Below are 57396 nucleotides of genomic sequence, written 5' to 3'. Positions count from 1 at the left end.
GCCGCGTTGTCCTGCCAGGGGGCGCTGAAGAGTTCCTTCTCGCCCTTGGTGCGGCCGACGGTCGGGGCGATCCTGGAGAGCTTCTCGTAGGCCGTCCGGTCGACCTCGGAGTAGACCGCGATGATCAGGTCGGGGCGGAGCGAGGCGATCTTCTCGAAGTTGGGGCCGGCGTCCCCGTTCTTCATGACGACCTCGGGGCGGGCGTCGCCCCACTCGTCCTTCACCCAGGGCCACTGGGTGTTGATGTCGGGGGTCCGACCGGCCGGGTTCGGGTACTGGTCGACCATGCCCACCGGCTTGATGCCGAACGCCAGGACGGCCTGGTCGTCGGTGTAGCCGACGGTGACGACCCGCTGGGGGGCCTTGGTGACCTCCGTCGACCCGAAGGCGTGCTCCACGGTGACCGGGAACGCGCCCTCGGCCGCCGCCGGGGCGCCCTCGTCCCGCTTCCCGTCCGTCGAGCCGTTGCCGCATCCCGCGAGAAGACCGGCCCCGAGGAGGGTGGCGGAGACCGCCGCGGCCAGCCTCGGCCACGGCTTCCGGGACGTCGTTCGATGGAGAAGCATCCGTTGATCCCTTGCTTTCGCACTGGCCACTGCGCCCCGGTACCAGGGCAGCCAGACTGTACCCCGATCAAGTGAGGGCAGCCTAGCCTAACTAGACAACTATCCTCCGGACAGCGCCACTTGACACTCAGAAATAGCCAACTCTTGCCGAATGTCACATTGTTCGAGGGTCGAGCCGAGGTTCGGTCCGCACGTGGGTCCGGCCGATCGGAACGATCAGCGGCCGGTCGCCCACCGGGTCATCGATCACCTTGGCCCGCAGCCCGAACGCCTCGTGCAGCAGCTCCGCGGTGATCACGTCCCGGGGGTGCCCCTGGGCCAGGACGGCTCCCCCGCGCATGACGACGAGGTTGTCGCTGTAGCGCGTGGCCAGGTTGAGATCGTGCAGCACCATGACGACGGTGCGGCCGGACTCGTGGAGATCGTCGACCAGGTCGAGCACGTCGATGGCGTGGGCCAGGTCCAGATAGGTGGTCGGCTCGTCCAGCAGCAGCAGATCGGTGCCCTGGGCGAGCGTCATCGATATCCACACCCGCTGACGCTGGCCGCCGGAGAGGGAGTCCACGGCCCGGTCGGCGAGGTCCGCCACCCCGGTCATGGCCAGGGCGCGCCGCACCACGTCGGCGTCGTCCGACGACCACTGCCGCAGCCAGCTCTGGTGCGGGTGGCGCCCCCGGGCGACCAGGTCGGCGACGGTGAGGCCTTCGGGGGCGAGGGGCGCCTGCGGCAGCAGCCCGAGCTTCTTGGCCACGTCCTTGGTCCGGAGCGTGCCGATGTCCTCGCCGTCCAGGACGACGGTCCCGCCGGCCGGCCGGAGCAGCCGGGTCAGGGTGCGCAACAGGGTCGACTTGCCGCAGCCGTTGGGGCCGATGATCGTGGTGATGACCCCGGGCGGGATCGCCACGTCCAGACCGTCGATGACCGTGCGGTCGCCGTACCCGACGGTGACGCCCCTGGCCGCCAGCCGCGCGAGGTCCTGGACGCCGGCATCGGTCCGGGTGGTGAACTGAGCCGCCACGAGCCCCCCTTGTTGAGGTCTGCCTTACTTCTACCATCTACGGAGGTTCGCCCGTACCAACAGGTAGACGAGGAAGGGGCCACCGATCACGGCGGTGACCACCCCCACCGGCAGACCGGTCGGCAGTGCCGCGCGGGCGATCAGGTCGGAGCCGATCAGCAGCACCGCGCCCACCATGCCGGAGGCGATCAACGGCGGTGTGGGCCGGCGCGCCAGACGCATCGCCACCTGCGGGGCCACCAGCGCGACGAACGGGACCGGTCCTGCCGCGCTCACCCCGACGGCGGCCAGCAGGACCGCGCAGAGCAGCAGGACGGCCCGCACCCGGCCGAACCGGACGCCCAGTCCGGCGGCGACGTCGTCGCCGAGGTGCATCGGTTTGAACGGGAAGGCCACGGTGGCCACGGCGGCCAGCAGGACGAGCGTGGCCCAGAACGCCACCCGGACCTCGTCCCAGGACCGGTTGTCCAGCGAGCCGACCAGCCACACCTGGGCGCGGGCCACGTCCCGGATGTCGGCCGAGACCAGCAGCCAGGTGGTGATCGCCTGCATCACGGCGGTCACCGAGATGCCGATGAGGATGAGCCGGAAGCCGTCGATGCCGCGCCGCCAGGCGAGGAGGTAGACCAGCAGTCCCGTGCCGAGACCGCCGAGCAGGGCGGCGGCGGGCAGCCCGACCGAGCCGGTGACCGCCGCGGCGGTCCCGCCCGTGGCCGTCACCAGGAACACCGCGACGGCCCCGGCCCCGGCGGTGATCCCGAGGATGTCCGGGCTGGCCAGCGGGTTGCGCGCCACGGACTGCGTGATCGCCCCGGAGACGCCCAGGGCGATGCCCACGACGAGGCCGGCCAGGGCCCGGGGCATGCGGAGGTCCATGACGACGAACTCGTCGACCTGTTCACCCCGGCCGAGGATGGTGGCGATCACCCGGGAGAGGCCGATGGGGAAGTCGCCGATGCTGATGGAGAGGCAGAAGATCACACAGGCCGCCGCCGCGAGCACCAGGGTGACCAGCACCAGCCAGGGCCGCCAGACGAACGACACCCGGCCGAGCCGCACCCCCGGCGGCATCGGCACCTTCGCTTCGGCTCCACCGGCCACACCGGTCACGTTCATGCGCTCCTGGACCTCTCTCATGCGCCCCTGAACTTCCCTCGCCAGACCAGGGCCGCGAAGAAGGGGGCCCCGAGGAGGGCGACCACGACGCCCGCCTCCAGTTCGCCCGGCCGTACGACGACCCGGCCGACGATGTCGCAGACCAGCAGGACACCGGCCCCGAGGAGGCCTGCGTACGGCACCAGCCAGCGGTAGTCGGGGCCGGTCAGATAGCGGGCCACATGGGCCACCATGAGCCCGAGGAAGGCGATGGGGCCGCAGGCGGCGGTGGCGGCCCCGGCCAGCAGGGTGACGGCGACGATGCCGAGGGTCCGGCTCACCGCGATGTTCACTCCCAGCCCCCGCGCCACGTCGTCCCCCAGGCTGAGCAGGTTGAGGGCGGGCAGGGTGATGAGCGCCAGGACGAGCCCGGCGGCGATGAACCCGGTCACCGGCCAGATGACGTCGAAGCGGACCCCGGCGACCGAGCCCGCGTTCCAGAACCGCAGCGCGTTCAGCGACTCCTTGTCCAGGAGCGCCACCGCCGTGGTCATCGCCGCGAGGAACACGGTGACGCCCTGTCCGGCCAGGGCGAGGGTCAGCGGGTTGCCCGCCCCCCTGCCGATGCTCGCCAGACCGAAGACGACGGCACCGGCGAGACCCGCGCCGCCGAAGGCGAACCACACGTACTGGAACGGGTCGGTGAACCCGAGGACGGCGATGACCGACACCACGGCGAAGGAGGCCCCGGCGTTCACCCCCAGCAGCCCGGTGTCGGCGATGGGGTTGCGGGTGTACCCCTGGATCAGCGCCCCGCCGACCCCGAGGGCCAGGCCGGCCACGATCGCGAGGACCGTCCGGGGCACGCGCACGGTCTGGACGATGAGCCGGATCTCGGTGAGCTTCTGGTCGGGATCGGGCTCCGCGAACAGCCCGTGCCAGACCTCGGCGGGGCTCAGCGCGCGGGCCCCGACCGCCAGGGACGCGGCCGCCGCGACCAGCAGGGTCACCGTGAGGACGGCCAGCCCCGCGGCCCTGCGCCGACGGATATCCGTCACCGGGTCCGGCGTAGTGCGCTCCACTGCGGTGGTGAACATGACGACGAACGATATCCCTTGGTTCGCATCGGCCGCGCATGGCCGCCCGGCTGCTGACCGGGCGGGCCGAGCGCTCAACTCCTGTCTTTTCAGCGGTAGTCGGCGGCCGTCCGACCGCCCGCGCCCCGCACGGCCTCGATCACCGGCCGGGACGCGTCGGAGGTGGCCTTGACCCGCCGGCCGAGCAGCGAGTCCAGGATCTCGCCGACCCGTATCGCGGTGTTGGAGAGCAGCGACGTGGTGATGCCGTGCGTGTGCTCCGTACCGCCCTGGAGGTAGATGCCGCAACGCAGGGCGGAGTCGGTCGCGATCCGGTAGTCGCGCTGTACGCGTACGCGGCCCGCGTCGTCGCGCAGGCAGTGCTCGCCGACCGGACCGAGGATGCCGAGCGGATCGGCGGGGCTGTATCCGGTGGCGAACACCACGGCGTCGGCGTCGAGTTCCGCCTCCTCCTCGGTCACCAGGGATCTCACGGTGACGCGGACACGGTCGGCCCGCTCGGCCACCGCGGCGACCCGGGAGACGTTGAGGAAGCGCAGCCGTTCGGCGCCGAGGACCTTCTCCCGGTACGCCTGCCGGTAGAGATCGTCGATGAGGTCGATGTCCACCACGGAGTAGTTGGTGTTGCCGTGGTAGGCCATCAGCCGCCTCTTGACCTCCTCGGGGGCGGCGAAGAAGTCGTCGACGGCGTCGGGGTCGAAGATCCGGTTGGCGAAACTGCTGTCGTCGGCGGGGCTGTAGCCGTACCGGGAGAAGACCGCGCAGACCTCGGCGCCGGGGAACCTGCGGTGCAGGTAGGCGACGTTCTCGGCGGCGCTCTGTCCCGCGCCGACGACGACGAACCGGGACGGCGCGTCGCCCTGGAGCCCGTCGACCTTGCGCAGCAGATCGGAGTTGTGCCAGACCCGGTCACCGCGTTCCACGCCGTCCGGCATGAGGGGACGCAGGCCGGTCCCGATGACGAGGTTGCGGGCCCGGTGGACCGACAGCCCCTCCGCGGACCGGACGGTCACGTCCAGGTGCTCCACGGTCCCGTCGCGCACGAACGGGGTGACCGCGACGACTTCGTGCCCGTAGGACACCAGGTCGTCGACCTTGGCCGCGGCCCACTCCAAGTAGTCGTGGAACTCCACCCGCAGCGGGAAGAGGTTCTTGTGGTTGATGAAGTCGATCAGCCGGCCCCGGCTCTGGAGATAGCAGAGGAAGCTGAACTCGCTGGCCGGGTTCCGGAGCGTCACCAGGTCCTTGAGGAAGGAGACCTGCATGGTCGCGTCATCGATGAGCATGCCGCGGTGCCAGCCGAAGCCCGACTGCTGCTCGAAGAAGTGGGCGGTGACCGAATCCTGCCTGCCGACTGTGCTGTTGTGCTCGCTGAGCGCGATCGCCATGGCCACATTGGACGGGCCGAAGCCGATGCCGATGAGGTCGTGGACCTGTGGTGTGCCGCCAGGAAGAACCTGTGACATCTCACTCCCATCATTCAGGAAGCCGCCTGTCAGGCGTAAGGGGAAAGGCGCGGCGCATGGGCATGCCCAGGAGGGCCACGCACCCGAACTTAGGGGAGCCTAAGCTCAGTAACTCGGCTTGTCGATAGGGAAGATGAGGCAGCCGGGAACCGACACCCCGTCACATATGGCCGAAAACAAGCACTGTTGGCGCGCCCATCGGATCTGGCCGAGGCGTCGCGCCCGCAGACGCCCGGAACGTCCGGCGCCGGCCACCGTCGGAGCACGGCCGAATCCGCACCACCGATCCGGCCGACACCTCCTCATCCGGGGCGCCCACCCGGCCCGCCGCCGCCGGGGCTTCGGCTCCGATCACCTGAAGCTTTAGCCTGTGCAAAGATTACACAGACTAAGAATCGAGCGGCCGCCCCGCGTCACCGCTCCTGCCCGCTTCCCGAGGAGGCGATGTGACGACGTCGCAGCAACCCACCGGTGACGGCCGCCCTCCCCTGCCGCGCGGCTGGCGGCGGCGCCTCGCCCGGCTGCCCATCACCGTCTACCGCATGGGCCTCGGCCCGGTCTTCGGGGGCCGCCTGCTGCTCCTGCACCACACCGGACGCGTCAGCGGCCTGCCCCGCCGGGTGACCCTGGAGGTCGTCGAGCACGACCCCGTCGGGGGCACCTGGACCCTGGCCTCCGGATTCGGCCCCGAGGCCGCCTGGTACCGCAATCTGCGGGCCGCACCGAAGACCACCGTCCAGGTCGGCAACCGCCGCTACGCCGTCACCGCGCACTTCCTGAGCGCGCAGGAGGGCGGCGAGATCATGGCCCGCTACGCCTCCGCCCGCCCTCGCACCGCCCGTCGGCTCTGCGCCTTCATGGGGTTGGACGTCTCGGACGGGAGCGGGGACGCCTACCGGCGGGCCGGCCGTCGCATCCCCTTCGTACGCCTCCAGGCGAGTTGCGGCCAGGACGTGCGCTGAGCGGCCCCGAACGTCCTTACGGACTCGTGACATGTGCGCGCGGCGCCCGGTCCTCGGGCCCGGCCGGGCCTAGCGTGGCGGTCATGCGCGTACTGGTCACCGGCGGAGCCGGGTTCATCGGGTCACATGTCGTCGCCGCACTCACCGCGGCCGGGCACGAGAGCGTGGTGCTGGACGCCCTGCTGCCCTCGGCCCACTCCGGCGGCACACCTCCGGGGCTCCCTGGCGACCGCATGGCCGTCGGCGATGTGCGGGACCGGGAGGCGGTGGCGGCCGCGCTGGCCGGGGTGGACGCGGTGTGCCACCAGGCGGCCATGGTGGGGCTCGGCAAGGACTTCGCGGACGCCCCGCTGTACGTGGGGTGCAACGACCTCGGTACGGCGGTGCTGCTGGCGGAGATGGCCGCCGCCGGGGTCCGGGACCTGGTGCTGGCCGGGTCGATGGTGGTCTACGGCGAGGGGCGCTACGACTGCTCCCGGCACGGCACGGTCCGCCCCGGGCCGCGTGCCGAGGCCGATCTGCGAGCGGGCGGCTTCGAGCCCCGCTGCCCGCACTGCGGCACGGAACTGACACCTGGCCTGGTGGCCGAGGACGCGCCGATGGACCCGCGCAACGTGTACGCGTCGACCAAGCTGGCCCAGGAGCACCTGGCCGCCGCGTGGGCGCGGGCCACCGGCGGCCGGGCGGTGTCCCTGCGCTACCACAACGTGTACGGGCCGGGGATGCCGCGCGACACCCCGTACGCCGGTGTCGCCTCGTTCTTCCGCTCGGCCCTGGCGCGCGGCGAGGCTCCCCGGGTCTACGAGGACGGGGGCCAGCGGCGCGACTTCGTCCACGTCCACGATGTGGCGGCGGCGAACGCGGTGGCCCTGGAGGCGGTGAGGGAGCGGCGGCCCGCGTCCTTCGCCGCCTACAACACCGGCAGCGGCGAGCCGCACACCGTCGGCGAGATGGCGGCCGCCCTGGCCGGCGCGCACGGCGGGCCGGACCCCGTGGTGACCGGGGAGTACCGCCTCGGCGACGTACGCCATGTGACGGCGGACTCGCGGGCGCTGCGCGAGGAGCTGGGCTGGCGGCCCCGGGTGCCCTTCGCCGAGGGGATGCGGGACTTCGCGGCGGCCCCGCTGCGCGATGCGCGGGGCCGCGGCCAGGAGGGCCGGGACCGCCGTGAGGAGAGCGCCGTCACGCTGTCGGGAGCGTGACGGAGAAGCAGCAGCCGCCCTGGACGTTGCGGACCTCGGCCCGTCCGGCGTGCGCCTCGACGATGCCGCGCACGATGGCCAGCCCGAGGCCCGCCCCGGCCGGCGGGGTACGGGCGTGGCTGCCGCGCCAGCCCGTGTCGAACACCCGGGGCAGGTCCTCCTCCGGGATTCCGCCGCAGCCGTCGGTCACCGACAGCACGACACCGCTGCCCGAGCGGTGCACGGCGACGGCCACGGTGCCGTCGGGCGGCGTGCGGCGGATCGCGTTGATCAGGAGGTTGCCCAGGACCCGGCTCATCTCCTTGCCGTCGACCTCCACCGGCACCTCGTCGATCCGGTCGCCGACCAGCCGCACACCGTGCTCACGGGCGAGCGGGTCGGCGCCGGCCAGCGCGTCGCCGACCAGGTCGTACAGGGAGATCCGGGCCGGCGCCAGGGCGAGCGAACCGGCCTGGATCCGGGAGAGTTCGAAGAGGTCGCCGACCATGGCGTTCATCCGCTCCACCTCGGTCCTGATCTGCCGCAGGTAGCGTCCCGAGTCGGCCGCCATGCCGTCCTCCAGCGCCTCGGCCATCGCCCGGAGCCCGGCGAGCGGGGTGCGCAGATCGTGCGAGATCCAGGCGACGAGTTCGCGCCGCGAGGTCTCCAGCGCGCGTTCCCGCTCCCGCGAGCTGTCCAGCTTCGCGCTGGTGGCGGCCAGTTCACGGGCGAGCGCGGCCAGCTCCGCGGTGGGCTGCCCGGCGGGCACGGCGAAGGTGCCGCCGTCACCGAACGATCGGGTGGCCAGGGTCAGTTCACGGCTCCGGGCGGCCACCCAGCGGCCCAGCAGGACGGCGGTGGCCAGGGAGATGAGGGCGGCCATCGCGACGACGGTCGTGACGACGTAGAGGTCGTGGGGCGAGAGGAACATCGCCCAGGCGACCGTCAGGGTCCCGGCGAGCATCGCCGCCACGGCCACCCCGGCGACCACGCTGAGCGAGACCACCAGCGAACGGTGCCGCAGGAGGCGCAGCACACCCGCGCCGAGGAGCCCGGCGACGGCCGCGCCCAGGAAGGCGAAGAGCGCGATGAGCAGGATGTCGGTCATCGCGGGCGGCCTCCGGGCTGCGGCGCCGCGGGCAGAGCGGCCGGGTCGCCGGTCCCCCCGCCGCTCGTCCGGTCCCCCGCGCTCTCCGCGTCCAGGTCCAGGCGGTATCCCACACCCCACACGGTACGGATCAGCCGGGGGCGCGCCGGGTCGTCCTCGACCTTGCCGCGGAGCCGGCGGACGTGGACGGTGACCGTGGAGAGGTCGCCGAAGTCCCAGCCCCAGACCTCACGCATCAGCTCCTCCCGTCCGAACGCCTTTCCGGGGTGCCGGAGGAGAAAGGCGAGCAGGTCGAACTCCCGCAGTGTCAGGGCCAGCGCGCGCCCGTCCCGGGAGGCCTGCCGGGACGCCGGATCGAGACTCAGCCCGCCCCCGGACAGCGGACCGGCGTCGGCCGCCGGTCCCGCGGCCCGGGCGCGCCGCAGTACGGAGTCGACCCGCAGGACCAGTTCGCGCGGGCTGAACGGCTTGGTGACGTAGTCGTCGGCGCCGGTCTCCAGCCCGAGGATGCGGTCCTCCTCGTCTCCGCGGGCGGTGAGCATGATGACGGGGACCGGCCCGTGCTCACGCATCCGGCGGCAGACCTCGAACCCGTCCATGGCGGGGAGCATCAGGTCCAGGACGACGAGGTCGGGCCGGTGTGCCGCGAACCGTGCCAGCGCGGCGGGCCCGTCGTCGGCCTGCTCGACGGCGTAACCGGCGCGATGCAGATAGCCGACGACGACCTCCGCGACGGTCGGGTCGTCCTCGACGACGAGGACCCGGCCGCGCGCCCGCTGGGGGACGGGGGCCGGACAGCTGTCGGACGGGGTGGTCTCCATGGGCTCCACTGTGGCACCCCATTCGCGGCGGACCGGGTCCCGGCCTCCACCCATCCGGCCGATGTCCATGTTTCGTAAGAAGCTGATGCCCTGAATGCCCGACTTGCCTCCGTAGGGTGATGAGGGTGACTGATTCTTCCGCCACTCCTCCGCGTCCCCCCGCCCCGCAGCCCGGCCTCCCGAAGGCCGACATCGTCCTGCCCTGCCTCGACGAGGCCGCCGCTCTGCCCTGGGTGCTCGGCCGCATCCCCGACGGCTGGCGCGCGATCGTGGTCGACAACGGGTCGACCGACGGTTCGGCCGCACTCGCCCGGTCCCTCGGCGCGAGCGTCGTCACGGAGGAACGCCGGGGCTTCGGCGCGGCCTGCCACGCCGGGCTGCTCGCCGCCGAGGCCGAGTTCGTCTGCTTCTGCGACTGCGACGGCTCGCTGGACCCGGCGCTGCTGACCGGGTTCGTCCGGCGCGTCGCGGACGGCGAGTGCGATCTGCTGCTCGGCCGCCGACGCCCCGAGACCCGGGGCGCCTGGCCGCCGCACGCGCGCGCCGGGAATCTGGCGCTGGCCCGGATGCTGCGCCGCCGTACCGGTCTGCGCCTGCACGACCTCGGCCCGCTGCGAGCGGCCCGCCGCGCCGATCTGCTGGCTCTGGACCTCACCGACCGGCGCAGCGGCTACCCGCTCCAGATGGTGGTCCGGGCCTCGGACGCCGGGCTGCGCGTCGCCGAGACCGACGTCCCCTACCGGCCGCGCACCGGGAAGTCCAAGGTGACCGGCACCTGGCGCGGGACCTGGCACGCGGTGCGCGACATGCGGGGCGTCCTGCGCGAACCACCGGCAACCCCTGCGCCCGGCCGCGTCGAGCACGCCGAGACGGGGGCCCTGCGATGAGCGCATACGGGCCCGTGGGGCCGACGGAGCTGCTGGTGATCGCGAAGGAGCCGGTGGCCGGCCGGGTGAAGACCCGGCTCTGCCCGCCCTTCTCCCCCGCCGAGGCCGCCGAGCTGGCGACCGCGGCCCTCGCCGACACGCTGGAGACGCTTCTCTCCCTTCCCGCCCGGCGACGGGTGCTCGTCCTCGACGGGCGGCCCGGCCCCTGGGCGCCCCCGGGGTTCGAGGTGGTCCCGCAGAGCGCGGGCGGTCTGGACGAGCGGCTCGCGGCGGCCTTCGGCGGGTGTACCGGACCGGCTCTTCTCGTCGGCATGGACACCCCGCAGCTCACCGCCTCTCTGCTCGCCCCGGCTCTCGCGCCGGACGCCTGGGACGGCTGCGGGGCCTGGTTCGGTCCGGCCGAGGACGGCGGGTTCTGGGCCCTGGGCCTGGCGAAGCCCGATCCGGCGCTGCTGCGCGGGGTGCCGATGTCCCTCCCGGAGACCGGCGCGGTGCAGCGGAACAGGCTGGTGGAGGCGGGGCTCGCCGTGCGCGATCTGCCGGTGCTGGTCGACGTGGACACGGCGGCCGACGCCCACCGGGTCGGGTCGGCCGCGCCGGACGGCCGGTTCGCCGCCGTGCTCGGCCGGCTGACCGGGGCGGGGGTGCGATGAGTACGACCGTACCCTCGTCCGAGCGCACGGCGTCGGCCCGCTCCGACTCCCCCGCGACCGCTTCGGGCCCGACCGAGCGGCGCTCCGCATCCTGGGGCGCCGACCCGTACGCCAACGCCCTGCGCACCGGCCGGGGCCCGCTGTTCCTGCGCCGCAGCGACGGCTGGCTGCTGCCCCTGGACGTGGAGCGCTGGTGCTCCGGCGCGGGCTCCGCCGACCTCTCCGCACTGCACCGGTGCGAGGGGCCGGTGCTGGACATCGGCTGCGGGCCGGGGCGGCTGGTCGCCGAGCTGACCTCGCTCGGGCACCGGGCGCTGGGCATCGACGTCAGCGAGGCGGCGGTGGCCCGTACGCGCGGGCTCGGCGGTGCGGCCCTGCTGCGCAGCGTCTTCGACCCGCTGCCCGGGGAAGGCCGTTGGGGCACCCTGCTGCTGCTCGACGGCAACATCGGCATCGGCGGCGACCCCGCCGCGCTGCTGGCGCGGGCGGCGGATCTGCTCGGCGCCGGGGGGCTGCTGATCGCCGAGACCGCCCCCGTCGACGTGGACGAACGGGTCCGCGTCCGGCTCGACGACGGCCGGGGCGGGCCGCTCGGCGAACCCTCGCCCGCCGCCGTGTGCGGGGCCGCCTCCGAGCCCTTCCCCTGGGCGCGGATCGGGACGCCCGCCCTGCTGCGGCACGCCCGCGCGTGCGGCTGGCAGACCGCCGATCAGTGGGGCGCGGAGGGGCGGACGTTCGTGTCCCTGCGCCGCCCGGTGCGGGAGCGGAGCGCCCGGACCAGCAGCCAGAGCGCGGAGAGCGCGAACAGCGCACCGGTGATCAGCAGCCAGTTGCCGAAGTAGACGTCCGGGGTGGTGCCGGCGGCGGCCTCGTACCGCCGCTCGGTCCGCCGGGCGATCAGCGGGAACCAGATCAGCAGGAGCAGCCCGGAGAGGAACGCCGGTACCCGGACGAAGTTCACGAGGGCCGTCCGGGGGCCGAGCGCGGCGCGCAGCGCCCGGTCGGCCCCGCCGTACACCGGCAGCAGCACCAGGTCGTGCAGGACGGCCGATCCGGCGAACCAGAGCAGGACGCCGACGGTGTCCCCGTCCAGCAGCCGTACGCCCGCGTAGCCGGCGAGGCAGAACGTGGCGACGAGCAGGATCAGGTGGAGCGGGCCCTCGCCGTACAGGCGGCCCGGCGCGAAGCGCGAGCGGCGGGGCCGGGTGGGGCGGGGCGGTACGGCCCGGGTGGACATCACAGCTCTCCGAACGTCAGGGTCTCGACCCACTTGGTGTTCAGGACTCCGGGCGCGGCGGGGACGATGATCCGGGCCGGGTAGCCGTGGTCCGGCGACAGCGGGGCGCCGTTCACCTCCAGCGCGAGCAGCGAGCGGCTGTCCCGGACCTGGTTGTCGCGCAGCGCGGCCTTACGGAAGGAGCCGCTGCGCTGGAGCGACTCGACGAACACGCCCGGCGGCCGGTCCGGGTGTCCGGCGAGTGCCGCCAGGTCGCGCAGCCGCACCCCGCGCCACTGCTGGTCCGAGGTGGACCAGCCCTCCACGCAGGCGATCGGGAGCGCCGCGCTGTGCTGCTCCATGGCGAGCAGTTCGGCCCGGGAGAAGCGGAACTCCCCGGCCGGCCCGCGTACCGTCAGCCGCCAGCGCTCCCCCGTGTCGGCGGGGGTGACCCGTACGGCGGCGGCCGTCTTGTTGATCTGGAAGGCGTTCGGCCCCGGCCCCGGGTCGGTGCCGCCGCGCGGGGTGAGGAGCGCGATACGGCGCAGCGGCCCGTCGAAGCTGCGGCCGGCCGAGGTCACCAGCAGCAGAAGCGAACCGGCGCCGACCATGGCCAGCGCGCCGCGCCGGGACACGGTGGCGGGGAGCGGGTCGGGGGCGGCGAGCGTGTCGGCCCCGCCGCGCGGAACACCATTGCGCAACACCCGAAAGGCCTGCGGCGCCTTGAGGGCCGTATGGGTGACGAACCCGGCCAGGAAGACCCAGGCGCCGTAGAAGTGCAGGGGGTAGAAGGACCCGGGGAAGATGTAGTCCAGCTGGATGTTGAGCAGTCCGGTGATGAACTGGAACAGCGCCCCGCCCACGAGCAGCAGCAGCGAGAGCCGTTCCAGGGCGTGGCCCACGGAACGGGCGGGCGGCAGGGCGAAGAGCCGGGGGATCACCGACCAGAGCTTCGCGAGCAGGACGGGCACGAGCACGATCCCGACGGTGACGTGCAGGCCCTGGGTGAGCCGGTAGAGCCAGTGCGGGCTCGTCGGCCAGGAGAACAGGTAGAAGCCCAGCAGGCCCTTGTCCGGGGTCTTGTCGTTGACCGGATTCAGGTCCGGGTTGTAGGCGGCGTACGAGAGCAGACCGGTGACGAACAGCAGCGTGAGTCCGGCGAGCAGCACGACACCGAGTACGGCGGTGAAGCGCGCCCCTCGGACGGGGCTGCGCCAGAAACCCGGGTCGGCGGGGGTACGCGGGGCGCGGAGGGCGCCGGGGAGGGAACGGATGCGGCGGCGTTCGGGCATGGGACCGACGCTATGCGCGGAACACCGTCGAAGGGTGGTTGCGACTCCTGACGGAATTCTGACGTAGCGGCATCCGGCACCGCGGCCGGACGGCACGACGGCCGGGAAGGTGACCGGCCGGACGGCACGACAGCCCGGGGAGACCGGTCGGCCGGAGGACGGAGCGGAGCAGGGGATGCGATCGGCCGGATGGCAGATGGGGCCGGCGAGGCGATCGGCCCGGTGGCGGAACGGGCCGGGGATGCGATCGGCCGGATGGCAGATGGGGCCGGCGAGGCGATCGGCCCGGTGGCGGAACGGGCCGGGGATGCGATCGGCCGGATGGCAGAACCGTCGGAGGGAGCAACGCCCGAGCCGCGGAACAGCCGGCCCGCGGGGCCGGAGCGATGGCGCGGAAGGGGCCACAGGGCCGGAGCCATGGAGCGGTCGGCCACGGGGCCGGGGTCACGGGGCCGGAGCCGCGGAGCACCGCGAAAGGAGGACGTGCCGGGCGGGCCGGATCTGACGGTTCGGTGACGCGGCCCCGCCGTAACGCCCGATCGCCGCTCGCAGTGCATAGCGTGCCAGCGTGAAGACCGAGGACGTCACCCCCACGGACACCGCCGACGGCACGGGACCTGGCCGGCCCGCACCGTCGGACCGCATCGACGAACGCGCCCGGCGGGCGAGGCGGGCCGACCTGATCGCCGCCGCCGCAGGCGTGCTGCTGGTGGCCGCCGCCGTGATCATCGGCCGGGTCATCCAGGACCGGGACGGCACCCTGTTCGCCCAGTGGCCGCCTTTCCTGGCTTCCTGGGACCCCCACCTGGGTCCCGGCACCCCCGCCGCGCTCACCATGGCCGTCCTGGTGATCGCGTACGGCCCGCCGCTCGCCGCCCGGCTGCCCTGGCGGGGGCTGCTGGCATCGGCCTGGGCCGGCTCCATGGCCTGGGTCTTCTCGATGGCGCTGATCGACGGCTGGTACCGCGGGGTCGCGAAGCGGCTGACCACCAAGCACGAGTACCTGCGGGTCATCGACCGGTTCGAGGACATCCCCGCCACCCTGCGCGGCTTCACCGACCACATCCTGCTCGACGCGCCCGGCAACTGGCCCGCCCATGTCGCCGGGCACCCGCCGGGCGCCACGCTGACCTTCGTCTGGCTGGACCGCATCGGTCTCGGCGGCGGCGCCTGGGCGGCGGTCTGGTGTGTCGTGGTGGGGAGTTCGGCGGTGCTGGCCGCCCTGATCACCGTGCGGGTACTGGCCGACGAGCGCCTGGCGCGCCGCGCCGCGCCCTTCCTCGTCCTCGCTCCGGCCGCTGTCTGGGCGGGCGTCTCCGCCGACGGGTACTTCACCGCTGTCGTCGCCTGGTCGGTGGCGCTGCTCGCCCTGGCCGCCACCCGCCGGGTCCGCTTCCCGGCCCTGGCCGCGGCCGGCGGGGGTCTGCTGTTCGGGTGGACCTGCTACCTGAGTTACGGGCTGGGGCTGATGGCGGCCGTCCTGCTCGCGGTTCTCGTGCTCGCCCGGACCGCGCGCCCAGTGCCGGTGTTCCTGCTCGGCGCGCTGGTGGTCCCGGTGGCCTTCACCCTCGCCGGGTTCAACTGGTGGACCGCCTACCACCTGTTGGTCGAGCGCTACTACCAGGGTGCGGGGGGCGTTCGCCCGTACGCCTACTGGGTCTGGGGCAACCTGGCCTGCGCCACCGTCGCGGCCGGGCTCGCGGCGGTCGCCGGACTGCGCCGGAGCGCGATGGCCGCGCCCGGCGCCGTACGGGCGCTGCGGGGCGGCTCCTCGGGGGGCTCCCCGGAGGGGAGGCTGGCGCTGCTCGCCCTGGCGGCGCTGGTGGCGCTGCTCGCCGCCGACCTCTCCGGGATGAGCAAGGCGGAGACGGAGCGGATCTGGCAGCCGTTCCTGCTGTGGCTGCTGCCCGCGGCGGCGCTGCTGCCCCGCCGCGGTGCGCGGTGGTGGCTGATCGCGTCGGTGGTGCCGGCCCTGCTCGTCAACCACCTGCTGTGGACCGGGTGGTGAGGCCCGGTCCGGGGTGCGCTCCCCTCACTTGGTCTCCAGGTCCCGGCGGCGGAAGCCCGCGAGGCCCAGCGCGATCAGTCCGGCCGCGACGGCGGTCAGGAGCAGCAGGGGGGTCCAGGTCATTCCGGCGGCCGGGAGCCGGGGCACATGGCCGAAGGGCGACAGGTTCGTCAGCCGGTCCGGGAGCTGGAGGATGGGCCCCAGGTATCCGACGAGGAACGCGTACACGGGCACGATCCAGGCCGCCGTCCCCGCCCGCGGGACCCAGCCGAAGAGCAGGACGGCCACTCCGACGGTGACCCACAGGGCCGGGGCGTACGCGGCCGCCGCCCCGGTCAGTTCGAGGACCAGGCTCGCGTCCCCCGTCGACGCCGCGCCCGAGATGCCGAAGCACAGCCCGGCCAGGACGAGCAGGGCCGTGCCGCCGGTCAGGGCGACGGCGATGTGGCTGCCGAGCCAGCGGTTGCGGGAGAGCCCGGTGGCCAGGAGCGGTTCGGCGCGCCCGGCGCTCTCCTCGGCGCGCGGTCGCAGCGCGGCCATCACCACGTACACGGCGGCGACGACCGCGACGACGACCATCACCATGGACGCGAACGACTCGGCCAGGGAGGCGCCGCCGATGTCCTCGAGCGCCTCCTGGAGCTGCTCGACGCTCGCCACCATGTCGGCGGCCTGGCCGAGGATCGAGCCGTACATGACGCCCATCAGGCACAGTCCGGCGGCGAAGCCGAGCAAGGTCGCCCGGTGCAGCCGCAGGGCGAAGCCGAAGGGCCGGGTGAGTGCGTCGGACGCGGTGCGCCGGCCGAGCCGCGCGGGGCGGAGGCCCGCGCCGACATCACGCCGGGTACTCAGGACGAAGCCGTGGGCGGCGGTCGCGGCGGCGAGGAGGAGGCAGAGGGCGAGGGGCCACCAGCGGTCGTCGACGAAGACGTAGGTGCGCTGGATCCAGCCGATCGGGCTCAGCCAGGACAGGGCGTCCTGGCCCACGTCGCCGGAGGCCCGCAGCACGTAGGCCGCACCGATCGTCGCGAGCGCCATGCCCGACGCGCCCCGGGTGTGTGCGGTGATCTGCGCGGTGATCGCGGCGACACCGGCGAAGACGAGCCCGATCGCGGCATGCGCGAGGCCGTACAGCAGGGCCCCGCCCGGACCGACTCCGTCGGTGCCCGTCGCGGTGAGGCCCAGGGCCAGCAGCAGGGCGAGGCCGAGGTTGGCCACGACGGCGACCGACAGGGCGGCGGCCAGCTGGGCGTGGTGGCCGACGACGGTGGAGCGGACCAGTTCGGCGCGGCCGGTCTCCTCCTCGTCGCGGGTGTGCCGGGTGACGGTCAGGACGCTCATCAGGCCGACCAGGACGGCCATGAAGCCGAGCATCTGGTGGCCGAGCATCGCGCCGGCGGTGTAGTCGGAGAGATAGGCGCGGGGGCCGGTCATGGCGAGCGCGGCCGGACTGTCCATGGAGCTGACGGCCGCGGCGCGCTCCTCGGGGGTGGAATACAGCGTCGTGTACTCGGCCGCCGTGACGAGGGTGCCCAGGGTGAGGGCGAGCAGCCATACGGGCAGGCGGACGCGGTCGCGCCGCAGGCCGAACCGGAGGAGGATCCCGGTGCCGGTGAAGGCGGCGGGGCGGATCCAGCCGGGCGTGGGCTTCGGGGACGTGCCGAGGGGCGTCGGGGTACCGGTCATCGGGCAGCGCCATCCGAGGCGGACGAGGAGGCCGGGGGCGCGATCTCGTCGCCGTAGTGACGCAGCATCAGCTCTTCGAGTGTCGGCGGGTGGCTGGTCAGGCTCCGGATGCCGAACGCGCCGAGCCGGCGGATCGCGGCGTCGAGGTGGGCGCCGTCCACGGCGAAGTGCACTCTCAGGTCCATCGCCCTCAGACCGTGGACACCGGGCAGGGCGTCGAGTCCGGTGACCGGGCGTTCGGTCTCGGCCTCGACGGTCGTCCGGGTGAGGTGGCGCATCTCGCCGAGCGTGCCCGACTGCACGGTGCGGCCCTGGCGGACGATGCTGACGCGGTCGCAGAGCTTTTCGACCTGGGCCAGGATGTGGCTGGAGAGCAGCACGGTCTTCCCCGCCGCCTTCGCCTGGAGGATGACGTCCTGGAAGACGACCTCCATCAAGGGGTCGAGGCCCGCCGTGGGCTCGTCGAGGAGAAGCAGTTCGGCATCGGAGGCGAGCGCAGCGACGATGGCGACCTTCTGCCGGTTGCCCTTGGAGTAGGCGCGGCCCTTCTTGAGCGGGTCGAGGTCGAACCGGTCGATGAGTTCGTCGCGCCGCCGCCGGTCGAGGCCGCCGCGCAGCTTCGCCAGCAGGTCGATGGCCTCCCCTCCGGTGAGACCGGGCCACAGCTCGACGTCCCCGGGGACGTAGGCGAGTCGCCGGTGCAGTTCGACCGCGTCCTTCCACGGGTCCTTGCCCAGGAGCTGGACGCCTCCGGAGTCGGCACGCAGCAGCCCCAGCAGGACGCGGATCGTCGTGGACTTGCCTGCCCCGTTGGGTCCGAGGAAGCCGTGGACCTCGCCGGCCCGCACGTCCAGGTCGAGGCCGTCGAGGGCGTGTGTCGGGCCGAACGACTTGTGGAGTCCGGAGACGGTGATGGCCTTCTTCATGTTCCGAAGTTACGCTTCTTTCAGAAATGCGTGAAGTTAAAGAAGCGTATGAATCGCTCGCGGGCCCGGCCCGGGGCGCGGACGGCACGCGAGCGCCGGGAACCACGGAGACCGAGGTCGGAACATGGATGAGCGGCGGACGGAGAACCGCACGGACGGCGACGACGAGGCGGCGGCCGCCTCCCGGTTCGTGGAACGTTTCGCCGCCCAGCTGGTCCAGGCGGGCATGGCCCGTATGCCGGCCAGGGTCTTCGCCGCCCTGCTCTCCTCGGAGCAGGGCGCACTCACCTCCGCCGAGCTGAGCGGGCAGCTGAAGGTCAGCCCGGCGGCCGTGTCGGGGGCCGTCCGCTACCTCGCCCAGGTCAACATGGTCAGCCGCGAGCGGGAGCCGGGGTCCCGGCGTGAGCGCTATCGCGTCCAGGGCGACCAGTGGTACGACGCGCTGCTCGAACGGGACGCGATCCTGAGGAACTGGCAGACCACGATGCGCGAGGGCGTGGAACAGTTCGGGCCGGACACCCCGCAGGGCCGCCGGATCAACGACACCCTGGAGTTCTTCCGGTTCCTGGAGAAGGAGTTCGGCTCGCTGATGCAGCGGTGGGCGGCGCACCGGGCGGAGCACCTGGGAGGGTGAGGCCCCCACAGCGCGCCTCCACTCACCGCATCCCCGCCGTGCTGGCGGGCCGTACCGCGCCCGCCCCGAAGCGGGCGCGGGCGCGGTCGGCCGCGGCCTCGATGCGGCGGGCCCGGTCGTCGTCGGGGCCGAAGGTCAGCTGCCGGGAGGCCGACGCGGCGTCGCCGAGTTCGCCCGCGCGCAGGGCCAGCGAGCGGACCCGGGCCCGCTGGAGCCCCAGAGCGCCGTGCAGCGCGTGGGCCGTGGCGCGCAGGTGGGGGGTGTGCGCGGTGGCTTCGGGCAGGGTGCGGCTGCGGGTGATCGACGCCTGACCCGTACGGTCGGCGTACAGGACGGTCAGGGTGAGCGCCCGGCAGGTCTGCCGCTGGTCGCGGAGGCGGGCGCCGAGCTGTTCGGTCAGGTGGGTCAGGGCGGCCTGCCGGCGGGCGGCGTCGGACTCGTCCCGGCCGAAGCGGTGTTCGGCGGCGACCGTGCGGGGCGGGGCGCCGGCGGTGACGCGGGTGGGGTCGATGCCTGCCGCGCGGTCGCGCAGCTCACGCCCGGAGGCCGCGCCCAGGATGCGCTGGAGGGTGAGCAGCGGGGTGGCCGCGATCCGGTCGGCGGTGCGCAGTCCGTACGAGGCCAGGGTGCGGGCGGTGGCCGGGCCGACGCCGGGCAGTGCGGCGGCGGGGAGCCCGGCGAGGAATCGGGTGATGGCCTCGGGGTCGTCAGGAATGGTGCGGATGGCGCCGGGCTCCCCGCGGTGGGCGGCGAGCCGGGCGAGCAGCGGGTTGGGGCCGATGCCGACCGTCACGTCGAGGCCGTGGAGCGCGGCCGCGCGCATCCGGATCAGGGCGGCGAGCCCGGCGGCGTCGCGGTCGAAGTAGCGGGTGCTCCCGGACACGTCGGCGAGGGCCGCGTCCGGCGGCAGGGCCTGGGCGACGGGGGTGAACTCGCCGACCATGTCGAGGAGTCGCCGGTAGGCGGGGTCCGGCTGCGGGTCGCCGAAGTGGAGGTAGAGGATCATCCCGGTCACCCCGCGCTTCCGGGGCTCGCGTGGTGGAAGGACCGTCCGTCGAGCGCGTCGAGGGCGGGCAGACCGGCGGAGGCCGGTGCGCCGGGCGGCTGGAGGTCGGCCCAGGGGTGCAGGGCGAAGCCGTTCGACTGGGTGAGGGTGCGGCGCGGCGCGGCCCTGCGCGGCGCGGGATCGGCGCGGGTGAGCCGGTCCGCGACGGCGGCGGGGCCGCCCTCGCGGTACAGGTCGATCAGCTCGGCCAGGTCCCAGGCGGCCGTGCCGGTGATGCTGAAGGCGCGCGGCGGACGGCGGGCGAGGGTGCCGCGCACGAGCAGCAGGCTGCTGTGGAACACCGTATGGGCGCACCGCCCGTGGCTGTCCTCGAAGAACGCCAGGTCGGACAGGCCCGTGGGGTCGTCCAGGGTGGCGAAGATGACCCGCTTGCCGGAGCGGATCGGCGGGGTCTGGGTGGCGACCTTGACGCCGGCGACGAGCACGGTCGCGCCGTGCCGGAGGCCCGCCAGACCGGCGGCGGGGGTTGCGCCGATGTCGGCGAGCAGGGAGCGGTGCTCGTCGAGGAGGTGGCGGGAGATGTCCATGCCGAGTACGTCGAGTTCGGCGGCGAGCTGTTCGGACGCGTCCATGGCCGGCAGGCCCGTGGCAGCGTCGTCCGCGCTGTCGCCCTCCGCCCCGGGACCGCTTTCCGGGCTGCCCGCGTCCCGCGCGCTCCCCGCCTCCGCCATGGGGAGCTGACCGGCCGCGGATCCGCCCGCACCGCGTCCCGAGCGGTGCAGTTCGGCGACCTTCAGCAGCAGCTCGCGGCGGGACCCGAACGCGCTCAGCGCGCCGACCCGGGCGAGGCGTTCGGCCAGCGGGCGGCTGGGCCGGGCACGCTGCCAGAAGTCCTCGGCCGAGGTGTAGGGCTGCCCCGCCACGATGCGTCCGCTCTCGGCCTCGGTGATGCCGCGCACCTGCGCGAGACCGATCCGCACCCCCCATTTACCAGACACCAGTTCGATTATGTGTGCGGCCCGGGAGTGGTTGACGTCGGGCAGCAGCAGCGGCACCCCGTGCCGTCGGGCGTCCGCGGCCAGGACCCGCTTGTGGTACATCCCCGGGTCGTGGGTGAGCAGTCCGGCGAGCAGGGCCGCCATCCGGTGGGCCTTGAGCCAGCTCGACTGGTAGGCGGGCTGCGCGAAGGCCGCGGCGTGCGCCTTGGCGAAGCCGAAGCTGCCGAAGTTCTCCAGGGTCTTCCACACGTCCCGTACGACCTGGACCGAGTAGCCGCGCCCGCGCGCCCGGTCGGCGAACCAGGCGCGGACCCGGCCCTGCCGCTCGGGGACGGACAGGGCGCGGCGGGCCTCGTCGGCCGTGCCCCGGTCGCAGCCGGTCAGCTGCACCATGATCGCGATCACCTGCTCGTGGTAGACCACCTGCCCCTCGGTCTCCGCCAGGATCGTCCGCAGGTCGCGGTGCGCGTAACGGGTCCCGCTCCCACTGTCCCTGGCCTTGATCAGCGGATCCACCATGTTCGCCGCGACCGGTCCGGGCCGGAACAGGCTGATGTCGAGCGCCAGGTCTCCGAACGACCGCGGCCGCAGGTTCCGTACCAGCTCCCGCTGGCCGGGACTCTCCAGCTGGAAGGTGCCCAGGGTGTCCCCGGAGGAGATCAGGTCGTACGTGGCCGGGTCGTCCGGCGGCACCTGCGCGGGGTCGTCCAGGTCGAGCCGTTCGCCGGTGACGCGTTCGATCTCGGCGGCCGCGTGGGCGAGCGCCGACTGCATCCGTACCCCGATGACGTCGATCTTGGGATGCCCGGTGTCCTCGATGTCCTCCTTGTCGAACTGGGACATGGCGATGTTGTCCACGGTGGTCGGCGCCAACGGGGTACGCCGTACCAGCGCCGCGTCGGAGACGAGCAGCCCGCACGGGTGCATCGCCGCCTCGAACGGCAGCTCGTCGAGCGCCTCCACCAGCTCCCAGAGCCGCCCGTGGTCCTCGGCGGCGACCTCGCGCAGCTCCGGCAGCTCGGCGAGGGCGGCCCGTACGTCCTTGGCCCGGATGTGCGGGAACGCCTTGCCCAGCCGGGCCGCCCGGTCCGGGGCCATGCCGCGGGCGCGGGCCACGACCTCGATCGCCCCGCGCGCCCGGTACGTCTTGTAGACGGCGAGCGTCGCCACCCGGTCGCCCCCGAACCGCTCCCGCACCGCCTGGTAGACCTCCAGGCGGCGGGCGGACTCGACGTCCAGGTCGATGTCGGGCAGGGACGTGCGGTGCTCGGAGAGGAAGCGCTCCATCACCAGGCCGTGCGCCACCGGGTCGACCGGGCTGATCTCCAGCAGATGCGTGACCAGCGAACCCACCCCCGAGCCGCGCGCGGCCACGCGGACGCCGAGCCGCCGGGCCTGTGCCGCGACCTCGGCGACGGTCAGGAAGTATCCGGCGAAGCCGTGCCCTGCGATGATCCGCAGCTCTTCCTCCAGCCGGTCCCAGCGCTCCCCCTCCCGGTGGTAGCCGCGGCCGAGCATGCCCGCCGCGCACCGGTCCGCGAGCGCCCGGTCCGCCGAGTCGGCGCTCGCGCCGACGAGCTCGGGCTCCGGAAGGTTCAGCCGGCCCAGCCCGAACGCGCCGCCCGGATCGACCGCGCAGGCCTCGGCCGTCTCCTCGGTGGCAGCCAGCAGCCGCCGCGCGTCCCCGCTCCGGCCGCCCGCGGCCTCCGCGATCCGCCCGGCGATCCGTTCCATCTCCCCGGTGTCCTTCAGCCACCGCTGCCCGCTGTCGAGCCGGGACGCGTCACGGTCGTCGATCGGCACCAGGAGGCGGGCGGAGTCCAGGATGTCGGCGACCTCGCCCCGGTCCGGGTCGGCGTAGCGCACGGCGTTGGTGAGCACCGGGGTCACCTGCTGCTCGGTGGCGAAACCCAGCAGGCGCGCGGCCAGCCGCAGCGACCCCGGGCCGGTGCCGGGCCGCCCGTGCCAGGACGTCGCGATGCGCAGCGACCGGCCGAACCGGGTCCGCCAGGGGCCCAGCAGGGTCGCGGCCCGGTCCGGCCGCCCCGACGCCAGCGCCTGCCCCACCTCGGAGTCCGCCCCGAGGAGGACGAACAGCTCGTCGTCCGGACAGGACAGGTCGTCCCAGGTGACGCCCTGGTCCGACGCCGCCGTCACCAGCCGGCACAGCTCGGCCCAGCCGCGTTCGGTCCGGGCCAGAAAGACCGCGCGCCGCGGCGGCTCCGTGACGAACGCACCGCCCCGGGCGGGAGCGGTCCGCTGCCGTTCCGGCGGCACCGGGCCGGACGCCGGCACGCCGGGCACCGCCAGATCGACGCCGAACAGCGGCCGGATCCCGGCCTCCGCGCACGCCTTGGCAAAGCGCACCACGCCCGCCAGGGAGTCCCGGTCGGTCAGCGCCAGGGCGTCGAGGCCCCGCTCGGCGGCCCGCTCGGCCAGCGCGGACGGATGACTGGCCCCGTACCGCAGCGAATAGCCGCTCGCGGCATGGAGGTGCGTAAACGACATACACACCTCCTGTTGCTCATGACCCCCCTTTACGGATCTCTGCCATCTCATCCCGATTCATCAGGACCGGAAGAAGCACTCTACCTCCATGTTCGCATATTCGTTCGAATCGAAGACGGGCCGGAACCACCTGCTGGTGGCCGGCCGACCCGAATGGCGTGCGCGGTCGGTCGGGCGCAGAGTGAGTGAGGGGACCGCACGGGCCGGGAGGGGACAGGCCCGTGACCATGACTCTCTGTGAGGCAGACATGGCCGACACCGAAAACCTGGGCACAGGCACCACGACCGGCCGGCGCTCGGAGGGATCCCGTGACCGCGGCAGGACGACCATCAGCGACAACGTCGTCGCCGCCATCGCCGGCATAGCCATACGGGAGACCGAGGGCGTCCACTCCACAGGACGAGGAGCCTCGAAGGCCCTGGGGGCCGTCGCCGGGCGCATGCCCGGCTCCGGCGGCTCCTCCGCCGCGGGGCGCGCCGTCAAGGTGGAGGTGGGAGAGAAGCAAGCCGCGATCGACGTCGACGTCAAGGTGGAGTACGGCACACCGATCCACGAACTCGCCGACCGGATCCGGACCAACGTCACCGACGCCGTGGAGACGATGACGGGGCTGGAGGTCGTCGAGATCAACATCGTCGTCTTCGACGTCCACATCCCCGGCGATGACGACGACGACGATTCCGACGATCAGGGCGGCTCGGGCGGAAGCTCTCCTCGCGTCCGATAGGGGCGTTCACCGTTGACCGAAGGCAGGAGAGAACATGCCCGACAGTCCGGGCGGGCGCCGGGTCCGCCGCGTCCGCTCCCGCCCTCTGGACGGGCGGACCGCCGTCGTCACCGGCGCCGCTCGCGGCATCGGTGAAGCGCTCGCCCACAGCCTCTCCCGGAACGGGATGCGTGTCGCCCTGCTGGGGCGGGAACGGACGGCCCTGGAGAGGGCGGCCGGGTCCCTCCCCGGTCCGAGCGTCTGCGTCGAGTGCGACATCACCGACCGCACGGCGCTCGCCGCGGCCGCACGCCGTGTGGCGGCCGAACTCGGGCCCGCCGACGTGGTGGTGGCCAACGCCGGCATCGCGGTGAGCGGCCCGTTCGACCGTACCTCCGGCGAACTCTGGCAACGCGTCATCGACGTCAACCTCATCGGCTCCGCCAACACGGCCCGCGCCTTCCTTCCGCAGCTCAGATCGACCCGCGGGTACTTTCTCCAGATCGCCTCGACCGCCGCGTTCGGCGCGGCGCCCATGATGAGCGCCTACTGCGCGTCCAAGGCCGGAGCGGAGTCGTTCGCCCTGGCCCTGCGCGGCGAGGCCGAACCGGACGGGGTCCAGGTGGGTATCGCCTATCTGCACTGGACCGGCACCGACATGCTCACCGGCATCGACGACCACCCGGTCCTGGCGGCCCTGCGCCGCAACCAGCCCCGCCCCGCCCGCCGGGTCCACTCCCCCGACCAGGTCGCCCAGTGGCTCACCCAGGGCATCACCCGCCGCACCCCGAACATCTACGCCCCGCCCTGGCTCCGCTGGTGCCAGCCTCTGCGCCCCCTGTTCCCCGCACTCGTCGCACGGGCCTCCCGCCGCGAACTGCGCAGTCTTCGCGACGAGGACACCACCTCCCCCGCCGAGGTCCTGGGCGTCGGGGGCCGCGCCGACTGGAACGCCTCCCGGGCGTCGCCCCGCACCGCACGGCCCGACCGGTAGAACAGGACGCCACTTTTCCGCCGGAACGGTGAAGGGACGTGACCATCGCGTCCTTATCACCCGGTGAACGGCGGGGGCCGACCGGACTTCTAGGATCTGCGGCATGGCAACACGACTCGTGCAGATCAATATGAAGGCCCACGACGACGCCGCACTCGGCCGGTTCTGGGCGGAGGCGCTCGGCTGGGGTATCCACAGCGAGGGCCCCGGGGTGACCAACCTCGAACCCGTGGGCTTCAGCTACCCCGACGCCGCGGCCGTCTGCATCGACATCATCGCCCGCCCGGAACCCAAGACGGTCAAGAACCGCGTGCACCTCGACCTGGCCACCACCTCGGCCGCCCATCAGGAGGAGCTGGTCGCACGTCTGAAGAGCCTCGGCGCGACGCTCGTCGACGTGGGGCAGGGCGACGTCCCCTGGACGGTGATGGCCGACCCGGAGGGCAACGAGTTCTGCGTCCTGGAGCCCCGGCCGGTCTACCGGGGAACCGGGCCGATCGCCGCCGTGGTGGTCGACTGCACCGACCCGCGGGAGATGGCCCGGTTCTGGGGCGAGGCGATGGACTGGACGCTGCACGAGGTCACCGACGACCGTGCGGCCATGCGCTCCGCCAAGGGCGTCGGCCCCTATCTGGAGTTCCTCCGCACTCCCGGCAACAAGAGCGGATGGAACCGCGTCCATCTCGACGTCCGCCCCTACCCCGGCGACGACCCGGCGGCGGAAGCGGCCCGGCTGCGTTCCCTGGGCGCCACCGACCCCGGTATCGACCAGTCCGCGATCCACTGGACGATCCTCGTTGACCCGGAGGGCAACGAGTTCTGCCTCCTCACGCCTGCCTGACGGAGCGGATGGCGTCCGCCCGCCTCCGCCGGTTGCGCGTACCGAGGTGTCGGACGAGGGGCAGCCGGGGTACGCGTGGTCCATGAAGCGCGGGTGATCCGAGGAGGATGCTGTGAAAACCGGCCCGATGCGATGGGTGGGCGCGGCGACCGCTGCCTACGGGGTGGCCGTTCTCGTACGACCGGCCCTGATGGCCCGTCCGTGCGGCCTGGACGGCGAGGACGGGGCCGTCCCGGCCCCCACCGCCCTGCTGATCCGTGCTCTGGGGGTTCGGGATGCCGCGATCGGCATCGCCATGATGGCCGCGAAGGACCGCTCCGGACGACGAGCGGCAACCGCGTGCCGGGTCGTGGCCGACCTCGGCGACGCGGTGCTCTTCGGTACGCGACTCCCCGATCCGGCCGCCCGCCGCAAAGCCGCGGCGGTCGCAGGGGGCTGGGGTGCGCTCTGCGCGGTGGCCGGCCTGGCGTCGGACCGGCCACGGGGACACCGCGCCGGCTCCGGGCTCGGGTGGCGGCGGCGGCGCTCATGAAGCGGCGGCAGCCTTCGACGCCGCCGGCCACTGCCGGGATCCGCCTTCGGTGCACCGCTACGGCACGGTGATGGCCTCCCGCATCAAGCAGCTGCCCGGCCTCGGACACCTCCCCGCTCCCGGGTCGTTCGAGGCAGAGCCATCCGCATGCCTCACGTGACGAGCATGCAGCAGGCGCCGCCGGGAGGAGCCCGTCCGACGTCGTGAGTCCGGGATCGGCAGGTCGCCTTGCGGTGTCAGCACACCAGCCACGTCGGCATCATCGCGTTGGAGCCCCGGAGCCGGCCGTCAGGATCAGAAAGCACCGCGCCCGACCAGCGCCTTCCATCGCGAGAAGCGGGGCGAGGCCCCCGCAGCCGCCGGGCGGGTCCGCGAGAAGCCGCGTTGAGCATGGCGAAGCGGAGCCAAGAACCGGGGTGAGTGGCGATCAGGTGCGGGCGGGTGACGCCGACACCGGGGCGGAGACCGGCAAAGCCGATGACAGCTCCTTCCGGACTCCGCCTTCTAGAGGCGGTTGCATCCCCCAAGCATCGATGCGGTGGACCGGACGACGCCCCTCATCTTCCGAATATCCGATGAACGCCCTGAGTTGACGGGGCGCACACCCACGACCCCCCTCTTGCGAACACCTTGCAACAAGAGGGCCGTGACCCTTTCGGCCCAGCGGTCCGGAACTGTGTCGCCCCGACTTTTCGCGGGGTGTCCGTCGCACCGATATCCCGTCCCACCGGCCCTTTCTCTCTTCGTGGGCCGCTCGGACACCCCGCGGAGGGGGCCGGAGTGCGCACGAGCGGTGCTTTCGACGTGCTTGTCTACGGATGCGCGGGTCTTCGACGCGTCTTTCCTCCATGCGCGGCCTCCCACGCGCAGCTCTTCGACGAGGGACCAGGTCACGGATCACTTCGCTGATCCGCCCCATTCCTGTCACTCGGTCAGGGCGAGCCTTTCCGCCGCTGCGCCGAAACGCCACACCGCTCATCCGCCCACCCCCGCTTCCGCATGCCCTCACACATGCCGGGCGGGGAAACAGCAGACAGAAGGAACAGCGTGAAGGATTCTCAGTCAAAGCCCCGCTCACGGCACGTGCTGGACCGGTCCCTGCTCGTCCTCGGTACCACCACCCTGGCCGCGGGACTCGGAGCGATGACCCTCGCCCCGGGCCTCAGTGCGGCGTCCAGTCACCGCGAGGCACCCCTGATCGCCGGGGACCCGCGGGCGGACAACACCGACGTGTACGCGTTCACCAGCCCCGACAAGTCCGACACCGTCACGATGGTGGCGAACTGGATCCCGATGGAGGAGCCCAACGGCGGACCGAACTTCTACGCGTTCGGCGACGACCTGCGCTACAACATCAAGATCGACAACACCGGTGACGGAGTCGCCGACGTCACCTACAGCTGGCGCTTCCGCAGCAGCTATCGCGATGACGCGAACCAGTTCCTCTACAACACCGGCCAGGTCACCTCGCTGAACGACCCGGACCTCAACTTCCGCCAGGTCTACGACCTCGTCGTCACCACCGGAGGAAAGAGCCGCACCGTCCTGCGGGGCGTCCCGGCCGCGCCGTCCCGTACGGGCAAGGCGTCGATGCCCGACTACGCGGCCCTGCGGAAGCAGGCGACCTTCGCTCTGCCGGGCGGCGGCAAGACGTACGCGGGCCAGGCCGAGGACCCGTTCTTCGCCGACCTGCGCGTCTTCGACCTCCTGTACGGCGGCGACCTGAGCGAACGGGGGCAGGACACTCTGGCGGGCTACAACGTCAACACCATCGCCATCCAGGTCCCGAAGAAGCAGCTCGCCCTGAGGGGCAACTCCTCCCGCAACCCGGTCATCGGGGTGTGGTCGACCACCGAGCGCGCGGGCGTCACGGTCAACGACTCTCGTGACGCGAAGGTCAAGAAGCTGTGGAAGCAGGTGTCCCGCCTGGGGAACCCGCTGGTCAACGAGGTCGTCGTCCCGCTGAGGTTCAAGGACGCGTTCAACACCCTCAACCCCAGCCAGGACCGCACCGTCCAGCCGGTCGTCGACAAGGTGTACGACCCGATCCTGCCCAAGCTCATCCAGCAGGTGTACGGCGTCCCGGCGCCCAAGACGCCCCGCAACGACCTCGCCGAGATCTACCTGACGGGGATCTGCAAGGTCTGCGGTCCGATCAAGGCCGACCTCAACGCCCACCGCCTCAACAAGGACGCGGTGCTCAGGAAGATCGTCCCGGCCGAGGAGCTGCGCCTGAACATGGCGGTTCCCCCCACGGCCGAACCCCAGCGGCTCGGTGTCCTCGCGGGCGACCTGGCCGGCTTCCCGAACGGGCGCCGCCTCGCCGACGATGTCATCGACATCTCGCTCCAGGCCGTCGAGGGCGCCGCGCAGACCGGCGTTCTCGTCCCGGCGCTCGCGGACGGCGACAAGGTCGACACCAACGAGGTCGCCTTCGGCACCTCGTTCCCGTACGTCGCGCTCCCGCACACCAAGAACGTGAACCGCGGCCCCGGCGCGACCGGCCGCAGTGCCGAGCAGACCGCTGCGGAGAACACAGCGGCGAGCACCGCCATCCGGCCCACCCAAGCGGCGGCGCTCGCCGGGGCCGGCGCGCTCCTCCTCGGTGTCGGGGGCTTCCGCCTTCGCCGCCGCCGCAAGGAGAGCTGAACCGGCCCCCGCGCACCACCGATCGAGGCGATGAAGGTGTCCGGGCCGGGGAGCACACCCCGGCCCGGGCATCGCCGAACCATGGGGAGGGCCTTTCGTGCACCCGGACCACACCGCACCCACGTCCGCTCAGCCGCCGGCCCCGTCACGCGGCGGCCGACGGCTGCGAAGAATCGTGGCCACCATGGCCCTGGGCGCGACGATGTTCGCCGTCGGCGCGGTCATGCTGACCCCCGGCGGGAACACCGCACCCCGTCCGGTCGGCCACCACGGGCCGGACGGGACGCCCCGAGGGTCGATCGAAGCGCTCCAGGCCCGGGTGGCCCGGCTGCCGAAGGACCCCGGCGGCTGGGCCGCCCTGGGAATGGCCTACGTCCAGCAGGCGCGCAGCACCGCTGACCCGGCCACCTACGACCGGGCCGAGAAGGCGCTGCGGACCTCCCTCTCCGTACAGGGCGAAGGCAACACGGACGCGGAGACCGCGATGGGCGCCCTGGCAGCGGCCCGCCACGACTTCCCCACCGCGCTGCGCTGGGCCCGCAGGGCAACCACCAGCGGACCCTACAGCTCCTCCGCCTACGGAGTCCTCGCCGACGCCCACACCCAGCTCGGCCACTACGACGATGCCGACGAGGCAGTCCAGAAGATGACGGATCTCCGTCCGGACGCCGCCTCCCTCGCCCGTGCCTCCTACGCCTTCGAGCTCAAGGGAGACACCGCCCGGGCCCGCGCCCTGATGCAACGGTCCCTGGCGGCAGCGGCCACCCCGGCCGACAGGGCTTTCGCCCAGCGTGTTCTGGCGGACCTGGACCTCCAGGACGCGAACCCCCGCGAAGCCCTGGCCAGGACGCGGACCGCCCTCAGGACCGCCCCGACGGATTCGGCCCTCCTGGAGACCCGTGCCCGCGCCTACCTGGCCCTGGGCGACACCACCGAGGCCGCCGCCGACTACCGGGCGGCCATCGCGATCGCCCCCCTGCCGCACTACCTGTTGGGCCTGGGTGAACTGGAGCAGGCCCTGGGCCACAGCCAACGGGCGGCGGAGAACTACGAACTCCTGCGCGCACAGGACCGTATCCGGGAAGCAGCCGGCGACCCGGCGGACACCGACGTGATCCTCTTCGAAGCGGATCACGGCAACCCGCGACGCGCTGTCACCCTGTCCGAGGAAACCCTCCGCAACCGCCCCTTCGTCGCCGTCCACGATGCGTACGCCTGGGCCCTGCACCGCGCCGGCCGAGACGTCGAAGCCCTCGCCCAGGCCGACAAAGCCCTCGCCCAGGGCACCCGCAGCGCACTCTTCCGCTACCACCGCGCCGCCATCCACCACGCCCTCGGCGACCCGGAAGCGGCCCGACGCGACCTGACCGAGGCGCTGCGCGAGCCGGGCTTCCACCCCCTGCACGCCGACGCCGCCCGCGACCTGCTCCAGCGAATCGACACCACACCATGACCAACACCCTGCGCCGAGCCCTCACCACCCTGGCCGCGGGCGCTCTCGTCGCCGTCGCGAGCGTGGCGTCCGCCCCCGCCGCCACTGCCCACCCTTTGGGCAACTTCAGTGTCAACTACCACACCGGCCTCGTCCTTCGGCCTGACCGGATCGACGCCCACGTGGTGGTCGACCATGCGGAGATCTCGGCACTCCAGGAACGCTCCGCCATCGACGCCGATCACGACGGCAAGGTCAGCGACGACGAAGCACGCGTCCACGCCGAGAAGACCTGCTCGGACCTGAGCGGGCAGCTCCGCCTGAGCGTGGGCGGCACCCAGGCGGAGTGGAGGCGGTCCTCGGCCACCCTGGTGTACGAGAACGGGGAGGCGGGCCTCAGAACAAGCCGCCTCACCTGCTCACTGACCAGCCCGGCCGACCTCACCGAGCCCGCCGACATCCGCGCCGAGACGGACTACGACACCAGGCGCGTCGGCTGGCACGAGATGACCGCCACCGGCCAGGACGTCAGGATCACCCGGACCGATGTACCGGCGACCTCGACCACCCGCGAGCTGCGCCGGTATCCGGCGGACCCCCTCGCCTCCCCGCTCGACCAGCGCTCGGCGACCCTGCGCAGCGAGCCCGGTCAGGGCCGGGCGGCCGTACCGGCGGTGGTGGCGGACCTCCCCGGCGCGGGTGTGATCGGCGGAGTGCTCGCCCGGGTCACCGGGGCCTTCGACTCGCTCGTCGGCGCCCGGGAGATCACCCTGCCCGTGGGGCTGCTGGCGCTGCTCCTGGCGCTCGTCCTCGGAGCATCCCACGCGGCAATGCCCGGCCACGGCAAGACCATCATGGCCGCCTACCTCGCGGGCCGTCGCGGCACCAGGCGGGACGCCCTCACCGTCGGGGCCACCGTCACCCTGACGCACACCGCCGGCGTCCTCGTCCTCGGCCTCGCCCTGCCCGTATCCACCCACCTGGCAGGAGAAACCGTCCTGATGTGGCTCGGAGCCGCCAGCGGACTCCTCGTCACCGGCATCGGCCTCTGGCTCCTCACGGGAGCAGTCCGGGGCAGGCCGCAGCACAACCACCATCACCACGGACCGGGCCACGGCCACGGCCACAGCCACAGCCACAGCCACAGCCACAGCCACAGCCACCATCATGATCACGCCCACGGGGCCGACAGCCCGCACCCCCATGGGCCCGCCGCCCCGGTCTCCGCACGCGACAGTGCGCCGGTCCGGGAACTCCAGGCCACTGCCGCGATCGCGACACTCGCCCCGCCGGACCACGAACACCGCCCGGCCGGCACGCAGACGGCTTCCCGAGACGCGCGGCGCACCAGCCGATCCGGCCTGATCGGCATGGGAATCGCCGGCGGCCTCGTCCCCAGCCCCTCCGCCCTCGTCGTGCTTCTCGGCGCCGTCGCCCTGGGGCGCACGGCCTTCGGCGTGCTCCTGGTCATCGGCTACGGACTCGGCATGGCTGCCACCCTCACCCTCGCCGGACTCCTCCTCGTACGCCTGCGCGAGCGCATCGAGAGCCATGACCGGGCCCGGACCCTCCGCCGCAACCCTCTGCTGAGGAAACTCGCGCGGACCGGCCCCGTCGTCACCTCAGTCCTCGTCATCGCCGTGGGCCTGGGCCTGACGCTGCGGGCAGCCGCCGGCAACGGCTGATTCCTGCGGATCATCGCACCGCGCCACACGCGGTGCCGGGAGTACAGGCGGCCTGTACGGAGCGAGGGGACGGGTCACCACGTCCCGGAGGGCTGTCGCGGGGCGCCCAGGAGAGTGGCGCCCCGCGACAGTTGTCTCCCACGGGCCTTACCACCGTGGGAGACGGATGAGGCAACCAGATCCGACGGAAGCCTCGGCGTGTGCGGTGTTTCCTCCCAACAGCCGCTCACACCGGGTATTCGCCACGGCCGGTACGCCGGATTGGTCGGTCCCTGCACAACACCCGGCCGGGCTAACCTCCGGGCGGTCGATCAGACGTCGGGGCACGACCGCTCGAAGTTTTCCCGCCTTCCGACCAATCCGTTCTCGTGGCGGCTCCGGATAGCTGACATGAGGATCAGAGCCGCACAACCCATCCGCCTCGCAGCGGCCTTCGCCCCCGAACCGCTCCACGGACGATCGCTCTGACCCGAGCCGCCCCGTACCGGAGCGGCACCTGACCTGACGTCAGCACTGCGGAACACCACCCCCCGTCACCGAGCTCCACCCACCGACGGACACGCAGCGCTACCAACCGAACACGCAGGAGAATCCCGTGACTGCCTTTCGCTACCGCCGCGCGGCCCTGGCCCTCACCGCCGCCGCCGTCCTCCCCCTCACGCTGACCGCCTGCGGCGGGGACGACAGCTCCTCCGACGCCGCCGCCGACAAGGCCGCCTCCTCCGCCCCCGCGGAGGACACGTCGAGCGCGCCGGCCGAAGGCGCGGCCCCCGCGGACGGCCCGTTCGGCCCGGCCTGCGCTTCCGTACCGAAGGACGGCGCGGGATCCTTCGACGGCATGGCCCAGGACCCGGTCGCCACCGCCGCCTCGAACAACCCGGCCCTGTCCACCCTGGTCACCGCGGTGAAGAAGGCCGGCCTCGTCGACACCCTCAACAACGCCGAGAACATCACCGTGTTCGCGCCGACCAACGACGCCTTCGCGAAGATCCCGAAGGCCGACCTGGACAAGGTCCTGGCCGACAAGGACATGCTCACCAACATCCTCACCTACCACGTGGTCGGCGAGAAGCTCTCCCCGACGCAGCTGGAGAGCGGCACCTACGACACCCTCCAGAAGTCCACCCTCACCACCAAGGGCTCCGGCGAGGACTACACCGTCAACGACACCTCCAAGGTCGTCTGCGGCAACGTCCCCACCGCCAACGCCACCGTCTACATCGTCGACACCGTCCTCATGCCCAAGAGCTGAGGCACACCTCACGCACTGCGCGAGATGCCCCGAACGGGCCGGGCCCCGAGGCGTCTTCACCGCCTCGGGGCCCTCCTCATGGCCGGCGCCGCTCAGGGGGCGCACGGTACGCGTGGCGAGCGAGCAGCGGTTGAATCCGTGGGTGGAACGCGGTCGCCCCCTGCCGGCGTACGTGGTCCCCTCCGGCTGGGCCGCCCTGGGCGCCATCCCTCTGCCCCGACGGGAAGCCGGACCGGGCGGCCCTGCCCACACGAAAAGGGGCCGCCCTCTGCGGTGTTTGCCGCCAACGCACTATGTGCGGAACCGCCGGAGGTGCCTCCAGGTGCGGCCTTCCTGCCTGCGCCGCCCCTCGTGCCGTACGACGACACGCTCGGTGGGCAGGTCCTCCAGGCCGTGAACCTTCCCGCCGTCCACCAGGGTGACGTCGATCTGTGCGCGCAGCACGTTCCGCAACAGCGACAGGTCGACGGCCGACTGATAGCTCTGGCACGCCAGACGCAAGGTGAGAGAAGCCAGCGAGGGGAAGGCCGCCGCGAAGTCCGGTAACTCCGTTCCCGTCAGGACACCTTCCATGGTGAGCGAGGTGACGTGGGTCAGTGGCGTCGGGGGAAGCGGAACACCGTGTGGAGAGGACAGGGTCAGGCACCTCAGGTTCGAGGCCGGCGTCAGGAACGAAAGATCCACTCCGTCCGGCAGCCGGTGCAAGAACAGCTCCACCACCGAAGTCTCGCCGAGCGCGGTCAGGTCCGTGATGACGTCACAGGACTCGATCACCAGTCGCCTCAAGCCGCTCAGCGGGGCTAGACCAGGGAGCACGATGGACACGGCGCTCGACGGCGCGATCGTCAGAGAATGGACCTTCGCCGGGGCAAGGACGTTCACGAGCTCGGTCGTCAGCATCTGCCCTCTGAGGAAGAGACTCGGAATCCGGTCCAGCGATTCCAGACACGTGACCTGTTCGGGATCGGTCAGGTGCAGCGTGAGATCGTCCATCGGCAGCCCGTCCAAGATCTCCTCGGTGAAGGCGCGAGCGTCGAAGTACGGCCAGGACAGGGCGACTTCCTGGCGCACGTCGCGGTCGGCGACCCGCTTGAAGCGGGCGAGCTGGTCCAGCGCGGCTTCGCCGCCGATCCGCGCGATGGTCATCACCGTCGCTCGGGCCTGTTCCGAGGATATCCGCTCAGGGCCGGGCAGGAAGTCCAGGACGATGTCCCCGGCGGTGGCGAGTTCCTCGGCATCCACTGCGGTGGCAGGAGGGATGAGGGCCGAGGCCCGCAGATTCACGGCAGCACGGACCGCAGGGTCGAGGGTGGTGGCGTGCTCCAGCGCGGCCGCAGCCAGCAGGTGGTAGCGCCGGCGCAGCCGCGGGTCGGTGGTCAGGTCTCCCAGCTCGATCAGCTTCCGCAGAAGATAGGCGCGTTCGCCGTCCCTGGCATGGCCGACGGCGAGGCGGATCACGTCGTCCCACTGGTCGTCACGGCCGGACTCGGCGAGCAGGTCGAGGTCCTCTGCCTCGACGGCGGCCTTGGCCCCGAGATAGTCCTGAAACGTACGGTGGATGAAGTCCACCATGCCGGTCGCCGGTTCCCGCAGGAGCCCACTGCGCAGCAACAGGTACCTGAAGACTTCCTCGGCGCGGTCGGGCGGTGCCAGGTGTGGCATGGCCGGGAGCTTCTCGCGGATGATGCGGACCGCGGTGGTCTGGGCCGCCTCCGAACGTCCGTTGCGGATCAACCAGTAGGCGATCCGCTGGAGCAGCTGGACCTGGGCCTCCTCCGTCGGTACCAACCCCTGGGGCGCGGCGATCTCGCGCTCCTTGTCGCGACGCACGAGCAGCATGGTCAGTGCGGCGGCGTACAGCTCCATGCGGCGCTCGGGCAGATGGGTGAGCCGGTCGCGGTGCAGGGCACAGATGAGAGCGCACATCAGGGGGTTGGTGGCCAGCCGGTACAGGTCGTACTTCTGCCGCAGTGTTGTGTTCAGAGCGTCGCGGCAGCGTTCCACCGCCTGTCGCTCCTCGGCTTCGTCGAGCGTGGTCAGGACGGCCTCGTGCCATCGGTCGACGAAGCGGTCGACGTCGTGCCGGGTCATCGGGAGAAGATTGAACTCGGCGAAGTCGAGCTCGGCGAGCCAGTGCGTGTCCACGGCCGACGGGCGGGAAGTGACGAGGAAGAACGTCTTCGGATACAGGTCGACCAGATCATGCAACCAGCGGCGCAATCCGGGACGTTCGCTCTCGGAGACCTCGTCCACGCCGTCAATGAGGACGATGCCCCGGCCGCTCGCGAGTACTCGGTCCGCCCAGTGCTCGGGCTGCAAGGCGTGCAGGATGCTGCCGGCCGCGCCGAGGAACTGCTCGGGACGAGGCAGTCCCGGCTGCTGATCCAGTGCGCGCAGAGGGAGCATGAACGGCACGCGGCCTCGCAGCCACGCCAGCCCGTCGGGGAAGGTCCCCTGTGCGGCGGTTACAGCAATCCACTGGAGCAGGGTGGTCTTGCCCGACCCCGCCATCCCCCGCAGCATCGCCCGGGTACAGCCGGAGAGGGCTTCCTCCACACGCTGGCGGTTCGCCGAGGGCGAGCTTCCGGCATGTTGCGAAGCCAGTTCCAGGTTGAGATAGGCGGTGTCCAGTGGCCAGCGGGCCCGGTTGGGGTCACTGAGGTCGAGGCCGAATATGTTCAGCTTGCCGTACTTGCGATCCATGTGTGCGAGATAGCGAGCCTCGAACTCCTCATCAGCGCTGCCGGGGCGGGGGATCCGGTCCGCCAGCGCGTCCAGCGTGCGCAGGGCTTCGTCGAGCATGCGGGTCTGTGCGACCAGCGCATGAGCGACGAAGGTCGAGCGTTGGGTGAAGAAGTGCAGGATGTGCAGACAGCTCAGATCAACGAGGCTGTCGTACAGAGTGGTGGCGTCGGCGGACAGGTCGCGGGTGGCGTCCGGACGTTCTCCCTTCAGTCTGCGGGCCAGCTCCTCCTGACCGAGCCGGACAGCCTGGACGTCGTCCATCTCCAGGCTGCCCAGAGCGCTCAGAGTCGCCGCGAGGGCGTCCGCCAACGCCTCGCGTTCGTCGGACGCGATCGGCGGCTCATGAGGGTTCGCCTCGATGGCCGCCTTGACCAGTTCGCGGGCGATCTTCCACATGTCGAGCTGGTTCAGGCTGCGTTTCTCGCCCCAGCTCACCAGCCGTGACACACGCACCGGCTTGTCGACGAGTCCGGCGCCCGGTCCCTCCTTGACGAAGAGTCTGGCGATGATCGGCCGTGCGACTGACGAGGCGATACGAGCTGTCGTACCGACGCTGGCCGGATCCATCGAACCTCCGCGACTTCGCCATGGGGACGCATCCACACTCGTAAAGGCCCCTAGATCATAGGGTGTTCGGACAGCCGTGAGCGGAGGAGTCGTCAACCGCCTCTGACCGCCGTCGAGGAAGCACGGCTGATCGTCGATCAGGCCCTGGATACCGTGAGCGGTGTCACCCACGGCAGTGCTCATGGTGACCCCGAGTCGCTGGAGCGGGGCGGCGGCCCCCAGCCAGGCTGCGCGCCGAACAATGAGGATCTTCCAGGTCTTCATGCGGGCGGGACGTGCCGGCCCCGGGCCCGGACCTGCTTGTCGGATTCTTTCTGCTCCGCCTTCCCGCCCGGGAGTCGCTCTGCCCGCGCTCGCGGCCGTGCGGGAGGAGGAGTCCGGTGCCCGTGCAGCCACCGTCGGCCGTCGTCAGTGTGTTGCCGACGGCCGCCTCGGCGCCGGACTCCTCCCCGGTGCAGTGCTTGCGGTTGCCTGCGAGCAGCCTGCCCACCGGTCGTTGATGCTGCGACGGCACGCGCGTATCCCCCGACCGCGCGTACCGTCGCTTCGGATGGTGCGACACAGACGACTATCGCCCGGCTGACAGGACCCGGCGATCCTTTCGTCAGGGTCCGAAACCATGGTTGGTGGCGGCCAGCAGGCTGGCGCCCAAGCGTGTGGTCGTGTGCAGCACTGCCTTGCCGTCGCGGCGGGTCGTGATCAGAGCGGCCCGGCGCAGTACGCTCGCGTGCTGGCTGGCCGTCGCGGGCGAGATTCTCAGGCGGCGGGCCAGTTCTGTCGTGCTGCACCCGTCGGCCACGGTCGCGAGTACGGCGGCCCTGGTCCGCCCGACCAGGTCCTCGAGCGCCCCCTCGGCAGATTCTCCGACAAGCCACTGTGCGGAGCCGTTCATCTCCCCGCCGGCCGTCGGCAGCGCCAGGATGGGCGGCTGCTCCGGGTCCGCCAGGTTGTGCAGTACCTCCACCTGCCGGGAGGAGAACACCGTCGGAGCGATGACGAGCCCTCGCCCCCGCAAGTGGATGTCCGCGTCGTGTGGATGACGCACTTCCAGGACAGGAGGCCGCCACCGGACCAGCGGAGCACCCACCGTCTCCAACAGCCCCTCGACTCCGTCCTCGGCCATCGTGCGCATATAGCCGTCCCGGGTCGAGGCGAGGTGGAGGTGCATCTCGGCCCAGTACGGTGCGACAGCCACCGTGTGGCAAGCCCGTAACGCCTTGGCCAGTTCCCGACGGGCTCCGCGGTCGCCGTCGGCGAGTGCCCGGGCCCACCCCCGGTGAGCGGGATGAATGTCGAGGTACTCCACTTCCAGACGTGTCATCGCGGGGGAAGCCGTCAGCAGGTTGTCGACCGCCTCGTCGATACCCGTGGCGCCTCCGGTGAGGGTCGCGATATCGATCTGCGGCCCTTGAGCGGGCATCAACGCCATGAGGGGTAAAGCCTGTTCGCGAAGAGACCCGCCCAGCCCACTGGTCACCGACGTCCGCCAGCCGCGTAAGGCCGGGGCCCTGTCCCTCTCCCGCAGTCGTTTGACACCGTCCACCGTCTCGGCGGCCACACCCAGGGTGGTCTTCACCCTGGTCCGCGCGAGGTCCTCTGCCGTGAAATGAATACGCTTGGCCATCATTGCTCCGTTCCCCGCCGAATCCAGCGTCCCGTGCTCGGCCGATGCGAGCACCTGGGCGACATGATGCAAGCCGTCGCCAGCCTGCTCCCACACCAGCAGACCGCCACCCGCACGGACCGTCAGGCACAGTGAACACCGGGCCGGCCTACGCCATTTGACCCAGGGCCTGTCGTTCGGCCCCCGTGAACCGTGGGCGGTCCCGTTCTTCTGCTGGCATGCGGCCCGAACGGCCCGCGGGTGGCCGCGACGCACCCGAACCGTCCCGCCGTTCTGCGGGCACCGCTGGTCGGACACCCACGATGCCCACAGGTATCCGGGACCGGCCCATCTGCTTGGCGGATCCTACTTCCGTGACGCGATGGCACTGCTGTGCGCTATTGGATCATCCCTTGATGGCATCTTCCCTGCGTTGTGAGCATTTGTGACTCGCACTTGTCCGTACAGGTTGCTGAGAAAGTTTGGTGAAGGGCTTCCTGAGGTTCATGCGGGGCTGGTCTGATACGTGGCGCGACAACACAGCAGACCACCCACGGGAGACATGGATGAATCTCGTCGTGAACGGCGACGCGGAAAGCGGACCGGGAGGCAGTGCGGAGCCGGTCGGCTCGGTGAACGGCTGGAGGATCGCGCAGGGCGCACCCGCACTGATCGACTACAGCTTGGGCGGAGGCTACCCGGGCCCGTCCGACCCCGGCCCCGCCCAGCGCGGCAGCCGGTTCTTCTCCGGGGGGAACGCGCCCCGTACGGCGCTGGTCCAGGACATCGATCTGCCCCGGGCCGGGGCGACCGGGCGCGCGGCTGTCGACGCGGGCCGCGTCCGGTACGCCGTACGCGGCTGGCTCGGCGGGTACGCGGGCCAGGAAGACGGAGTGCGGCTGTCCGTGGAGTTCCGCGACGCCAAGGGGACCCCGGTCGCGCTGAGCGTGCTCGGGCCGGTGACCGCGGGCGAGCGCAAGGGGCGTACCGCTCTCCTGGAGCGCGAGGCGGCCTCCACGGTGCCGCCGGGCGCCCGCAGCGCACGGGTCCTGCTCGTCTTCACGCGCTCCGGCGGCACGTCCAACGACGGTTACGCGGACGCGATATCCCTCACCCTTGATGCCGCCACCCTCAACACCGCCGGAGGCCGGTCGTGAAACTCAACCGCCGTGATCTGCTGAAGGCCGCCGCCGCGTCGGGCGCCCTCGGCGTGGCCTGGCCGCTGGCCGCCGGGCTCTCGCCCGCGCAGGCCCGCGAGGCAGCCGAGGCGCTGGGCGCCGACTACGACCCGGCGCCCTTCACCCTCGGCGTCGCCTCCGGCGACCCGCAGCCCTCGTCCGTCGTCCTGTGGACCCGCCTGGCGCCCGAACCCCTCGCCGCCGAGCAGGACCTTCCCGACGTCGTCGAGGTCGGCTGGGTCGTCGCCGAGGACGCCGGACTGCGCACGGTCGTCGCCCGCGGCACCGCCCCGGCGTCCGCGACCCTCGGCCACAGCGTGCACGTACCGGTCGGCGGACTGAGCTCCGGGCGGCACTACTTCTACGCCTTCACCGCGCTCGGCCGGACCAGCCGCGTGGGCCGGACGAAGACGGCCCCGGCCGGCGCCGTCGGCGCGGTCCGCTTCGCCGCCGCCAACTGCCAGGCCTTCCACGACGGCTTCTACGCGGCGCACCGCGGCATCGCCCGGGAGAACGTCGACTTCGTCGTCCACCTCGGCGACTACATCTACGAGCACGGCCAGGTCGGCGGCGTCCCCGAGAGCCATGTCCGTGACCACGAGGGCGGCGCGACCTTCACCCTCGCCGACTACCGCAAGCGGCACGCCCTCTACAAGGGGGACGCATCGCTGCGCGAGGCACACGCCGCCCACCCCTGGTTCCTCACCTGGGACGACCACGAGGTGGCCAACGACTTCAGCGGTACGGGCGGCGGCGCCCCCTTCATGCAGCGCAAGGCGGCCGCCTTCCAGGCATGGTTCGAGCACATGCCGCACCGCGACAGCTTCGGCGAGGCTGCGCTGCCCGACCCCGAGATCCACCGCGTACGCCGCTGGGGCGACCTGCTGGAGCTGACAGTCCTGGACCTGCGTTCGTACCGCTCGGCGCAGAACCTCTCCGACGGCACCATCCTCGGCGCCGAGCAGAAGTCCTGGCTCAAGCAGGGCATCGACAAGGCCCCGGACGCCTGGCACGTCTGGGCCAACTCGATCATGCTCAGCCAGCTGCGCGGCTCGCCGGGCGGCTCGTACATGTTCACCGACCAGTGGGACGGCTTCCTGGCCGAGCGCAAGGAGGTCCTGGGGCATGTGCACAGCAGCGGACTGGAGGACCTCGTCGTCATCACCGGAGACTGGCACTCCGCCTTCGTCGACGACATCCACACGGACTTCGACGATGTTTCGTCACCTGTCGTCGGTACGGAGTTCACCGCGCACTCGGTGACCTCGGGCGCGTACTCCGCCGACTGGAACCGGACCAACGGCCCGCGCATGGGCCAGGCCAATCCGCACCTCACGTACTTCGAGGGCAACCGCTACGGGTACGACGTGTACGAGGTGACCCCGGAGCGCTTCTCCACCCACATGCGGGTCATCGAGGACCGGCGGGACCCGGCGTCCCCCGTTTCGACCCTGACCACGTTCCACGTGGACCGGGGCACGGTGGGCTCGTACGAGGACGAGGCGACGAGGAACTCCCCGGCGCAATACCGCCGCCCCCGCACGAATCGACCGTGACCAGCTACCCAGCGGCCTTGGGGTGAGGGAGTGCCGAAGGCCGTACCTCGCTCGGGTGGCGCGTACGGGCCCTGGGGCTTCGCGGGCCGCCGTTGCGGTGGCATCGCACACGCCACGTTGGCATCATCACGTTGGAGCGCCCGGAAGCCATCCCTCAAGATCAAAAAACAATGCACCGGCAGCACGGCGATGAGTCACGAAAATCAGCAAGCAGTCAGCATCAGTGCCGCCACACGGCGCGGCGAGCCGCCGCCCACCGCCGAGGTCCACCCATGGCTGCACCTCTGCTGACCTGCAGAAACACAGGTCACGAAGCCCCCTGCCGCACACACCAGGAGACCGGCATGAAAATGCTCATCAACGTCCCCTAGTTTGGTCCGGCCGCAGTTCAGGGCCATGCTGTGGGACCCCAAGTCAGCAAACACCCAGCATGAGTCAGGAGCGGCACACCTTGGCGACCAAACTTGTCCGCGGCATGGGCAGCTTCTTCAAGTCCTGCGCCTGCAAGCACCAGGGCCGATGCTCACACCTATACACCATTCGCTTCCGCAACAGCTCGGGGCGTCAGGTGGAAGAGTCGGGCTTCCCGACACAGGATGACGCCCTCGACCGCCTGACGGCCATCTACAGCGAGAAGCGTCGCACACCCGTCCAGCAAGCCGAACTGAAGCGGGAAATAGGGAAGCAGCGGTTCGGTCAGTACGCCGCATCATGGCTCCCACGGCAGCGGCATTACGCGCCCGGCAGTATACGCACGGTGAATCAACTCCTGGACAGCCAGATCCTACCGATTCTCGATTCCCGTCGCGTCAACACCTTTTCTTCCACGGTCATCGAAGACTTTATTCTCTCCATGGAAGACCGGGGGGTCGGGCTCGCCACGCAACAGAACGCCTTCGACACGCTCAAGAAGATCCTCCTTGACGCGCTTCACCGAGGCGGCATGGACGAGGATCCGTTCGATGGCGTCGTCCCACCAGAGTACGTACCCAATCCGATAACTATCCCCACCATCGAAGAAATTCACGCCATTAAGGCCTCCGGATCGGATGGGCTGCGCGTCGTCATCGACCTCATGTCCGGGTGCGGCCACCGAAACGGTGAAGCGTACGCCGCCAACACCGAGCGCCTGGTGGCCGACGACGTGTACCGCATTACCGAACAAATCGATGGGAAAATTCGAGAGCCTGCCCGCCTCAAGCACCGCAAGCCAGGAGAATACCGCGAGACGCCAATGGCGCCACTCGTGCGCCAGTCGATACTCACCTATGTCGACAAGTACGGCGTAAGCCCGGACGGCTACATTCTGCAGACCCAACGCAGTAAATTACTGGGGACATTCGACACTTGACTATCAGTGGCTCACCGCAAAGAGGGGGGCAGGCATCACTCGCAAGCTCAATCCCTACTCATTGCGCCACTTCTTCGCTTCGAACTGCCTATCCAAGGGAATTCCCATCACCGATGTCGCAGAGTGGATGGGACACAAGAATATCCAAATGACGTTTCGCATCTACCGGCATCTCATGCCTGCTTCGATCGGCCGTGCAGCTCGGCTACTCAACGAGGGTCTCTGCTAGAAGACCGACAGGGCGGGGCCGCAGCCCCGCCCTGTCACGCAACCCGTTGCTGTTTGACCCACCGATCCAGGTCATCCAGCTTGAACCTTAGCCGCCCACCAAAGTAGTAGCGCGGTATTCCATACTTACGCGACTCTCGGTACATCCACCGTTCTGACATATCCAGATACCTTGCAGCCTCGGACACATCAAGATATCGACGAAACACTGTGCACCCTCCAAGTCGACGGAGCGCGCACAGTATCGGAAGATCCCGGCCGACCCGCTAGGAGCTCGTAACACGACCTTGTTGATCGGCCCTGGTCGGCCGTGATCGGTGTGACGATTCGGCTGTTCGGGATGGTGTGACTACCCAACCGTGGATCGTGGACGATGACTTGGGGGCGCTGATCGAGCCGCTCCTGCCGCCCTGGCCCGAGAGGTCGCCGGGGCCGCGGGCGGGGCGTCCCCAACAGGGGCGTCCGCGCCGGGGGCGCCCCCCACCGAAGCCGGCCCCGCCGGAAGTTCGCCAGGGGCGCCCTCGCCGGGAGTGGTCGGTACGGTGTCGGTGACCGTCATGGGTGAAGTCCCTCTCTCGAGCACGCGTTGTGACGGCAGAGAGCCTCGTCCGGAGTGGCGGGCGTAGCCATCGCCCGCCCGACACCAGCACCGCGGAAGGTGGTACTCACAGGACCACTCTCGAGCTGATTCCCGCAGATTCACCCGGCCCGACGCTCCACCGACCTGCACGACCGCCCATGGTTCATCACCACAGGTCCGCCGCCAGGGCATACGGGCAGACACGGCGGGATCGAGCTCCCCGCCAGGGGCGGCAGTCTCAAGAGCTGGGCAAACAGCCGTTCCGGCCCCTTCAATGCGGAATATCTCGCTCCTCTAGTCGATTAGTTCTCTTGCAGGACTGATGGGAGGGAGACGCTGGTGGCGGAGCTGATGCTGTTCCGGCGAGACACGGACGGGCAGGACGTCGAGCTGCCAGGATCGACGGTGGCGCTGGAGGTGGAGCTGCAGCGGCGGGTCGAGGCCGGTCTGGAGCAGATGCTCGGCATTCGGTTCCTGGCGTCGGAGTACCCGACGGGACCGTGGCACCGGGGGCGGATCGACACCCTGGGGTTGGACGAGAACGGCGCCCCAGTGGTGATCGAGTTCAAGAAGGGCTCCGACAGCGGGGTGCTGTCGCAAGCCGTGTCGTACCTGTCCTGGCTGGAGTCGGCGCACCACGAGTTCGAGGCGCTGGTGCGGAAGGTGTTGGGCGCGGAGGCCGCCGAGTCGATCGACTGGCGTCGACCGCGGATGGTCTGCATCGCGGCTGGCTTCTCCCATCACGATCGCGTGGCCGTGCAGCGACTGCCCGAGCGGATCGACCTGGTGCGCTACCGCGTCTTCGACGGCGGCCTGCTGAGCCTGCTGCTCGTCGACTCCTCGCCTGGCTCCCCGAACCCGGCTGCGTCCCGGCGGCACCGGGAGCGGGACGCCGCGGTCGTCAGCGCGCCGACGGTGCCGGCAGGTCCAGCGGCGGGAAGTGCCGGCTTCGTCCCGGAGTGCCTGCGGGACCTGTACGCGGAACTGGACGACGCCCTGACGGCGTGGGGCGAGGTCGAGGTGGCAGCGCTTCGGCATTACATCGCCTACCGGCGGCTGGTGAACGTGGCATCGGTGCTGTTCCGTCGGAGGCACGAGGCGATCCTGGTCTACCTCAGACTCGACCCGGGCTCGGTCGTGCTGGAGGAGGGCTTCTCCCGGGACATGCGCGGCATCGGGCACCTGGGCACCGGGGACGTGGAGTTGCGCCTCGCGTCGGCGGGCGACCTGGAGAAGGCAACGCCGTTGATCCGGAAGGCGTTCGAGGCGGCCTGACGTAACGAGAAGGGCGGCTGGAGCATCGGTTCTCGATGCTCCAGCCGCCCTTCGGCGTCTGCGGCCCGTTGGCCCCGGGCGCTCTTCGCTCTCATGATCATGCCTCCGGTCCGGCCAGGGCGACGTCGTCCTGGGTCAGCTCGGCGCGGAGCCGCTGCTCAGCCACGTCGGCGTAGTGAGAGGACAGTTCGACGCCCACGAAGCGGCGGCCTTCGCGCAGGGCCGCGACGCCCGTGGAGCCGCTGCCGGTGAACGGGTCGAGCACCGTTCCGCCTTCGCGGCAGATCTGTACGAGCTGCTGCATGACCTCGACCGGCTTCTGGGTGATGTGCACCCGGCCCTTGCGCGGCTGGGACGCGATGAAGTGGCCGGGCAGGTACAGGTCCCGGCCCTTGGCGAGACTGCCCTTGACTCCCCAGGTGATGAATTCGGCGGACTGCTTGAACCCGCCCTTGCGGGGCCGGCTGGCGGGCTTGATCCACGGGATCGTTCCGCTCCAGGTCCACCCCGCCATCTGGAGGGCGTCGGACGTCGTCGGTTCCTGGCGCCAGTCCGAGAAGACGACGGCGACCGCGTGCTCGGTCGATGCCCGGTATGCCTCGGTCATCAGCTCGGTCAGCCAGGAGCGGTACGAGCGCTGATCACGGTTCTCGCCGGGGAAGGTGGCGAGGTCGTGCGCCGAGTTGCTGGTGACGTACTTCGCTCGCGCCGTACGGCCGGTGCGCTCGGAGCTGGTTCGGCCGCCGCTGTTGTACGGGGGGTCGGTGATGACGGCGTCGACGCTCTCGTCCGGGAGGGTCTTCATCACGGTGAGGGCGTCGCCTCGGTGCAGCGTGTAGCTCATGTGGAGGGCCTCTTTCAGGGCATGACGGGGCTGTTCCCGCTCCGGATCATGCTCAACGGCGTGCATCTCGGGCGGGGTTGTGCCGGAGGTTAGCCGTGATCTCCGGCCGGGCCCAACGAGGTGTGCCGTGCTGCGGCCCCGGGTCCGGGAGGCGTTTGGTGCGGCCGGATTTCCGGTCTACTGTCTCGCCGTGTCACCGGGACGAAGCCTCGCTTCACCCCTGCTGACCTGTGCTTATCCGTGTTGTCTCGTCCTATCGAGCACCCCGGGGCGGCACGCTTCCCCCTCGTTCCACTCGTTGTCAGGAGGCCAGGTGTACCGCCTGAGATTACGAGCGCGGCTGGCTGCCGCGCTTGACCGGAGACCGGCGTCCGGGAGCTACCAACTCCCCTGATCCGGGCCCGCCCTGAGAGGCGGACGCACATCGGCGCGGTGCCGACGGCTTTGCACGAGAAGTCGGCACCGCGCCTCCTACGAACATGAGGAGCCGCTGCGATGCAGCATGCCCTGATACGCCCACACCCCTCCACGCCCACGTCGTACGACGTACCCCGCCCCGCTGCTGACCGGCGGTCGCGATGAGGAAGGCCCTGGGAGCCGTCGCCGGTCTCTGCGCCACCGGATCCCTGCTGGCCCTCCCGCTTCTCGGCTACGCCGCCAGCAACGCCTCGGCGGCCACCTGCCCCGTCGGCGGTGAGCAGTCGGTGGACAGTGCGGCCGTCGCCAAGCAGGTGAAGGCGATTCTGAACGGGGGCGAAAAGGACTCGGTGTCCGTGCCGGGTATGGACGCGCCCGCCGAGCAGATCCCGCACGCCAAGACCATCCAGGCCACCGGCGTCGCGATGAACGTCCCTCCCCGGGGGCAGGTCGTTGCCCTGGCCACCGCTCTGCAGGAGAGCGGCCTGCGGAACTTGAACTACGGCGACCGTGACTCGTTGGGGCTTTTCCAGCAGCGCCCGTCCCAGGGCTGGGGCTCGGCGACCGAGGTCCTCGACCCGGTCCACGCGAGCACCAAGTTCTACGAGGGGCTCAAGAAGGTCTCGGGCTGGGAATCCCTGTCCGTGACCCAGGCCGCCCAGGCAGTGCAGCTGAGCGGTTTCCCCGAGGCGTACGCGAAGTGGGAGCCGCTGGCGACCGCTCTGCAGCGCGCGATCGAGCCGCTGCTCGCGAAGGGCGACGATGCGTCGTCCGTTCCTTCCGGCCCCGGTGGAGTTCCGGCCGCTGCGGGGGGCTGTACGACCGGTGCGGACGGGACCGACTTCGGCACCATCCCGCCCGGATCGGTACCCGACGAGTACCAGATCCCGGCGGACGCTCCGGCCAAGGTCCAGACGGCGATCCGCTGGGCTCTAGGCCAGCTCGACACCCCGTACCAGTGGGGTGGGAGCTGCGCCGACTCGCACGGCAAGGACCCGATGGGCCGGTGCGACTGCTCGTCCTTGATGCAGGGCGCCTACAAGGCCGCCGGGGTCTCGCTCACGCGGACGACCTACACGCAGGTCAAGGAAGGCAAGCCGGTAGCGGTCGGCTCCGTACGGGCGGGGGACCTCCTGTTCACCGAGGGGTCCGCCGCCACGCCGGAGCACGTCGGCATGGCGATTGGCCACGGGCTAATCGTGCACGCGCCGAAGACCGGTGACATCGTGCGCATCACGACCCTCGCCTCCTGGAAGCCGCAGATCCTCGCGGCCCGCCGCGTCGTCTGACCCGGCCTCTCCCTCCCCTCTTCTTCTCCTTTCGCGTCGTCGCTCCACCTCTCAGGCTTCGGCGTGCACTAAATCAAACTGGAGTTCGCTATGTATCTGGCCGACAAGGTCATCCAGCTCGCCTACGACCCCGGCATCAAGCCGAACGAGGGCGGACTTCCCGGCCTGTCCGTCCTCAAGCAGGTGATGGGCTCCATCAACTTGTTCGGGCTCGTGGCCATCGTCGGCGCGCTCGCCGTCAGTGCGGGCGTCTGGGCCTGGGGCCATCACAGCGGTGGACACCAGGCGGAGGCGAACGGGAAGAAGGGCGTGCTGGTCAGCTCTGGAGCGGCCCTCCTGCTCGGGGCGGCGAATGGGATCGTCGCCTTCTTCAGCACGTTGGGAACGCAGGTCCGCTGATGCCTGCCCACTCCTCCAACCCCGGCGACGCATCTCGCGTGCGCCGCCGGGCGCTGCTCGGCACCGCCGTCCTAGTGGTGCTCGTCGCCCTCGCCGGCCTGCTCGCCTTCCTCACACGCGACGCCAGGGGCCCCTCCACGCCCGCACCACACAGCAGTTCGGCGACACCGCGTCCTTCCGGCGCGGCACCGTCGGCCTCGCCGCCTCCGCAGGAGAATCACCGGGCTCTGCCTCGCCCGCCGAAGACGCACGACCCGATCGCCTACGGGAAGGCGGCGGCAGCGGCGCTGTGGTCGTACGACACCCGGGCCTACTCCCAGCAGGCGCTGCTGTCCGCGCTGCGCGGGTGGATGACCGGAGAGAAGAAGTACGTCGACACCGCCTCGGTCGCCAAGCTCGTCCCGTCGCCCGTGCTCTGGGAGCAGATGGCGGACAACGGTCAGCGCGCCAAGGGGGTTGTGAACGAGGGGCACTTCCCCGACTCGTTCACCCGGGCTCTCCAGGACGACCCCGGAGCGATTACGCAGACCTACCTGTACGCCGTGACGGTCTCCGGCAAGCAATCGATTGCGTGGAAGGGCTCCCCGGCCGGAGGCGCGGAGAGCCGCGTCACCACCCTCGCGGTCCAGTGCCGCCCCTCCTCTCCCTGCACGCTGGCCGGTGTTCTGCCGGCCGTCGCGCCCTGACCCCACCCTCAGAAAGGAGGTATCGCCATGGGAGTCTGCGACTTTCCGCTGATGGACAAGGTCTGCGGAGCCGTCGATTTCGCCAGCAACCCGGCCGGGGCCGTCACCGACGGCATCGGGGCGTGGATCGCGAAGTCCGCGGGCGAACTCGCCGCGAGCGCGGCGGATCTCGCCGCCGACGCCGTGAACTCGACCACCGCGATCGACCTCAACGCGCAGTGGTTCAGGACCAACTACGAGCTATTGCTTCCGATCGGCCTCGCGCTCACCGTCGGCTTCTTCTGCATCGCCTTGGTGTCCGCCGCCTGGAGGCGGGACGAGCGCGCCCTGGCGCAGGCTGCGGTCGGCACGATGACCGGGGTCCTGTTCAGCTTCTGCGCCGTCGCCTTCACATCCGTCGCGATCACGGTCGTCGACGTGCTGTCCGACGGCCTGTTCCAAGCCGCGAACACCTCGGTGGACGACGCCATCCGCCGCATCATCAACGTGCAGCAACTCGGAGCGATGTACGGCCTGGGCTGGGGCGTCCCGTCCTTGGTCGCCTTCGGCTGTGCCATCGGCGCATTCATGTACTGGTGCGTCATGGTTGCGCGGAAGGTCGGCGTGCTGATCCTCGTCTCCCTGGCAGTCTTCGCCGGGGCGGGCGGCGGCTGGGAGGTTGCGAAGCGCTGGCGTCGCGGCTGGATCGAGGCCACCGCAACGCTCGTCGTCTCCAAGCTCCTGATGACCGTGGTCTTCCTCATCGGCGTCTCGGCGATGGGCAAGGCCGATTCGCAGGACGGCATGGCCGCTCTCTCCGACGCACTGGCCGGACTCGTCGTCATGATCTTGGTGTTGCTCTGCCCCTACGCGACGTACAAGTTCATTCACTGGGCCAGCGACGGCGGCGGCAACGACGATCTGCACCGCACCGGCGTCGCCGGAGTGGCGGTTGCCGCAGGCGCCGCGAAGACGGCCGGCACCCTCGCGATGCAGGCCGGCACCGGCACCCCCGCCCCGCAGGGGCCCAGCGAGGTTCCCGGCGCGGGGAGCGACGGTGTCACCTCCGGCATCAACCCCACCGGCGGGAACCTGAGCAAGGAGGGCATCGACTCCGGACCGCCGAAGGCACGGACGAACTTCCGGTACGGCGAAGACCCGGACGCCACCGGTGACAAGGGACGAGCCCTCATCCAGCGGCCCGGCATCCCACCGCTGATCAACCGCCCCGGCGGCACCGAAGCCGCCGAAGGCGAGGACGGCTCCGCAGCCCAGCCCGCTGCAGTGCCGATTCCGGGCGGGAGGATGCCGCGCGTCGGCTCGGCGTCCCCGGGCGGCCCCGGGTCTCCGCCCCCGACCGGCACCGGTCCATCGCCCACCGGGTCCGACACGAACTGGGTCTTCCCGACCCGGCCGCCGTCCGGATCCTGACCCGCCACGAGTACGGGGGCGGGCTGCCACCCAGCAGTCCGCCCCCGCCTCCCCCGATCGCCACCGAAGGAGCCCTGCCATGTCGTCCAGAAGAGCGCCGCGCCCTCCGCCCTGCCGCACTCGCACCCACTGTCTGGACCCGCCATGTCTGCCCGATCCCAGGCCGAAACCGTCACGGCCACCGTCAAGTTCCCGCACCGCAGTCGCCGAGGCGTACTGCTCGGCCTGACCGTCCCCCAGCTCATCGTCGCCGGGCTCACCGGGCTGCTGCTACTCGCCGTGATCATGACCCGTGGCGTCGTCGGCGCGCTCCAACTCATCCCGCTGTGGAGCGCCATCGCCCTGCTCGTGTTCGTCCGCAAGCGCGGTCGGTCCCTGGCCGACTGGACGCCGATCGTCCTCCGGTACGCGCTGCGCCGGATGCGGGGCCAGTTGATCTGGCTCGCCCGCCCGTCCCGACGTCCCGTACGCGAGGGGCACCTCAATCTGCCGGGCACCTCCGCGAGCCTGCGTGTCGTCACCGCGCCCGACCGGCGGTACGGCGCCGTGCACGACCCCCACACCGGTTCGCTGACCGCCGTCGTCAAGGTCTCCTCCCGCGCCTACGCGCTCCTGGACCCGGGCATGCAGAACGCGAACGTCGCCGGGTGGGGCCGGGCGCTCGCCGCGCTCGCCCGTACCGGGCACGTCGCCCGCATCCAGGTCGTTGAGCGTACGGTCCCCGACAGCGGGGACGCCCTTCGCCGGTACTGGGAGGAACACGGCCGGCCCGACACCCCGCTCGCGGGTGCGATCTACACCGAGCTGATCCAGAGCGCGGGCCCCGCCGCCGCGCCGCACGAGGCGTACGTCGCCATCAGCCTGGACGCCAAGGCCGCGCGGCGGCTGATCAACCGGGCTGGCGGCGGTCTCACCGGCAGCTTCAGCGTTCTGGCCCAGCTGACGTCGACCTTCGAACAGGCCGCGCGGACCGCCGGTCTCAACCCCACCGGCTGGCTCACTGCTCGTGAGATAGCGGCCGTCGTGCGCACGGCTTACGACCCCAAGGCCCTTCCCGCGCTGGACCGCTGGTCCGCCTCCGGCCGGCCCGAGGCCGAGCCCGCTGCCGCCGGCCCGGTCGTGGTCGTGGAGAAGGGCGACCACATCGTCTCCGACTCCGCGTTCCACTCCACCTACTGGGTGGAGAACTGGCCCCGCACCGCCGTCGGAGCCGGGTTCCTGCACCAGCTCCTGTTCACGGCGGGCGTTCGCCGCACTCTCTCGCTCGCCTACGAGCCGGTGAGCGTGGACGCTGCCCTGCGCGATATCCAGCGCAAGAAGGCGAGCGTGGTCGCGGACGCCGCCGAGCGCGCGCGGCGTGGCCAGGTGGAATCCGAGGCGGACGCGATCGAGTACCAGGACATCCAGGCGCGTGAGCGTCAGCTCATCGCCGGTCATGCGGATGTGGCTCTGACGGGTCTGCTGACCGTATCCGCCGACTCCGAAGAGGAGCTGCGTACCGACTGCGCGGTGGTGGAAACCGCGGCGGTCGGTGCCGGACTCGACCTGCGTCCGCTCACCTGGCAGCAGGCCAGCGCCTTCACCGCTGCTGCGATGCCGCTCGCGCTCGCGGCCTGACGCCCGCACCTTCACCGCGTCCGGAAAGAGCACCCTCATGTCCCGCACCACTTCCCCGTCCGCGCAGGACTTCGTACCCTTCGCCACCGCCGCGCTCGACTTCCACCGAGCGCTCAACCTCCCCGCCGGCCCGCTCGTCGCGTCCCGGGAGGAGTTGGACGCCCTGCACGCCCACCTCGTCTCCCTGCACGGGCTGCTCGACGCGCACACCTCACGCACCGGTCCCCTCGTACCGGTCGAAGGCGATCACCTCCACGGTGCGCGCACCCGCATCTGGCAGGCCGCCGACCACATCCACCGCGCCTACCACGCTTCCCCCCGGCCCGGCTCCGGCGACCTTCCCACCCGGGAAGCGTGCCGCCCCGGCCTGCCCGAAGGCGCTCCGGAACTCACCATCTGCCAGCGCCACCAGCGCACCGCCCGCCTGGTACGGCGCCACTCCACCCCCGCTGACCTGCGCGCGCCGTTCACCGGCCTGATCCGCCACTGACCACTCGCCCTCTGGAGAAACGCTCATGCCTAGGACCCGCGCCAGCGCCTCCCACCTGTTCGTCCCCCGCAAGGCGTCGCGCGCCCAACAGCGCGCAGCTCGCGCCGGGTTCGCCGCCGCCCGCCGCCAGGCACAACTGGCCGGGGCACCGCCCAAGCACCGCAAGGAGGCCGCCCTCGACCCGGAGCTGCGGCCGGTCTACCCGGCGTCCGGACGCCCCGGACCTGCCTCGGCGCGCGGCGGCAAGCTGCGGCTGCCCGCTCACCGGATGACGACCGCCACGGTCAGCGGGGCCTATCCGTTCCTTGCCGAGGGCGGTCTCGGCTCGTCCGGGATCTTCATCGGCAGGGACGTGCACGCGGAGGCCACGTTCTGTTACGACCCTTTCGCCCTGTACACCAGCGGGCGGATCGAGGGCTTCACCAACCCCAACGCCGTGCTCGCGGGAATCATCGGCATGGGAAAGTCGGCGCTGGCGAAGTCGATCGCGACGCGGGCCGTCGCCCACGGGTACAAGATCTATGTGCCCAGCGACCCGAAGGGTGAATGGTCGAACGTGGCGCAGGCTCTCGGCGGCCACACCATCGCCCTGGGACCGGGGCTCCCCGGACGTCTTAATCCTCTGGATGCCCCGGCGCGGCCCGCGTCGGTGACCGAAGAGGACTGGTCCGCCGAAGTACGCAAACGGCGTCTCGCGCTGCTGGCCAGTCTTGCCCGCACCGTGCTGAACCGCGATCTGCTGCCGATGGAGCACACGGCTCTCGACCTCGGCCTGGACCTGGTCGTCGCCGAGGCCAAGGTCCGCGGCACGGTGCCGCTCCTCGGCGACATCGCCGATGTCATGGGCTCGCCGGACCGCCTCGACCGCGGCTTCGTCAGCCCAGCCGGCGGGATGGGTCACGCAGCTCAGGACCTTGCCCACGCCCTGCGTCGGCTCGTGCACGGCGACCTCAGCGGGATGTTCGACGCCCCCTCGACCGTCGCCTTCGACCCGACGACGCCGATGCTCTCGATCGACCTCTCCCGGCTCGGTAACTCAGGCGACGACACCGGCCTGGTGCTGGCGATGACCTGCGCCAGCGCATGGATGGAGTCCGCTCTCGCAGACCCTGCCGGCGGACGACGCTGGGTGATCTACGACGAAGGATGGCGCGTCCTGAAGCACATCGCGCTGCTGGAACGGATGCAGAGCCAGTGGAAGCTCAGCCGAGGGCTCGGCATCGCGAACTTGCTGGTCATACACAGGCTTTCCGACCTGCTCAGCGCGGGCGACGCCGGATCGCGCGGCCGGGTACTGGCCGAGGGGCTCCTCGCGGACTGCAGCACACGCATCATCTACCGGCAGGAGAGCGATCAACTGGCGGCAGCGGCATCGCTGCTGGGGCTGACCGGAGTGGAGACCCAGGCCGTCTCCTCCCTTACCAAGGGCAGGGGCCTGTGGAAGGTCGCCGGACGAAGCTTCGTCACCCAACACCTCCTCCACCCTTCCGAACGCGAACTCTTCGACACTGACGCCCGCATGGCCGCCTAAGCCCGTGGGTTCGTCATTTCTGAAGCGTCAAGTGGGAGGAACCCAGGGGGTGGATGGTCCGTGTCGAGGCACCTGCTCATATGTCATCGATGGGCTTGTCTTCGACGGCATGGTTTGGCCCCATCAGAACGGTTTCAGGTGGCCCCAGTTTTGGGCTATTTGGGTGATCGGCTCAAGCAGTGTCACGGAGGAACGGTTTGGGCTGGCCCCACCCCTCTCGTCAGACTGCCAGCCTCGTGGGTACGGCATCTGCCCGCCCGTAGGCGAGCACTTTGGCAAGGATCTCGCGGAACCGGGCCACGTCTTCGGCCGGCGCCTCCAGGACGGCCTCGATCTCACCGTCGTCCAGCCGAAGGCTGTCCAGCGCCTCGGGATCCAGCGAGATGCGGAGGACGTCGCCGTCCAGGACGGCCTCGCGCACGCATCCATAGGCCGTGCCCTGATCTGCGGTGACGAGACAGTGCGTGTCCAATCCCAGCGCGACTTCCTGGTCGTCGGGCTCCTCCTCACCCGCCATGAACATCATGATGAAGCCGCTGCCGTCCTCGCCCTCCGCGAGAGCGGCTTCGGTGAAGTAGCCGTCAGGATCGATCTCCGTGGTGGCGACGCGAGCGGTGAATCGGTACGTCATGACGAAGTTGTATCAAGGCGGTCGGACAGGGCTTCCAGGAGGGGCGTCGAGGTCATCACAGCCAAGGTGGGGCCACTCCAAACCGTTCTTCAGCAGGGGCCCGACGACACCGTCGCAGCGGGGCCAAAAGAGACCGTCCTAGACGAAGGGCTGGACCGCAGCTCGGCGCGGCATTGTCAGCGGCCGGGGGGACACTGGCGCCATGAATACCCCCTCGTTCACCTCATCCGGTTCAGCCGAGACTCCCCCCACCTGGGTCGAGTCGATGGGCGGCCCTCTGATAGCCATCCCCGTTTCCGGACTGGTTGGGTGGGGCGGCTGCACGATGTCGGGGATGGTCATCAGCGACGGGGCTGTCGCGGACGACTACGACCGTGCCTGCGAGGTCGATGGTCTGGCTGGAGTGGTTGGTGTTGGTGGGCAGGGTGTGCTCGGGCTCGTGCTGGCGGACGAACCTGCCATGACCTGCTATCTGCCGGAACACCAAGCGTTCGTCCGCTGGCTTGGAGCGAACTCCGAGGCCGATCTGATTGCCGCGGCCCAGGCTGTCCTCACGGACCCTGCTGTCGAGTGGGAGGAGTGTGGCGTCTGGGAGACGGACGGGCCGGCGGTACTGATGGACTCCGCCACCGATGGAGCCGAGTTGGACGTCGAGTACCCCGGTGGAGGGATGCCGGATCAGGCCCCGGTTTCGATACCGCCTGGTCGCTGGACGGTCCGCGCGGTCCACACCTCGGTAGGCGAGGAAACGTCAGTGGGCCTGGTCCAGCTTCTTCCGGCCTCCGTCTAGCGGCTTCGGAAGTACTGACCGCAGCAGATCAGGCAACGCTTCTTGGATCAGCTCGGACTCGTCCGGTCCTCGCTTCGCGGGTCGACAACTGGCTGACCGGTCAGGTCGAGGGCATCCAGTCCGGTGGTGTAGCGCATGGCGCCTGCGACGGTGAGCCCGAAGAGATCGCAGATGCGTCGTACGTCGCCGCAGCGGGTCGTGGAGATCCTCGACACGACGGCCGAGTGGTGGGAAGGGTTCGGCGAACCAGCCGATCACCGCTACGCACAGCGTCTGCGTACCATCGCTGAGAGCCTCGACTCCTACGCGATCGAGCTGCGCGCGATACGCGGCGATCTGGCCGACCGCCATGCCGTGCACCCCAGGAAGAACCGGGTCCGCGAGAACCAGGTCGCTGCGTCGACGCCTGCGCCACCACGGGTACGTGCTGCTCTCGCGCCCTCGCCGACGGCTGCGCAGCGTTGTGCTTCCTCGGCGCTCCCTGCCACGGCGGCGGGCGTTCGTCCCGTACCTCCGGCCCGCTCCTCGTCCGCCCCCGGTCGCTGATCGCCCCCCCCTTCTCGGAGTCCTACGTGCCTCGTACCACCAGAACCATCCCGGACCTGGCCCCTGCCCTGCACGCCCACACCGGATGGATCAGCCATGCCCACCCATTACCAATCACTTCCCGATGTCGCCTTCGGTCACCACCCTGACCACGGCATCGTCGCCGCGAACCCGAAGCAACTCGTCTCCACCGCGTGGATGTTGGCTCGGTTCGACTTCCACCCCGTACCGGACCAGCCGACGCTGTACGCACTGGCTGATCAACAGCGTGACGGACCGGGGCGTACCTCCCGGGCAGTCGCGCTGCTGCGCGAGGCCGGCTACCAGGTCGACGTGGACGCCGCATACGACCCCTCGCTGGCCTCCCGTGCGAATTCCACCCGTGACCGGGCCCCGCGCACAGATCCCGAGGTGGCGTTCGCCGAGCATCCGCAGCTCGGCATCGTTGCGGCCACCAGCGACCACTCCTCGGCGCTCGGCGGCCAGCTCATCCTGGAGGAGCACGGCTGGCGGCTGGACCCGAATCTGGACATCTACACGCTGCCCGTCACCGCCGACCGCACCGAGTCCGTGCAGAAGGTCGCCAGCGCCACGGTGGCGATGCAGCGGTCCGGTCTCCAGGTCGCTGTTCATCCCCGCCTCGCCAACGACGCGGCGCCGCGCCGCGCTCCCGCGCCCACGAGCGCCGAGCGCCTCCTCCCCGGTCAGGGTGCCACGCCCAACAAATCTCGCAACGCCGCCGCGCTCGCAGCGAGCCCAGCGCGCTCGGGCCTCCGGGACAAGGCGCCGACTCCCGCCGCCGCTGCCTCCGGAGCTTCGGGTCGCCCCGTCGACCCGCGCATCGCGTTCTCCCGAGATCGCTAACTCACCTTCCATAAGGAGCAGTTCTCATGGCCGTGAAGACCATCTGGCCCAACACCCACTCGTGCGGCCACCACACCGAGCGCGACCTGTCCGGCCGGGCAGCCGATCGCCGCGCGGGCTTCGCCGAATGGCTCGCCAAGCAGGAGTGCACGGACTGCTGGCGGGCCGCCAAGGAGGGGGACGAGCAGGACAAGGCGGCCTGGCTGGAGACCAAGCGAGCCGAAGAGCAGGCCGAGTCGGAAGCCTGGTCGGAGCAGTACCGGATGCCTCCGCTGGAGGGGACCGAGCGGGCCGTCGCCTGGGGCGTGCGCTGTCGTCACCAGGTCCTCGCCGCTGCCTACACCGCCCTGGTACTCGAAGGGGAAACCGATGAGAGGGAGTGGGAGGCGATCGAGGAGGCCGCGCGCTTCGTCACTCGCGCCGGTTGGTGGATCGACCAGCGCTCCTCCGAGCCCGGAGACCTCGCCGAGCTGCTCCAGGCCGCCAGCGAGGCGGACCGGCCGACGGAGAACCCTCACTTCTGACGGCCCCGCCACCGCTCCTCGCCACGTACCAGCGGAAGCCGGGCGCACTCGAACGTGTCGCCTCACGTGGCCCCGACGCTCGGGATAGGCGGCGGCATTTACCAGCGAACTCCGGCCGGTCCAAATCGCGGATTCTGCGGATCCTCTTCGTCTGACGGACCGAACGCCCGGCTCGTGTCCACTACTCCTTCGAGGTAGACGCCGTGATCGCTCACCTGCAGCGTGCCAGCAACACCGTGGGGCTGCTCTCGTACCTGTACGGTCCCGGCGAACGTGGCGACCACGTCAGCCCTCGGCTGATCGCGGGCGAAGGCCACGGAGCCCCGATCGAACTGCTTGCCGAGCCCGGCTCGCTGCCCTACTTGGCGCACGCCCTCGACGCACCCGTCGAACGGCTCGGTACTCGTGTACCCGCGCAGCCGACGTGGATCTGCTCGGTTCGCTCCGATCCTCGGCAGCCGGACCTCACCGACTCGCAGTGGGCCGCTGTCGCCCGGCGGTTGGTGGACGTCACCGGGATCGCTCCGGAAGGTGATCCGGATGCCTGTCGGTGGATCGCCGTACGTAACCGGCCACGGCAGGTGCACGTCGTGGCCACCATCGCTCGCGAGGACGGAAGCCTGCACAACGGTTATCGCGACGCCTTCCGTCTGCAATCCGCGTGCCATCTTCTCGCCGCCAAGCTGGGCCACCTGCCCATCGCTCCGCAATCGACGCCCCGCACCCAGGAGACCCGCATGCCTTCTCCCTCCATCACCATCACCGCCGAGCCCAGCGGCAGCGTCTCGGCCAAGGGCGCCAGCGACGACCTGTCCGCCACGCTCCTCAAGCACGCCGGCTTCCAGCAGATCGACGACTGGAACGGCCGACGTCACCGCCTCCCCACCACTACCCCGACCGATGACCGGGCGGCCATCGCCACCCACGCTGCCGAGATGCTCCGCGCCGCTCGCTACGGTGTCGACCTCGACCCTGCCCTGGACACCACCAAGGCGTTCACCTCGGCGAATCCGCTCGGGCCCTACGCCGCCGGGGCGGAACTCCTCCGGCTCACC

General features: G+C 71.2%; 49 protein-coding genes and 1 pseudogene (2 of these 50 cut by a window edge). 31 read left to right on the top strand and 19 right to left on the bottom strand.

Annotated features, from left to right (window positions below):
- The 5 genes from KME66_RS32805 to KME66_RS32785 form a co-directional block, all read right to left on the bottom strand.
- Positions 1–566: the 5' portion of an iron-siderophore ABC transporter substrate-binding protein gene (locus KME66_RS32805; protein WP_073224018.1), read on the bottom strand. It extends 487 nt beyond the left edge of the window; the window shows 566 of its 1053 coding nt (coding positions 1–566); its start codon is at positions 564–566; its stop codon lies beyond the left edge, outside the window.
- A gap of 154 nt (positions 567–720) precedes the next feature.
- Positions 721–1584 carry an ABC transporter ATP-binding protein gene (locus KME66_RS32800; RefSeq protein ID WP_216328749.1) on the bottom strand — a complete coding sequence of 288 codons (864 nt, stop codon included), beginning with the start codon at positions 1582–1584 and terminating at the stop codon, positions 721–723.
- A 30-nt stretch (positions 1585–1614) separates the two neighbouring features.
- Positions 1615–2700: an iron chelate uptake ABC transporter family permease subunit gene (locus tag KME66_RS32795; RefSeq protein WP_216329788.1), complete on the bottom strand. Its 1086-nt coding sequence runs from the start codon at positions 2698–2700 to the stop codon at positions 1615–1617.
- A gap of 17 nt (positions 2701–2717) precedes the next feature.
- Positions 2718–3776, bottom strand: a complete 1059-nt coding sequence (locus tag KME66_RS32790; protein WP_216328747.1) for an iron ABC transporter permease — start codon at positions 3774–3776, stop codon at positions 2718–2720.
- Positions 3777–3865: 89 nt separating this feature from the next.
- On the bottom strand, positions 3866–5242 hold the full coding sequence (locus KME66_RS32785; RefSeq protein WP_216328745.1) for a lysine N(6)-hydroxylase/L-ornithine N(5)-oxygenase family protein: 1377 nt from the start codon (positions 5240–5242) through the stop codon (positions 3866–3868).
- A gap of 446 nt (positions 5243–5688) precedes the next feature.
- On the opposite strand from KME66_RS32785, the gene KME66_RS32780 reads away from it, so the two are divergent.
- Together KME66_RS32780 and KME66_RS32775 are read left to right on the top strand one after the other, a co-directional pair.
- Complete coding sequence (locus KME66_RS32780; RefSeq protein WP_073224023.1) at positions 5689–6204, top strand: nitroreductase family deazaflavin-dependent oxidoreductase; 516 nt, start codon at positions 5689–5691, stop codon at positions 6202–6204.
- A gap of 83 nt (positions 6205–6287) precedes the next feature.
- Complete coding sequence (locus KME66_RS32775; protein ID WP_073224024.1) at positions 6288–7406, top strand: NAD(P)-dependent oxidoreductase; 1119 nt, start codon at positions 6288–6290, stop codon at positions 7404–7406.
- Here KME66_RS32775 and KME66_RS32770 read toward each other — a convergent pair.
- Both KME66_RS32770 and KME66_RS32765 read right to left on the bottom strand, forming a co-directional pair.
- Positions 7387–8493, bottom strand: a complete 1107-nt coding sequence (locus KME66_RS32770) for a sensor histidine kinase KdpD (protein ID WP_216328743.1) — start codon at positions 8491–8493, stop codon at positions 7387–7389. The two genes, KME66_RS32775 and KME66_RS32770, sit on opposite strands and share 20 nt — an antisense overlap.
- Positions 8490–9314, bottom strand: a complete 825-nt coding sequence (locus KME66_RS32765) for a response regulator transcription factor (protein WP_073224026.1) — start codon at positions 9312–9314, stop codon at positions 8490–8492. Before KME66_RS32765 ends, KME66_RS32770 begins: the two co-directional genes overlap by 4 nt.
- 119 nt (positions 9315–9433) lie before the next feature.
- Between KME66_RS32765 and KME66_RS32760 the strand changes: the two genes are divergently transcribed.
- From KME66_RS32760 to KME66_RS32750, 3 genes are read left to right on the top strand one after another with little or no spacing between them, the layout of a single operon-like run.
- Positions 9434–10201 (top strand): glycosyltransferase family 2 protein, encoded by a 768-nt coding sequence (locus KME66_RS32760; protein WP_216328741.1) that lies wholly within the window; start codon positions 9434–9436, stop codon positions 10199–10201.
- Positions 10198–10854, top strand: coding sequence for a DUF2064 domain-containing protein (locus KME66_RS32755; RefSeq protein ID WP_216328739.1), 657 nt, complete (start codon positions 10198–10200; stop codon positions 10852–10854). The genes KME66_RS32760 and KME66_RS32755 overlap by 4 nt, the downstream gene beginning before the upstream one ends.
- Positions 10851–11696 (top strand): bifunctional 2-polyprenyl-6-hydroxyphenol methylase/3-demethylubiquinol 3-O-methyltransferase UbiG, encoded by an 846-nt coding sequence (locus KME66_RS32750; RefSeq protein WP_073224028.1) that lies wholly within the window; start codon positions 10851–10853, stop codon positions 11694–11696. Before KME66_RS32755 ends, KME66_RS32750 begins: the two co-directional genes overlap by 4 nt.
- A gap of 394 nt (positions 11697–12090) precedes the next feature.
- Here the strand turns inward: KME66_RS32750 and KME66_RS32745 are convergent, their stop codons facing one another.
- Complete coding sequence (locus KME66_RS32745; protein ID WP_073224029.1) at positions 12091–13362, bottom strand: molybdopterin-dependent oxidoreductase; 1272 nt, start codon at positions 13360–13362, stop codon at positions 12091–12093.
- Positions 13363–13930: 568 nt separating this feature from the next.
- Between KME66_RS32745 and KME66_RS32740 the strand changes: the two genes are divergently transcribed.
- Entirely contained in the window at positions 13931–15370 is a 1440-nt protein-coding gene (locus KME66_RS32740) for a hypothetical protein (protein ID WP_216328737.1), read from the top strand.
- 24 nt (positions 15371–15394) lie between these two features.
- Here KME66_RS32740 and KME66_RS32735 read toward each other — a convergent pair whose 3' ends face one another.
- Both KME66_RS32735 and KME66_RS32730 read right to left on the bottom strand, forming a co-directional pair.
- Positions 15395–17056, bottom strand: coding sequence for an ABC transporter permease (locus tag KME66_RS32735; protein ID WP_216328735.1), 1662 nt, complete (start codon positions 17054–17056; stop codon positions 15395–15397).
- Complete coding sequence (locus KME66_RS32730) at positions 17053–17982, bottom strand: ABC transporter ATP-binding protein (RefSeq protein ID WP_216328733.1); 930 nt, start codon at positions 17980–17982, stop codon at positions 17053–17055. Before KME66_RS32730 ends, KME66_RS32735 begins: the two co-directional genes overlap by 4 nt.
- 124 nt (positions 17983–18106) lie before the next feature.
- Here KME66_RS32730 and KME66_RS32725 point away from each other — a divergent pair, with 124 nt between their 5' ends.
- Positions 18107–18616, top strand: a complete 510-nt coding sequence (locus KME66_RS32725) for a MarR family transcriptional regulator (RefSeq protein WP_073224031.1) — start codon at positions 18107–18109, stop codon at positions 18614–18616.
- A gap of 22 nt (positions 18617–18638) precedes the next feature.
- On the opposite strand, the gene KME66_RS32720 is transcribed toward KME66_RS32725, so the two are convergent.
- Together KME66_RS32720 and dnaE are read right to left on the bottom strand one after the other, a co-directional pair.
- The gene (locus tag KME66_RS32720) at positions 18639–19622 is read right to left on the bottom strand and encodes a hypothetical protein (RefSeq protein WP_216329786.1); all 984 of its coding nucleotides are present in this window, start codon (positions 19620–19622) and stop codon (positions 18639–18641) included.
- Positions 19623–19627: 5 nt separating this feature from the next.
- Complete coding sequence (gene dnaE / locus KME66_RS32715; protein ID WP_216328731.1) at positions 19628–23128, bottom strand: DNA polymerase III subunit alpha; 3501 nt, start codon at positions 23126–23128, stop codon at positions 19628–19630.
- 248 nt (positions 23129–23376) lie between these two features.
- Between dnaE and KME66_RS32710 the strand changes: the two genes are divergently transcribed.
- The 8 genes from KME66_RS32710 (at position 23377) to KME66_RS32675 (ending at position 33220) form a co-directional block, all read left to right on the top strand.
- Entirely contained in the window at positions 23377–23856 is a 480-nt protein-coding gene (locus KME66_RS32710) for an Asp23/Gls24 family envelope stress response protein (protein ID WP_216328729.1), read from the top strand.
- Between the two features lie 34 nt (positions 23857–23890).
- Complete coding sequence (locus KME66_RS32705; protein ID WP_216328727.1) at positions 23891–24829, top strand: SDR family oxidoreductase; 939 nt, start codon at positions 23891–23893, stop codon at positions 24827–24829.
- Between the two features lie 103 nt (positions 24830–24932).
- On the top strand, positions 24933–25670 hold the full coding sequence (locus tag KME66_RS32700) for a VOC family protein (protein WP_216328724.1): 738 nt from the start codon (positions 24933–24935) through the stop codon (positions 25668–25670).
- A 112-nt stretch (positions 25671–25782) separates the two neighbouring features.
- Entirely contained in the window at positions 25783–26202 is a 420-nt protein-coding gene (locus KME66_RS32695) for a hypothetical protein (protein ID WP_253208543.1), read from the top strand.
- A 1047-nt stretch (positions 26203–27249) separates the two neighbouring features.
- Positions 27250–28851, top strand: a complete 1602-nt coding sequence (locus KME66_RS32690; protein ID WP_216328722.1) for a DUF4331 domain-containing protein — start codon at positions 27250–27252, stop codon at positions 28849–28851.
- Between the two features lie 97 nt (positions 28852–28948).
- On the top strand, positions 28949–30304 hold the full coding sequence (locus tag KME66_RS32685; protein WP_216328720.1) for a tetratricopeptide repeat protein: 1356 nt from the start codon (positions 28949–28951) through the stop codon (positions 30302–30304).
- Positions 30301–31968: a nickel/cobalt transporter gene (locus KME66_RS32680; RefSeq protein WP_216328718.1), complete on the top strand. Its 1668-nt coding sequence runs from the start codon at positions 30301–30303 to the stop codon at positions 31966–31968. The genes KME66_RS32685 and KME66_RS32680 overlap by 4 nt, the downstream gene beginning before the upstream one ends.
- A 595-nt stretch (positions 31969–32563) precedes the next feature.
- A complete protein-coding gene (locus tag KME66_RS32675; RefSeq protein WP_073223144.1) occupies positions 32564–33220 on the top strand; it encodes a fasciclin domain-containing protein in 657 nt (218 codons plus the stop codon).
- Positions 33221–33511: 291 nt separating this feature from the next.
- Here KME66_RS32675 and KME66_RS32670 read toward each other — a convergent pair whose 3' ends face one another.
- The 3 genes and pseudogenes from KME66_RS32670 to KME66_RS32665 form a co-directional block, all read right to left on the bottom strand.
- Positions 33512–36532, bottom strand: coding sequence for an NACHT domain-containing NTPase (locus KME66_RS32670; protein WP_216328716.1), 3021 nt, complete (start codon positions 36530–36532; stop codon positions 33512–33514).
- A gap of 243 nt (positions 36533–36775) precedes the next feature.
- Positions 36776–37022 (bottom strand): annotated as a pseudogene (locus tag KME66_RS34310) (IS5/IS1182 family transposase); the annotation flags it as partial.
- Between the two features lie 114 nt (positions 37023–37136).
- On the bottom strand, positions 37137–38252 hold the full coding sequence (locus tag KME66_RS32665; protein WP_253208542.1) for a helix-turn-helix transcriptional regulator: 1116 nt from the start codon (positions 38250–38252) through the stop codon (positions 37137–37139).
- A 449-nt stretch (positions 38253–38701) separates the two neighbouring features.
- On the opposite strand from KME66_RS32665, the gene KME66_RS32660 reads away from it, so the two are divergent.
- The 4 genes from KME66_RS32660 to KME66_RS34305 all read left to right on the top strand — a co-directional run bounded on the left by KME66_RS32660 (position 38702) and on the right by KME66_RS34305 (position 42449).
- Positions 38702–39292 (top strand): phosphoesterase, encoded by a 591-nt coding sequence (locus KME66_RS32660; RefSeq protein WP_216328714.1) that lies wholly within the window; start codon positions 38702–38704, stop codon positions 39290–39292.
- Positions 39289–40869: an alkaline phosphatase gene (locus KME66_RS32655; RefSeq protein WP_216328712.1), complete on the top strand. Its 1581-nt coding sequence runs from the start codon at positions 39289–39291 to the stop codon at positions 40867–40869. Before KME66_RS32660 ends, KME66_RS32655 begins: the two co-directional genes overlap by 4 nt.
- 430 nt (positions 40870–41299) lie before the next feature.
- Positions 41300–42220 (top strand): hypothetical protein, encoded by a 921-nt coding sequence (locus KME66_RS32650; protein WP_253208541.1) that lies wholly within the window; start codon positions 41300–41302, stop codon positions 42218–42220.
- A gap of 34 nt (positions 42221–42254) precedes the next feature.
- Positions 42255–42449, top strand: a complete 195-nt coding sequence (locus tag KME66_RS34305; RefSeq protein ID WP_239988307.1) for a tyrosine-type recombinase/integrase — start codon at positions 42255–42257, stop codon at positions 42447–42449.
- 34 nt (positions 42450–42483) lie between these two features.
- Here KME66_RS34305 and KME66_RS34645 read toward each other — a convergent pair whose 3' ends face one another.
- Positions 42484–42636, bottom strand: a complete 153-nt coding sequence (locus tag KME66_RS34645) for a helix-turn-helix domain-containing protein (RefSeq protein WP_143666379.1) — start codon at positions 42634–42636, stop codon at positions 42484–42486.
- A 731-nt stretch (positions 42637–43367) separates the two neighbouring features.
- Between KME66_RS34645 and KME66_RS32640 the strand changes: the two genes are divergently transcribed.
- Positions 43368–44303 (top strand): DUF5655 domain-containing protein, encoded by a 936-nt coding sequence (locus KME66_RS32640; protein ID WP_216328709.1) that lies wholly within the window; start codon positions 43368–43370, stop codon positions 44301–44303.
- Between the two features lie 97 nt (positions 44304–44400).
- Here the strand turns inward: KME66_RS32640 and KME66_RS32635 are convergent, their stop codons facing one another.
- Positions 44401–45147, bottom strand: a complete 747-nt coding sequence (locus tag KME66_RS32635; RefSeq protein ID WP_096632833.1) for a DNA methyltransferase — start codon at positions 45145–45147, stop codon at positions 44401–44403.
- 578 nt (positions 45148–45725) lie between these two features.
- Here KME66_RS32635 and KME66_RS32630 point away from each other — a divergent pair.
- From KME66_RS32630 to KME66_RS32600, 7 genes are all read left to right on the top strand, one after another.
- The gene (locus tag KME66_RS32630) at positions 45726–46853 is read left to right on the top strand and encodes a C40 family peptidase (RefSeq protein ID WP_216328707.1); all 1128 of its coding nucleotides are present in this window, start codon (positions 45726–45728) and stop codon (positions 46851–46853) included.
- A 90-nt stretch (positions 46854–46943) separates the two neighbouring features.
- Positions 46944–47252, top strand: coding sequence for a DUF6112 family protein (locus KME66_RS32625; RefSeq protein ID WP_030578070.1), 309 nt, complete (start codon positions 46944–46946; stop codon positions 47250–47252).
- On the top strand, positions 47252–47938 hold the full coding sequence (locus KME66_RS32620) for a hypothetical protein (RefSeq protein ID WP_216328705.1): 687 nt from the start codon (positions 47252–47254) through the stop codon (positions 47936–47938). Before KME66_RS32625 ends, KME66_RS32620 begins: the two co-directional genes overlap by 1 nt.
- Before the next feature lie 27 nt (positions 47939–47965).
- A complete protein-coding gene (locus KME66_RS32615) occupies positions 47966–49348 on the top strand; it encodes a type IV secretion system protein (RefSeq protein ID WP_216328703.1) in 1383 nt (460 codons plus the stop codon).
- A gap of 144 nt (positions 49349–49492) precedes the next feature.
- Positions 49493–50965 carry an SCO6880 family protein gene (locus KME66_RS32610; protein WP_216328701.1) on the top strand — a complete coding sequence of 491 codons (1473 nt, stop codon included), beginning with the start codon at positions 49493–49495 and terminating at the stop codon, positions 50963–50965.
- Between the two features lie 37 nt (positions 50966–51002).
- Complete coding sequence (locus tag KME66_RS32605) at positions 51003–51455, top strand: DUF6238 family protein (RefSeq protein ID WP_216328699.1); 453 nt, start codon at positions 51003–51005, stop codon at positions 51453–51455.
- A gap of 25 nt (positions 51456–51480) precedes the next feature.
- The gene (locus KME66_RS32600) at positions 51481–52986 is read left to right on the top strand and encodes an ATP-binding protein (protein ID WP_216328697.1); all 1506 of its coding nucleotides are present in this window, start codon (positions 51481–51483) and stop codon (positions 52984–52986) included.
- Between the two features lie 220 nt (positions 52987–53206).
- Here KME66_RS32600 and KME66_RS32595 read toward each other — a convergent pair whose 3' ends face one another.
- The gene (locus KME66_RS32595; RefSeq protein ID WP_216328695.1) at positions 53207–53617 is read right to left on the bottom strand and encodes an Imm10 family immunity protein; all 411 of its coding nucleotides are present in this window, start codon (positions 53615–53617) and stop codon (positions 53207–53209) included.
- 202 nt (positions 53618–53819) lie between these two features.
- Between KME66_RS32595 and KME66_RS32590 the strand changes: the two genes are divergently transcribed.
- A complete protein-coding gene (locus KME66_RS32590) occupies positions 53820–54407 on the top strand; it encodes an Imm21 family immunity protein (protein ID WP_216328693.1) in 588 nt (195 codons plus the stop codon).
- 47 nt (positions 54408–54454) lie between these two features.
- On the opposite strand, the gene KME66_RS32585 is transcribed toward KME66_RS32590, so the two are convergent.
- The gene (locus KME66_RS32585; RefSeq protein WP_216328691.1) at positions 54455–54622 is read right to left on the bottom strand and encodes a hypothetical protein; all 168 of its coding nucleotides are present in this window, start codon (positions 54620–54622) and stop codon (positions 54455–54457) included.
- A 427-nt stretch (positions 54623–55049) separates the two neighbouring features.
- On the opposite strand from KME66_RS32585, the gene KME66_RS32580 reads away from it, so the two are divergent.
- The 3 genes from KME66_RS32580 to KME66_RS34300 form a co-directional block, all read left to right on the top strand.
- Positions 55050–55817: a hypothetical protein gene (locus KME66_RS32580; protein WP_216328689.1), complete on the top strand. Its 768-nt coding sequence runs from the start codon at positions 55050–55052 to the stop codon at positions 55815–55817.
- A 26-nt stretch (positions 55818–55843) separates the two neighbouring features.
- Positions 55844–56341, top strand: a complete 498-nt coding sequence (locus tag KME66_RS32575; RefSeq protein WP_216328686.1) for a hypothetical protein — start codon at positions 55844–55846, stop codon at positions 56339–56341.
- Between the two features lie 203 nt (positions 56342–56544).
- Positions 56545–57396: the 5' portion of a hypothetical protein gene (locus KME66_RS34300; RefSeq protein WP_253208540.1), read on the top strand. Its footprint extends 423 nt past the window's final position; the window shows 852 of its 1275 coding nt (coding positions 1–852); it begins with the start codon at positions 56545–56547; the stop codon falls past the right edge of the window.

It is taken from the genome of Streptomyces sp. YPW6 (genome assembly GCF_018866325.1).
Classification (GTDB): domain Bacteria; phylum Actinomycetota; class Actinomycetes; order Streptomycetales; family Streptomycetaceae; genus Streptomyces.
This window is presented reverse-complemented; position numbering and strand designations above follow the sequence as displayed.

Excerpts from the sequence above, each read along its gene's own strand:
- KME66_RS32770 (WP_216328743.1), bottom strand. The coding sequence starts at position 8,493 with ATGACCGACATCCTGCTCATCGCGCTCTTCGCCTTCCTGGGCGCGGCC.
- KME66_RS32785 (WP_216328745.1), bottom strand. The coding sequence starts at position 5,242 with ATGTCACAGGTTCTTCCTGGCGGCACACCACAGGTCCACGACCTCATC.
- KME66_RS32730 (WP_216328733.1), bottom strand. The coding sequence starts at position 17,982 with ATGAAGAAGGCCATCACCGTCTCCGGACTCCACAAGTCGTTCGGCCCG.
- KME66_RS32795 (WP_216329788.1), bottom strand. The coding sequence starts at position 2,700 with ATGAACGTGACCGGTGTGGCCGGTGGAGCCGAAGCGAAGGTGCCGATG.
- KME66_RS32600 (WP_216328697.1), top strand. The coding sequence starts at position 51,481 with ATGCCTAGGACCCGCGCCAGCGCCTCCCACCTGTTCGTCCCCCGCAAG.
- KME66_RS32650 (WP_253208541.1), top strand. The coding sequence starts at position 41,300 with ATGAGTCAGGAGCGGCACACCTTGGCGACCAAACTTGTCCGCGGCATG.
- KME66_RS32735 (WP_216328735.1), bottom strand. The coding sequence starts at position 17,056 with ATGACCGGTACCCCGACGCCCCTCGGCACGTCCCCGAAGCCCACGCCC.
- KME66_RS32605 (WP_216328699.1), top strand. The coding sequence starts at position 51,003 with ATGTCCCGCACCACTTCCCCGTCCGCGCAGGACTTCGTACCCTTCGCC.
- KME66_RS32700 (WP_216328724.1), top strand. The coding sequence starts at position 24,933 with ATGGCAACACGACTCGTGCAGATCAATATGAAGGCCCACGACGACGCC.
- KME66_RS32720 (WP_216329786.1), bottom strand. The coding sequence starts at position 19,622 with ATGATCCTCTACCTCCACTTCGGCGACCCGCAGCCGGACCCCGCCTAC.
- KME66_RS32670 (WP_216328716.1), bottom strand. The coding sequence starts at position 36,532 with ATGGATCCGGCCAGCGTCGGTACGACAGCTCGTATCGCCTCGTCAGTC.
- KME66_RS32625 (WP_030578070.1), top strand. The coding sequence starts at position 46,944 with ATGTATCTGGCCGACAAGGTCATCCAGCTCGCCTACGACCCCGGCATC.
- KME66_RS32705 (WP_216328727.1), top strand. The coding sequence starts at position 23,891 with ATGCCCGACAGTCCGGGCGGGCGCCGGGTCCGCCGCGTCCGCTCCCGC.
- KME66_RS32755 (WP_216328739.1), top strand. The coding sequence starts at position 10,198 with ATGAGCGCATACGGGCCCGTGGGGCCGACGGAGCTGCTGGTGATCGCG.
- KME66_RS32630 (WP_216328707.1), top strand. The coding sequence starts at position 45,726 with ATGAGGAAGGCCCTGGGAGCCGTCGCCGGTCTCTGCGCCACCGGATCC.
- KME66_RS32760 (WP_216328741.1), top strand. The coding sequence starts at position 9,434 with ATGAGGGTGACTGATTCTTCCGCCACTCCTCCGCGTCCCCCCGCCCCG.
- KME66_RS32725 (WP_073224031.1), top strand. The coding sequence starts at position 18,107 with ATGGATGAGCGGCGGACGGAGAACCGCACGGACGGCGACGACGAGGCG.
- KME66_RS32635 (WP_096632833.1), bottom strand. The coding sequence starts at position 45,147 with ATGAGCTACACGCTGCACCGAGGCGACGCCCTCACCGTGATGAAGACC.
- KME66_RS32660 (WP_216328714.1), top strand. The coding sequence starts at position 38,702 with ATGAATCTCGTCGTGAACGGCGACGCGGAAAGCGGACCGGGAGGCAGT.
- KME66_RS32620 (WP_216328705.1), top strand. The coding sequence starts at position 47,252 with ATGCCTGCCCACTCCTCCAACCCCGGCGACGCATCTCGCGTGCGCCGC.
- KME66_RS32590 (WP_216328693.1), top strand. The coding sequence starts at position 53,820 with ATGAATACCCCCTCGTTCACCTCATCCGGTTCAGCCGAGACTCCCCCC.
- dnaE (WP_216328731.1), bottom strand. The coding sequence starts at position 23,128 with ATGTCGTTTACGCACCTCCATGCCGCGAGCGGCTATTCGCTGCGGTAC.
- KME66_RS32765 (WP_073224026.1), bottom strand. The coding sequence starts at position 9,314 with ATGGAGACCACCCCGTCCGACAGCTGTCCGGCCCCCGTCCCCCAGCGG.
- KME66_RS32595 (WP_216328695.1), bottom strand. The coding sequence starts at position 53,617 with ATGACGTACCGATTCACCGCTCGCGTCGCCACCACGGAGATCGATCCT.
- KME66_RS32575 (WP_216328686.1), top strand. The coding sequence starts at position 55,844 with ATGGCCGTGAAGACCATCTGGCCCAACACCCACTCGTGCGGCCACCAC.
- KME66_RS32710 (WP_216328729.1), top strand. The coding sequence starts at position 23,377 with ATGGCCGACACCGAAAACCTGGGCACAGGCACCACGACCGGCCGGCGC.
- KME66_RS32745 (WP_073224029.1), bottom strand. The coding sequence starts at position 13,362 with ATGCCCGAACGCCGCCGCATCCGTTCCCTCCCCGGCGCCCTCCGCGCC.
- KME66_RS32750 (WP_073224028.1), top strand. The coding sequence starts at position 10,851 with ATGAGTACGACCGTACCCTCGTCCGAGCGCACGGCGTCGGCCCGCTCC.
- KME66_RS32615 (WP_216328703.1), top strand. The coding sequence starts at position 47,966 with ATGGGAGTCTGCGACTTTCCGCTGATGGACAAGGTCTGCGGAGCCGTC.
- KME66_RS32680 (WP_216328718.1), top strand. The coding sequence starts at position 30,301 with ATGACCAACACCCTGCGCCGAGCCCTCACCACCCTGGCCGCGGGCGCT.
- KME66_RS32580 (WP_216328689.1), top strand. The coding sequence starts at position 55,050 with ATGCCCACCCATTACCAATCACTTCCCGATGTCGCCTTCGGTCACCAC.
- KME66_RS32610 (WP_216328701.1), top strand. The coding sequence starts at position 49,493 with ATGTCTGCCCGATCCCAGGCCGAAACCGTCACGGCCACCGTCAAGTTC.
- KME66_RS32775 (WP_073224024.1), top strand. The coding sequence starts at position 6,288 with ATGCGCGTACTGGTCACCGGCGGAGCCGGGTTCATCGGGTCACATGTC.
- KME66_RS32790 (WP_216328747.1), bottom strand. The coding sequence starts at position 3,776 with ATGTTCACCACCGCAGTGGAGCGCACTACGCCGGACCCGGTGACGGAT.